The 47,595-nt window shown below is 62.4% G+C and carries 43 protein-coding genes and 1 riboswitch (1 of these 44 cut by a window edge); of the genes, 22 read left to right on the top strand and 21 right to left on the bottom strand.

Going from position 1 to position 47,595, the window contains the following annotated elements:
- The 3 genes from thiQ to thiB all read right to left on the bottom strand — a co-directional run.
- On the bottom strand, nucleotides 1-686 hold a 686-nt coding region (gene thiQ / locus G5134_RS10730; protein WP_421231996.1), incomplete at its 3' end, for a thiamine ABC transporter ATP-binding protein.
- A gap of 72 nt (nucleotides 687-758) precedes the next feature.
- Entirely contained in the window at nucleotides 759-2,381 is a 1,623-nt protein-coding gene (gene thiP / locus G5134_RS10725; protein WP_065018641.1) for a thiamine/thiamine pyrophosphate ABC transporter permease, read from the bottom strand.
- Complete coding sequence (gene thiB / locus G5134_RS10720; RefSeq protein ID WP_065018642.1) at nucleotides 2,378-3,358, bottom strand: thiamine ABC transporter substrate binding subunit; 981 nt, start codon at nucleotides 3,356-3,358, stop codon at nucleotides 2,378-2,380. The genes thiP and thiB overlap by 4 nt, the downstream gene beginning before the upstream one ends.
- 51 nt (nucleotides 3,359-3,409) lie before the next feature.
- Nucleotides 3,410-3,500, bottom strand: a riboswitch (TPP riboswitch).
- Nucleotides 3,501-3,591: 91 nt separating this feature from the next.
- Between thiB and G5134_RS10715 the strand changes: the two genes are divergently transcribed.
- Nucleotides 3,592-3,882, top strand: a complete 291-nt coding sequence (locus tag G5134_RS10715) for a PilZ domain-containing protein (protein ID WP_005304376.1) — start codon at nucleotides 3,592-3,594, stop codon at nucleotides 3,880-3,882.
- Nucleotides 3,883-3,971: 89 nt separating this feature from the next.
- On the opposite strand, the gene G5134_RS10710 is transcribed toward G5134_RS10715, so the two are convergent.
- From G5134_RS10710 to leuA, 5 genes are all read right to left on the bottom strand, one after another.
- Nucleotides 3,972-4,901, bottom strand: coding sequence for a hypothetical protein (locus G5134_RS10710; RefSeq protein WP_065018643.1), 930 nt, complete (start codon nucleotides 4,899-4,901; stop codon nucleotides 3,972-3,974).
- 116 nt (nucleotides 4,902-5,017) lie between these two features.
- Nucleotides 5,018-5,617, bottom strand: coding sequence for a 3-isopropylmalate dehydratase small subunit (gene leuD / locus G5134_RS10705; RefSeq protein WP_017779101.1), 600 nt, complete (start codon nucleotides 5,615-5,617; stop codon nucleotides 5,018-5,020).
- Nucleotides 5,618-5,716: 99 nt separating this feature from the next.
- A complete protein-coding gene (gene leuC, locus G5134_RS10700; RefSeq protein WP_065018644.1) occupies nucleotides 5,717-7,114 on the bottom strand; it encodes a 3-isopropylmalate dehydratase large subunit in 1,398 nt (465 codons plus the stop codon).
- Between the two features lie 32 nt (nucleotides 7,115-7,146).
- Nucleotides 7,147-8,232 carry a 3-isopropylmalate dehydrogenase gene (gene leuB / locus G5134_RS10695; protein ID WP_082970206.1) on the bottom strand — a complete coding sequence of 362 codons (1,086 nt, stop codon included), beginning with the start codon at nucleotides 8,230-8,232 and terminating at the stop codon, nucleotides 7,147-7,149.
- 2 nt (nucleotides 8,233-8,234) lie between these two features.
- On the bottom strand, nucleotides 8,235-9,809 hold the full coding sequence (gene leuA, locus G5134_RS10690) for a 2-isopropylmalate synthase (protein WP_024942261.1): 1,575 nt from the start codon (nucleotides 9,807-9,809) through the stop codon (nucleotides 8,235-8,237).
- Between the two features lie 407 nt (nucleotides 9,810-10,216).
- Here leuA and G5134_RS10685 point away from each other — a divergent pair, with 407 nt between their 5' ends.
- From G5134_RS10685 to ilvN, 6 genes are all read left to right on the top strand, one after another.
- Nucleotides 10,217-10,840, top strand: coding sequence for a TetR/AcrR family transcriptional regulator (locus G5134_RS10685; RefSeq protein ID WP_005304358.1), 624 nt, complete (start codon nucleotides 10,217-10,219; stop codon nucleotides 10,838-10,840).
- A 125-nt stretch (nucleotides 10,841-10,965) separates the two neighbouring features.
- Nucleotides 10,966-11,469 carry a phosphatase PAP2 family protein gene (locus G5134_RS10680; RefSeq protein WP_065018646.1) on the top strand — a complete coding sequence of 168 codons (504 nt, stop codon included), beginning with the start codon at nucleotides 10,966-10,968 and terminating at the stop codon, nucleotides 11,467-11,469.
- Nucleotides 11,466-12,575: an MJ1255/VC2487 family glycosyltransferase gene (locus G5134_RS10675; protein WP_065018647.1), complete on the top strand. Its 1,110-nt coding sequence runs from the start codon at nucleotides 11,466-11,468 to the stop codon at nucleotides 12,573-12,575. Before G5134_RS10680 ends, G5134_RS10675 begins: the two co-directional genes overlap by 4 nt.
- 36 nt (nucleotides 12,576-12,611) lie before the next feature.
- Nucleotides 12,612-12,764: a hypothetical protein gene (locus G5134_RS10670; protein WP_005304348.1), complete on the top strand. Its 153-nt coding sequence runs from the start codon at nucleotides 12,612-12,614 to the stop codon at nucleotides 12,762-12,764.
- 389 nt (nucleotides 12,765-13,153) lie between these two features.
- Nucleotides 13,154-14,872 carry an acetolactate synthase 3 large subunit gene (locus G5134_RS10665; protein ID WP_017763827.1) on the top strand — a complete coding sequence of 573 codons (1,719 nt, stop codon included), beginning with the start codon at nucleotides 13,154-13,156 and terminating at the stop codon, nucleotides 14,870-14,872.
- Nucleotides 14,872-15,366 carry an acetolactate synthase small subunit gene (ilvN, locus tag G5134_RS10660; RefSeq protein ID WP_005304342.1) on the top strand — a complete coding sequence of 165 codons (495 nt, stop codon included), beginning with the start codon at nucleotides 14,872-14,874 and terminating at the stop codon, nucleotides 15,364-15,366. The genes G5134_RS10665 and ilvN overlap by 1 nt, the downstream gene beginning before the upstream one ends.
- 406 nt (nucleotides 15,367-15,772) lie before the next feature.
- Here the strand turns inward: ilvN and pta are convergent, their stop codons facing one another.
- Together pta and G5134_RS10650 are read right to left on the bottom strand one after the other, a co-directional pair.
- Complete coding sequence (pta, locus tag G5134_RS10655; protein WP_017763828.1) at nucleotides 15,773-17,944, bottom strand: phosphate acetyltransferase; 2,172 nt, start codon at nucleotides 17,942-17,944, stop codon at nucleotides 15,773-15,775.
- 51 nt (nucleotides 17,945-17,995) lie between these two features.
- On the bottom strand, nucleotides 17,996-19,198 hold the full coding sequence (locus tag G5134_RS10650) for an acetate kinase (RefSeq protein ID WP_005304335.1): 1,203 nt from the start codon (nucleotides 19,196-19,198) through the stop codon (nucleotides 17,996-17,998).
- 302 nt (nucleotides 19,199-19,500) lie between these two features.
- Between G5134_RS10650 and yfbV the strand changes: the two genes are divergently transcribed.
- Nucleotides 19,501-19,941, top strand: coding sequence for a terminus macrodomain insulation protein YfbV (gene yfbV, locus G5134_RS10645; protein ID WP_017763829.1), 441 nt, complete (start codon nucleotides 19,501-19,503; stop codon nucleotides 19,939-19,941).
- A 62-nt stretch (nucleotides 19,942-20,003) separates the two neighbouring features.
- On the opposite strand, the gene G5134_RS10640 is transcribed toward yfbV, so the two are convergent.
- The 3 genes from G5134_RS10640 to G5134_RS10630 all read right to left on the bottom strand — a co-directional run bounded on the left by G5134_RS10640 (nucleotide 20,004) and on the right by G5134_RS10630 (nucleotide 21,930).
- Nucleotides 20,004-20,504, bottom strand: a complete 501-nt coding sequence (locus tag G5134_RS10640) for a YfbU family protein (RefSeq protein ID WP_024942265.1) — start codon at nucleotides 20,502-20,504, stop codon at nucleotides 20,004-20,006.
- A gap of 406 nt (nucleotides 20,505-20,910) precedes the next feature.
- The gene (gene bcp, locus G5134_RS10635; protein WP_017782128.1) at nucleotides 20,911-21,375 is read right to left on the bottom strand and encodes a thioredoxin-dependent thiol peroxidase; all 465 of its coding nucleotides are present in this window, start codon (nucleotides 21,373-21,375) and stop codon (nucleotides 20,911-20,913) included.
- 21 nt (nucleotides 21,376-21,396) lie between these two features.
- Nucleotides 21,397-21,930 carry a glycine cleavage system protein R gene (locus G5134_RS10630; protein ID WP_016349586.1) on the bottom strand — a complete coding sequence of 178 codons (534 nt, stop codon included), beginning with the start codon at nucleotides 21,928-21,930 and terminating at the stop codon, nucleotides 21,397-21,399.
- A gap of 272 nt (nucleotides 21,931-22,202) precedes the next feature.
- On the opposite strand from G5134_RS10630, the gene dapA reads away from it, so the two are divergent.
- The 3 genes from dapA to G5134_RS10615 all read left to right on the top strand — a co-directional run bounded on the left by dapA (nucleotide 22,203) and on the right by G5134_RS10615 (nucleotide 25,376).
- Nucleotides 22,203-23,090, top strand: a complete 888-nt coding sequence (gene dapA / locus G5134_RS10625) for a 4-hydroxy-tetrahydrodipicolinate synthase (RefSeq protein WP_005304320.1) — start codon at nucleotides 22,203-22,205, stop codon at nucleotides 23,088-23,090.
- On the top strand, nucleotides 23,083-24,207 hold the full coding sequence (gene bamC / locus G5134_RS10620; protein WP_017779109.1) for an outer membrane protein assembly factor BamC: 1,125 nt from the start codon (nucleotides 23,083-23,085) through the stop codon (nucleotides 24,205-24,207). Before dapA ends, bamC begins: the two co-directional genes overlap by 8 nt.
- Before the next feature lie 65 nt (nucleotides 24,208-24,272).
- Nucleotides 24,273-25,376: a phosphoribosylaminoimidazolesuccinocarboxamide synthase gene (locus G5134_RS10615; protein ID WP_010634965.1), complete on the top strand. Its 1,104-nt coding sequence runs from the start codon at nucleotides 24,273-24,275 to the stop codon at nucleotides 25,374-25,376.
- 131 nt (nucleotides 25,377-25,507) lie between these two features.
- Here G5134_RS10615 and G5134_RS10610 read toward each other — a convergent pair whose 3' ends face one another.
- Nucleotides 25,508-26,110 (bottom strand): short chain dehydrogenase, encoded by a 603-nt coding sequence (locus tag G5134_RS10610; protein WP_043171983.1) that lies wholly within the window; start codon nucleotides 26,108-26,110, stop codon nucleotides 25,508-25,510.
- 97 nt (nucleotides 26,111-26,207) lie between these two features.
- Here G5134_RS10610 and G5134_RS10605 point away from each other — a divergent pair, with 97 nt between their 5' ends.
- From G5134_RS10605 to G5134_RS10590, 4 genes are all read left to right on the top strand, one after another.
- The gene (locus G5134_RS10605; RefSeq protein ID WP_043171984.1) at nucleotides 26,208-27,107 is read left to right on the top strand and encodes a LysR family transcriptional regulator; all 900 of its coding nucleotides are present in this window, start codon (nucleotides 26,208-26,210) and stop codon (nucleotides 27,105-27,107) included.
- A 72-nt stretch (nucleotides 27,108-27,179) separates the two neighbouring features.
- Nucleotides 27,180-27,836 (top strand): DUF2057 domain-containing protein, encoded by a 657-nt coding sequence (locus G5134_RS10600; RefSeq protein WP_043171985.1) that lies wholly within the window; start codon nucleotides 27,180-27,182, stop codon nucleotides 27,834-27,836.
- 72 nt (nucleotides 27,837-27,908) lie between these two features.
- Complete coding sequence (locus G5134_RS10595) at nucleotides 27,909-28,346, top strand: HIT domain-containing protein (RefSeq protein ID WP_043171986.1); 438 nt, start codon at nucleotides 27,909-27,911, stop codon at nucleotides 28,344-28,346.
- Nucleotides 28,347-28,444: 98 nt separating this feature from the next.
- On the top strand, nucleotides 28,445-29,143 hold the full coding sequence (locus G5134_RS10590; RefSeq protein ID WP_065018648.1) for a DUF3334 family protein: 699 nt from the start codon (nucleotides 28,445-28,447) through the stop codon (nucleotides 29,141-29,143).
- Nucleotides 29,144-29,211: 68 nt separating this feature from the next.
- Here G5134_RS10590 and G5134_RS10585 read toward each other — a convergent pair whose 3' ends face one another.
- Entirely contained in the window at nucleotides 29,212-30,210 is a 999-nt protein-coding gene (locus G5134_RS10585) for a DUF2860 family protein (protein WP_010634959.1), read from the bottom strand.
- Between the two features lie 207 nt (nucleotides 30,211-30,417).
- Between G5134_RS10585 and arcB the strand changes: the two genes are divergently transcribed.
- The 6 genes from arcB (at nucleotide 30,418) to G5134_RS10555 (ending at nucleotide 42,293) form a co-directional block, all read left to right on the top strand.
- On the top strand, nucleotides 30,418-32,730 hold the full coding sequence (gene arcB, locus G5134_RS10580) for an aerobic respiration two-component sensor histidine kinase ArcB (protein WP_065018649.1): 2,313 nt from the start codon (nucleotides 30,418-30,420) through the stop codon (nucleotides 32,728-32,730).
- A 28-nt stretch (nucleotides 32,731-32,758) separates the two neighbouring features.
- The gene (dgt, locus tag G5134_RS10575) at nucleotides 32,759-34,135 is read left to right on the top strand and encodes a dGTPase (RefSeq protein WP_065018650.1); all 1,377 of its coding nucleotides are present in this window, start codon (nucleotides 32,759-32,761) and stop codon (nucleotides 34,133-34,135) included.
- Nucleotides 34,136-34,456: 321 nt separating this feature from the next.
- Nucleotides 34,457-34,660, top strand: coding sequence for a hypothetical protein (locus tag G5134_RS10570; RefSeq protein WP_005304283.1), 204 nt, complete (start codon nucleotides 34,457-34,459; stop codon nucleotides 34,658-34,660).
- Nucleotides 34,661-34,808: 148 nt separating this feature from the next.
- Nucleotides 34,809-39,086 carry a transporter substrate-binding domain-containing protein gene (locus G5134_RS10565; protein ID WP_065018651.1) on the top strand — a complete coding sequence of 1,426 codons (4,278 nt, stop codon included), beginning with the start codon at nucleotides 34,809-34,811 and terminating at the stop codon, nucleotides 39,084-39,086.
- Nucleotides 39,067-40,278, top strand: coding sequence for an EAL domain-containing response regulator (locus G5134_RS10560; protein ID WP_017763841.1), 1,212 nt, complete (start codon nucleotides 39,067-39,069; stop codon nucleotides 40,276-40,278). The genes G5134_RS10565 and G5134_RS10560 overlap by 20 nt, the downstream gene beginning before the upstream one ends.
- Nucleotides 40,279-40,316: 38 nt before the next feature.
- Entirely contained in the window at nucleotides 40,317-42,293 is a 1,977-nt protein-coding gene (locus G5134_RS10555; protein WP_065018652.1) for a HAMP domain-containing methyl-accepting chemotaxis protein, read from the top strand.
- A gap of 95 nt (nucleotides 42,294-42,388) precedes the next feature.
- Here the strand turns inward: G5134_RS10555 and rfaH are convergent, their stop codons facing one another.
- From rfaH to metN, 4 genes are all read right to left on the bottom strand, one after another.
- Complete coding sequence (gene rfaH, locus G5134_RS10550) at nucleotides 42,389-42,889, bottom strand: transcription/translation regulatory transformer protein RfaH (protein WP_019840631.1); 501 nt, start codon at nucleotides 42,887-42,889, stop codon at nucleotides 42,389-42,391.
- A 96-nt stretch (nucleotides 42,890-42,985) separates the two neighbouring features.
- Nucleotides 42,986-43,786, bottom strand: coding sequence for a methionine ABC transporter substrate-binding lipoprotein MetQ (metQ, locus tag G5134_RS10545; RefSeq protein WP_005304269.1), 801 nt, complete (start codon nucleotides 43,784-43,786; stop codon nucleotides 42,986-42,988).
- 25 nt (nucleotides 43,787-43,811) lie between these two features.
- The gene (locus tag G5134_RS10540; RefSeq protein ID WP_011704854.1) at nucleotides 43,812-44,465 is read right to left on the bottom strand and encodes a methionine ABC transporter permease; all 654 of its coding nucleotides are present in this window, start codon (nucleotides 44,463-44,465) and stop codon (nucleotides 43,812-43,814) included.
- Complete coding sequence (gene metN, locus G5134_RS10535; protein ID WP_005304262.1) at nucleotides 44,446-45,489, bottom strand: methionine ABC transporter ATP-binding protein MetN; 1,044 nt, start codon at nucleotides 45,487-45,489, stop codon at nucleotides 44,446-44,448. The genes G5134_RS10540 and metN overlap by 20 nt, the downstream gene beginning before the upstream one ends.
- A gap of 471 nt (nucleotides 45,490-45,960) precedes the next feature.
- Between metN and G5134_RS10530 the strand changes: the two genes are divergently transcribed.
- Nucleotides 45,961-46,416 carry a hypothetical protein gene (locus G5134_RS10530; RefSeq protein ID WP_026139000.1) on the top strand — a complete coding sequence of 152 codons (456 nt, stop codon included), beginning with the start codon at nucleotides 45,961-45,963 and terminating at the stop codon, nucleotides 46,414-46,416.
- A gap of 110 nt (nucleotides 46,417-46,526) precedes the next feature.
- Here the strand turns inward: G5134_RS10530 and ppgK are convergent, their stop codons facing one another.
- Both ppgK and queG read right to left on the bottom strand, forming a co-directional pair.
- Nucleotides 46,527-47,282 (bottom strand): polyphosphate--glucose phosphotransferase, encoded by a 756-nt coding sequence (gene ppgK, locus G5134_RS10525; protein ID WP_005304254.1) that lies wholly within the window; start codon nucleotides 47,280-47,282, stop codon nucleotides 46,527-46,529.
- An 83-nt stretch (nucleotides 47,283-47,365) separates the two neighbouring features.
- Nucleotides 47,366-47,595: the 3' portion of a tRNA epoxyqueuosine(34) reductase QueG gene (gene queG, locus G5134_RS10520; protein ID WP_065018653.1), read on the bottom strand. 898 nt of this gene lie beyond the right edge of the window; 230 of the gene's 1,128 nt are visible here — the last part of the coding sequence; the start codon falls outside the window, past its right edge; its stop codon occupies nucleotides 47,366-47,368.

The following is a 47,595-nucleotide window of genomic DNA, read 5'->3' as shown; positions in this document are numbered from 1 at the left end:
AGGTAGCGCAGCAGCCCGGGGTGATCGCTGTTTTGCAGTATGTCGGGTTTGCCTTGCAGGGCGATGCGCCCCTCGTCCACGAACAATACCTGATCGGCGATGAGCTGGGCATCTTCCGGGTTGTGAGAGACCATCAGCACGGTAATGCCTTGCTCGCAGGCGAGCCTGGCCACCTCTGCCAGCATCTCCCGGCGCAGGGCCGGATCGAGCGCCGAGAAGGGCTCATCCAGCAGCAGCAGCGGCTTGCCCCGTACCAGGGCGCGGGCCAGCCCGACCCGTTGCTGCTGGCCACCGGAGAGCTGTTCCGGCAGGCGCGTGAGCATCTCGCCGAGGCCGACCCGGTTCGCGGCATCCTTCACCTGAGCCCGCTGAGCGGCGTTCAGGCGCAGGCCGGGGTGCAAGCCGATGGCAATGTTGTCGAATACCGACAGGTGCAGGAACAGGTTGTGATCCTGAAACAGGGTAGTCACGGGCCGTGCGGCTGGGCCCAGCGGCAGCAGATCTTCACCATCGAAGCTGAGGGTGCCTGATTCTATCGGCACGAAACCGGCGATCATGCCGAGCAGGGTCGACTTGCCTGCCCCGCTCGGACCGATCAGCGCGGTGATCTCCCCCTTGGGCAGGGTGGCGCTGAAGCTGACGCGCCAGTCCGGGTAGCTGGTCACCAGCTCATCAATGTTCAGCATGTTTTCCTCTCAAGGGGGGCGTTTGAGCGACCAGCACAGCCGCCGAGACGGTAGCGTCGGGTCTTTTGTCTCTCAATGGTCGGCATGCTTTCCTCCAAGCCCCCGCTCCACCAGCCAGAACAGGGAGAAGCAGAGGGTGAGCAGCAGCAGGGCGGTGGCGGCCGCCTCGGTCAGCCGGTAGCTACCGAGCTGCTGATAGAGCAGCCAGGGCAGGGTGGTGAGCTCCTGGCTGCCGAACATGGCGATGGCGCCGAGATCCCCGAGCGACAAGATCATGGCCAGCGCCGCCGCCTGGCCCAGCGGACGGCGCAGCAGGGGCCACTCAACCAGTCGCAGGCGATGCAGGCCGTGTACCCCCAGGCTGTCGGCCAGCCGGTCGTACTGGCGCACTACCAGCTGCATGGGGGCTGAGAGGGTGCGCAGCACATAGGGCAGCGCCATCAGGGCGTTGACCAGCACCACCAGCCAGGGGCCGAGGGCAAAGACATCGGCAAATGGCATGCACAGGATGAAGAGGCCGGTGGAGAGCACCACCGCCGGGATCATCAGGATCACCGAGCCACTGGTCTCCCACAGGGCGGCGGCCCGCCGCTTGTGCTCCCGAACCCGCAGATGGCGGCTGGTGAGCAGCAGGGCGCTGCCGAGCAGGGTGGCCAGGCTGCCCGCCGCCAGCGCAATCAGCAGCGACTGGCCGCTGGCCAGCCACAACTTGCCTGAGGTCAGGGCATCCGGCAGGCCGGGATTGAGGCCGGCCACCACGATGGCCAGCAAGGGGGGCAGGAATACCGCCAGCCCGATGGCAAGGGCGAGGGCGTCCACCAGGGCGCTGCCCGGCTGATGACGGTCCGGTCGCAGACAGGGGCGATGAGAGGTGATCCGGCTGGCCGGGCTGCTCTGCAGCTTGTGCTGCAGCATCAGCAGGGCGGCGGTCAGGATGAGCTGGACCAGCGCCAGTCCGCCGGCGGTGGCGAGATCGAAGTCAAAGCGCAGCGCCTGATAGACGGCCACCTCCAGGGTGGTGGACTTGGGGCCGCCCCCCAGCGCCAGCACGGTGGCGAAGCTGGTGAAGCAGAGCATGAAGATGAGGCTGGCCAGCCCTGGCAGCTGGGCCCGGATCAGCGGCCATTCCAGCAGCCGAAAGATATGGGAGGAGCGCATGCCGAGCTGGCTGGCGAGGCGCCAGGAGGATTCGGGGATGCTCTCCAGGCTCTGCAGCAAGAGACGCGCGGCCAGCGGCATGTTGAAGAAGACGTGGGCCAGCAGGATGCCGAACAGGCCGTAGAGGTAGTTGCCGGGAGCGAGCCCGAACCCGTGCAGCAGTTGCGGCAACCAGCCCTGCTTGCCATGCACCGCGACGATGCCGAAGACGGCGATGATGACCGGCAGTACCAGCGAGAGGCCGAACAGCTTGATGAGCAGGGTGCGCCCCGGAAAGCGGCGCCGCGCCAGGGCGCGGGCCACCGGAATGGCCAGTCCCAGGCTCAGCAGGGTGGAGAGCAGCGCCTGCCAGAGGCTGAAGCCCAGCACGTGGCGCAGATAGGGATCGGCCAGCAGGGTGCGAGGGGCTAGCCCCCCGGCCTGCCACAACAGGGCCGCCAGCGGCCCCAGCGACAACAGCAGGATCAGGGCGGTGGCGGTACTGCCCGGCAGCCACCAGAGCAGACGCGTCCCAGGTTTCACGAAGAGACGACTCACTGGGTAACGGCTTGCAGCCACTCGCGGATCCAGCCCTTGCGATTGGCGGCCACCTCGTCAGAGCTGAAGGCGAGCGGCTTAGCTACGGTGATCATCTGCTCAAAGCCCTTGGGTAGTTGCGTGTCGATCACCGGATACATCCAGTTGCCGGTCGCCATCTCGTTCTGGAAGGCGGGGCTTATCATGAACTGCAGGAACTGATCCGCCAGCTTGCCCTGCTTGGCATTATTGAGCTTGGCGGCCACTTCCACCTGACGGTAGTGCCCCTCTGCAAACGCCGCGGCCTGATACTGGGGCTTGTGCTCGGCAATCAGGTGATAGGCGGGTGAGCTGGTGTAGGAGAGCACCATGTCCGCCTCGCCATCGAGGAACATGCCGTAGGCCTCTGACCACCCCTTGGTGACGGTAACCGTCTTTTTGGCCAGTTGCTCCCAGGCGGCGGGGGCCTGGTCACCGTAGACCGACTTCATCCACAGCATCAGCCCCTGGCCCGGGGTGGAGGTGCGGGGATCCTGATAGATGATCTTGAGGTCGGGCCGCACCACCAGCTCCTTCAGGCTCTTGGGGGGCTGCTTGAGTTTCTCCTTGTCGTAGACGAAGGCGAAGTAGCCGTAGTCGTAGGGGACGAAGGTGTCATCCTGCCAGCCGCCGGGCACCTTGAGGCCATCCAGCTTGGTGGCGTGAGCGGCGAACAGGCCGCTCTGCTTGGCTTCACTGACAAGGGCATCGTCCAGCCCCAGCACCAGATCGGCCTTGCTGTGTTTGCCCTCCAGTCGCAACCGGTTGAGGATGGCCACGCCATCTTCGAGCGGCACCAGATTGAGGGTGCAGCCGCACTCCTTCTCGAAGGCCTGTTTGATCTTGGGACCCGGGCCCCACTCGGCGGTAAAGGAGCTGTAGGTGTAGACGGTGAGGGTATCCGCCGCGAAGGCCTGAGCGGAGAGCAGGCTGGTGGCGACCAGCAGCAGGTTTTTCATGGGTGGCACTCCCTTTAGCAATGAGGTGCCAGCGGATGAGGGCGCAAAAACGAGCGCCATGCCTCAAATTCCTCCGCCAGCATTATCTGGATCAGGTTCACGGGTATAATCTCAGCGGTAGACCGCACCCCGTTTGAGAAACGCACCGCATTGTATTAACGTTCTTGGGGGGAGGCCAGCACAATTGTTTCTGCGGGCCAGCGAGATGGATCAGCTCAACAGAGGATGTTTGCGTGATCACCAGCACCAAGGAAAGACGCGCCTTCCAGCGCATGATAATCAATGCTCCCGTCACCATCTTCCAGCAGCAGCAGGTGCTGGAGGGGGTCTGCCGGGATCTCAGCGCCAACGGCATGGGCATCTCGGTGCCGGAGCACCAGCTTGATACGACCCAACCCATCCGGGTGAGCCTGGCCACCAACAACAACCTGTTGCCCCCCTTCGAGGCGCAGGCCCGCATCATCAGGGTACTGGAGGAGGAGGACGGGCTCTTGCTGGCCATCGAGTTCCAGTCCCTCGCCTGAGCCATCCACCTCCTTGCCTCCATCGACCAGCCCTACGCTGGTCGCTTTCATTTTGGCCTGTCCCCCCTCGCTTTCATGACGTCCACCACCTATTTGTCGGCGCGAACCGGCTGCACGCTGAGCTGCTTGCTGTCGATGAAGGTCTTGCTGGGCGGGGCCAGCTGACCCATCGCCAGCTGGGCCGGGCCGGTGGGCTCCATCAGCAGGTAGGTTTCCCCTTCCCAGCTCAAGGTAGCCTCGCCCGGCTTGGCCGGCAGCGCTACTCCCAGCAGGGCGTGACCCGGTACGAACACCATGGCCTGTTTCAATTCGGGAAAGAGCTGGGCCAGCATGGCGGCCATCAGGGTCACCTTGCTGTCGCAGTCGCCCTGATTTTGCTCCAGTACCTGTCGCGGGCTGAGAAAGCCCTTGCCCTGGCGGCCCGACTGGCTGTCGAGCAGTTGATAGGGGATGGCCTGAATGAAGTCGAGCATGTGGGCCGTGGTCTTCTGGCGCGCCTCGGTTTCCGTGCTGCCCTGCTGCTTGAGCTGTTCGGCCAGCGGCGCCAGTTCGCTGCTGCTCTCCAGTGCGATGCGCACGTGATCCTGCTTGATGGCGGCGGCACCGTCGGGGGCGGTGAACGGCTGAAAATAGTGCAGCTTGAGCCACTCTGCCTCCTGCTTGTCGCGCTGCTGGGTGAGCCAGCTCATGGCCTTGGCGACCTGTTCGGGCTGACGACCCTTGAGCCTGAGCTCCATCTCGGGGCGGGAGAGGGAGAACTGCACGGCGGGGAACTCGGCCACTCCCTGCTGCAGCAAGCTCTGCAGCACGTCCTCCTGCATGCGGGCCGACCGATAGGCGATGAGCGGCGGCAGCTTGCCTGCCTCCAGCCGATAGGTGAGTTGCTGCACCTTGCCGTCCTTGTCCTGCCAGCCGACGTTGAGCTGACCGCCGCTGCTGTTGAAATAGGTCTGCCCGGCGCAGACCGGCAGCGCCAGCCAGAGGCCGCAGAGCAGGGGGAGGGCGAGTGTCATCTTCATCCAGGTGTCTCGTCGGGTATGCAGAAGTGGCGGGCCATGGCGTGCACCTAGGCCTGACAATAAAACAGGGAGCCAAGGCTCCCTGTTGATTCTACTCGTTTTTTGCAATTGGCTGCTTAAATCCAGCTCGGCTGTTTCGCCTCGAAGGCGCTGATGGCGGCCTCGTGCTGCAGGGTCAGGCCGATGGCATCCAGCCCGTTGAGCAGGCAGTAGCGACGGAACTCATCGATCTCGAAGTCGAACGTGAGGCTACCTGCCCGCACCTGATTGGCTTCCAGGTCCACTTCGATCTCGATGCCCGGCTGGGCGGCGACCAGCTGGAACAGGGCGTCGACCTCCTCCTCCTTCAGGCGCACCGGCACCATGCCGTTGTTGATGGCGTTGCCGTAGAAAATGTCGGCGAAGCTCGGGGCAATGATGGTCTTGAAGCCGTAGTCCGCCAGCGCCCAGGGGGCGTGCTCGCGGCTCGAACCACAGCCGAAGTTCTCGCGGGCCAGCAGGATGCTGGCGCCGGCGAACTGCGGTTGGTTGAGCACGAACTCGGGGTTGGGCTGCTCCCCTGCATCGTCCAGGAAGCGCCAGTCGTGGAACAGATGCTTGCCAAAGCCGATGCGGTTGACCTTCTGCAAGAACTGCTTCGGAATGATGGCGTCGGTGTCGACGTTGGCGCTGTCGAGGGGAACGACGATCCCTTTATGCTGTTTGAAACCTGTCATGTACGTTCCCTCTTACAGTGCACGAATGTCGGCGAAGATGATGTCGGTGACGGCGAAGGGCCGTCCGTGTTCTTTGAATGCTTTCATCCTCAACCCCTCTTACAGCGCGCGAATGTCGGCGAAGTGGCCGGTGACGGCGGCGGCGGCGGCCATGGCCGGGCTCACCAGGTGGGTGCGGCCGGCGCGGCCCTGACGCCCCTCGAAGTTGCGGTTGCTGGTGGAGGCGCAGCGCTCCCCCGGTTGCAGCCGGTCGTTGTTCATGGCGAGACACATGGAGCAGCCGGGCAGACGCCACTCAAAGCCGGCCTCGATGAAGATCTTGTCGAGCCCCTCGGCCTCGGCCTGGGCCTTCACCTGCTCGGAGCCCGGCACCACCAGCGCCTGCACGCCAGCGGCGACCTTGCGACCGCGGGCGATGGCGGCGGCGGCGCGTAAGTCCTCGATGCGGCTGTTGGTGCAGGAACCGATGAACACCTTGTCGATGGCGACGTCGGAGAGCTTCTGACCAGGCTGCAGGTCCATGTAGGCGAGGGCCTTGCGGGCGGATTGCTGCTCCATCAGATCGCTGAAGGATTCCGGCGCCGGAATGGGTTCATTGACGGCGATCACCTGACCCGGGTTGGTGCCCCAGGTCACTTGAGGGGCGATGTCGGCGGCGTCCAGCACCACTTCGGCATCGAATTTGGCATCGGCATCGCTCTTGAGGCTCTGCCAGTAGGCGATGGCCTGCTCCAGCGCCTCGCCCTTGGGAGCGAACTCCTTGCCACGGATATAGTCGATGGTGGTCTGGTCGGGGGCGATCATGCCGGCCTTGGCACCAAGCTCGATGGCCATGTTGCACACCGTCATGCGCCCTTCCATGGTGAGCCCTTCGATGGCCTCGCCAGCGAACTCCACCACATAGCCGGTACCGCCGGCATGGCCGACCTTGCCGATGATGGCCAGTACTACGTCTTTCGCGCTGATACCTTCGGCCAGCTTGCCGTTGACCGAAATGCGCATGGTCTTGGCACGGCCCTGTTTCAGGGTCTGGGTGGCCATCACATGCTCCACCTCGGAGGTGCCGATGCCGAATGCGAGCGAACCGAAGGCGCCGTGGGTGGCTGTGTGGGAATCACCGCAGACGATGGTGGTGCCGGGCAGGGTGATGCCGAGCTCGGGGCCCATCACGTGGACGATCCCCTGGTACTTGTGGTTCAGGTCGTAGAGGCGAACCCCGAACTCCTTGCAGTTATGAGCCAGCGTTTCCATCTGGATGCGGGCCATCTCGCCGGAGGCGGCGATGTCCTTGGTGGTGGTGGAGACATTGTGATCCATGGTGGCCCAGGTCAGATCCGGGCGACGCAGCTGGCGGTTCATGGCGCGCAGGCCGTCGAATGCCTGCGGGCTGGTCACTTCATGCACCAGGTGGCGGTCGATGTAGATGAGTGGGGTTTCCCCTTCCACTTCCCGCACCACGTGGGCGTCGAATACTTTCTGATAGAGGGTCTTGGCCATTGCTCGGTTTCCTTGTTATCTATGCCGTGGGGTCAGATGCGCGCGGCGATCTGGCTGCCCATCTCGGCCGTGCTCTGCACCGGGTGCTTGGCGCTGGCCTGATGCAGGTCGGCGGTGAAGTAGCCTTCGGCCAGGGTCTGGGCCACGGCCAGCTCGATGGCCTGGGCGGCGGCTTCCTGGCCGAGGCTGTAGCGCAGCATCAGGGCGGCGGAGAGGATCTGGGCGATGGGGTTCGCGATCCCCTTGCCGGCGATGTCCGGGGCCGAGCCGCCGGCCGGCTCGAACAGTCCGAAGCCCGATTCGTTCAGGCTGGCGGAGGGGAGCAGCCCCATGGAGCCGGTGATCATGGCGCACTCGTCGGAGAGGATGTCGCCGAACAGGTTGGAGCAGAGCAGCACGTCGAACTGGGACGGATCCTTGATGAGCTGCATGGTGGCGTTGTCGATGTACATGTGATTCAGCGCCACGTCCGGATAGGACTTGGCGACTTGTGTCACCACCTCGCGCCACAGAATGGAGGAGGCGAGCACGTTGGCCTTGTCGATGGAGGTGACCTTGGCCTTGCGCACCCGGGCCGACTCGAACGCTATCTTGGCGATGCGCTCGATCTCGAAGCGGTGGTACACCTCGGTGTCGAATGCCTTCTCGGTGGGGCCTTCCCCTTCACGCCCCTTGGGCTGACCGAAGTAGATGCCACCGGTCAGCTCGCGCACGCAGGCGATGTCAAAACCGCGATCCGAGATGTCGGCCCGCAGCGGCGAGAACTGCTCGAGGCCGGTGTAGATGCGGGCCGGACGCAGGTTGCAGAACAGCTTGAAGTGGGCGCGCAGGGGCAGCAGGGCGCCGCGCTCCGGCTGATCGTTGGGGGGCAGATGCTCCCACTTGGGGCCGCCTACCGAGCCGAACAGCACGGCGTCGGCCGCTTCACAGCCTGCAATGGTGCTCTGGGGCAGCGGGGTGCCGTGGTTGTCGATGGCGATGCCGCCCACGTCATGGCGCTCGTAGTCGAGAGTGAAGCCGAACCTGGCCTGCACCTTTTCCAGCACCTTGACGGCCTCGGCCATCACTTCCGGGCCAATGCCGTCACCCGGCAATACTGCGATCCGATAACTGCTCATACTCACACGCTCTCCGTATTGATCTTGTCTGTTTTTGCGACGTTGCGTTCCATCTGTTCGGCCACCTGATCGGCGCGCCAGATGCTGTTGATCACGTGGATCAACGCCTGGGCGGAGGACTCTATGATGTCGGTGGCCAGGCCCATGCCATGGAATTTGCGGCCCTTGTACTGTGCGACTATGTCGACCTGGCCGAGGGCGTTCTTGCCTTCCCCCTTGCCCTTGAGTTCGTACTTGTCGATGCTGATTTCGTAGCCGGTGATGCGGTTGATGCACTGGTAGACCGCATCCACCGGGCCGTTGCCGGTGGCGGCTTCGCTGACGATCTCCTGGCCCACCTTCAATTTCACCGAGGCGGTGGCCATCACCGAGCTGCCGCTCTGCACACCCAGGTACTCCAGCTTGAAGTGCTCCGGCTCTTCGTGGATCTGGCTGAAGAAGGCGAGCGCCTCCAGATCGTAATCGAACACCTGCCCCTTCTTGTCGGCCAGGGTGAGGAACTTGGCGTAGAGATCGTCGAGGTCGTAACTGCTCTCGGCGTAGCCCATGGACTCCATCCGGTGCTTGATGACGTGGCGGCCGGAGCGGGAGGTCATGTTGAGGTTGTTCTGGGTGAGGCCAATGCTCTCCGGGGTGATGATTTCGTAGGTATTTTTCGCCTTGAGCACGCCGTCCTGATGGATGCCGGAGCTGTGGGAGAAGGCGTTGGCCCCGACGATGGCCTTGTTGGGCTGTACCGGCATGTTGCAGAGCTGGCTGACCAGGGTGCTGGTGCGATGAATTTCGCTGTGGCGGATATTGGTGTGTACCCCGAGCAGGTCGGCGCGGGTTTTGAGGATCATTGCCACCTCTTCCAGCGAGCAGTTGCCGGCCCGCTCGCCGATGCCGTTGATGGTGCACTCGATCTGGCGAGCGCCCATCTGCACGGCGCCGATGGAGTTGGCCACCGAGAGCCCCAGATCGTCGTGGCAGTGCACCGAGATGATGGCCTGATCGATGTTGGGCACCCGGTTGAACAGGGTCTGGATGATGCTGGAGAACTCGGTCGGCACCGTGTAGCCCACGGTATCGGGAATATTGATGGTACGAGCGCCGGCCTTGATGGCGGCCTCCACCATGCGGCACAGGTTGTCTATCGGGGTGCGGCCTGCATCCTCGCAGGAGAACTCCACGTCGTCGGTATAGCGGCGGGCGTGCTTGATGGCGCTGACCCCCATCTCCAGCACGTCCCCGAAGCTCTTCTTCAGCTTGCTCTCGACGTGGATGGAGGAGGTGGAGATAAAGGTGTGGATGCGAAAGGCGTCGGCGACCCGCAGGGCCTCGCCGGCGGCGTCTATGTCCTTGGGCAGGGCGCGGGCGAGGGCACAGACCCGGCTCTGCTTGATGTGACGTGCAATGGTCTGCACCGATTGAAAGTCGCCGGGGGAGGAGACCGGGAACCCCACCTCCATGACGTCGACACCGAGCCGTTCCAGCGCCTGGGCGATCTGCAGCTTCTCCTTGACCGTCAAGCTGGCCGCCAGGGCCTGCTCACCATCGCGCAGGGTGGTGTCGAATATGATGACCCGATCTGACATGTGACTTCCCTCTTCCTAAGTTCGGTGACGTGCATCCTGCGTTGGCATAAAAAAACCCGTGCAGGGTGCACGGGTTTTTGTAAATTCCGGCTATGCCTGAGCCCGGCTACAAGGATCCCGCGCGAGAGGTCGCGATTAGGGAGATTAGTAGTAGCGGAGCGGCAATACGCATGATGAATCAATCCTTGCAGTCGATAACGCTTTTACCAATATCGAGATTTTTATGCTGTGTCAACCGTACACACCCGGTTCATTTCGCTGGTTTATTTAATCGGATTGTAAAGGAGTGCAAATTTACTTGTCCCATATTCGGCCCTTGCCCGATTATCTGGTCATTCCTGCTGTACTCGATCATCTGTACAATCAGATCGACTTGTCAGTTTCTGCTGAATTATCCGAGGTATTAAATGGAAAAACGTAGACCTGGTCGTCCGGTCGGACGTTCTGACATTCGTGACAAGTTGCTCTGTGCCGCTCGCGAGCGTTTTCTGAACACCCCCTACAGCAAGGTGACGACCCGCGAGATCGCCGAGCTGGCTGGCTCCAATCTGGCCATGATCCACTACTACTTCGGCAGCAAAGAGGGCCTCTACAAGGCGGTGCTGGGGGATGTGGCCGAGCCGCTCGACCAGGCCTGGCACGACGAGACCGGCAACCGCAGCCTCAACGATCTGCTCAATACCTACTACCAGGTGATGGCGCCCAACAGCGAGCTGACCTCCGCCATCTCCAGCGCATTATCGACCGAGAAGAGTCCGGGTCGGGATTTTGTGCTGAACCGTCTGCTGGAACGCCAGCTGCCCCAGTTCGATGCCTTGCTGGAGTCCATGAAGAACAACGGTGAACTGGGTGACAACCTGGATCCCGAGATGCTGAAGATCTCCTTCCTCAGCATGATGTGGCAGCCCTTCGTGATGAAGGATCTCTACGAGCAGGTGTTCGGCCTGACCGTGGACGAGCACTTCATGGCTCGCCTGGCGGATCACAACTGCCGCCTGATGGAAAACGGCCTGCGCGGCACCCTGAACTGATCATTTGCCACGCTGGTAGCAAAAAGGGCCATTCGGCCCTTTTTTCATAAATTTGTTATTTGAACGTCAACCAAGTGTCACCCCACCGCCCTAGTCTGCTCTGAGACGCTAGGGAAGGAGGGGTTATGAACAAGATCCAGCAATGGGACCTGCAGGTGTGCCGCATCTGCCTGCTCCACGCCTACAACCGGCCACAGGCCAGGATCAGCAGGCTCATCTCCCGTACCGGTGACGGCCCGCTCTACGCCGTGCTGGCGGCCCTGCTCTGGTGGCAGGGGGAAGCCGAACGCGAACTGGTGAAGCTGGCGCTGCTCGCCTTCGCCCTCGAGCTGCCGCTTTACCTGCTGCTCAAGAATGCCCTCAAACGCCAGCGCCCGGTGGGGCTGCCGGTCTTCATCACCCCCTCCGACCGCTACAGCCTGCCCTCGGGTCACACCGCCGCCGCCTTCCTGATGGCAACCGTACTGGCGGCCAGCTTCCCGCTCTGGGCGCCGCTGCTGTTCGTCTGGGCCGCGCTGGTGGGGGCGTCCCGTCTGCTGCTGGGGGTGCACTATCTGAGTGACCTGGTAGCCGGTGCCCTGCTCGGCGGTGGCTGCGCCCTGCTGGCGCTCATGTGGGGGCTGGGATGAAGATACTGTTCGGTGTGCAGGGGACCGGCAACGGCCACATCAGTCGCAGTCGTACCCTGGCGCGGGCCTTGCGGGCCCGTGGTCTCGAGGTGGACTATCTGTTCAGCGGCCGTCCTGCGGACGGCTACTTCGAGATGGCCGAATTCGGCGACTACCGCACCTTTCCCGGTATCACCTTCGTCAGCCATGAGGGGGCCATCTCGAACTGGCGCACCCTCAAGGGGCTCTCGCCCCTGCGCTTCTGGCGCGACATGCGAGCGCTCGATTGTCGCGACTACGACCTCGTCATCAGCGATTTCGAGCCTATCAGCGCCCATGCCGCTCGCCGCTGGGGCAAGCCGAGCCTCACCATCAGCCATCAGGCGAGCTTCGACTGGCCCATTCCACGCTGGGGGGAGAGCGGCTTCAACCGCCAGCTGATGCGCCACTTCGCGCCGGTGCGCCAGTCGCTCGGGCTGCACTGGTTTCACTTTGGCCAGCCCCTGTTGCCGCCCATCATAGATCCCATCAGCCAGGGGCCCGACAACCAGCAGATCCTGGTCTATCTGCCGTTCGAGCAGACCGAGGCGATCGCGGCCCTGTTGTCGCGCTTCAACCAGCAACGCTTCGTCTGCTTTCATCCGGCCATTCGCAGTGCCAGCCAGTGGCGCAACATCCGCTTCGAGCCACAGGCCCGTGAGGCGTTCAAGCAGGTGCTAGCTGGCTGTCGCGGGGTCATCACCAACGGTGGTTTCGAGCTCGCCTCGGAGGCGCTCTCCCTTGGCAAAAAGCTGCTGGTCAAGCCGCTGGGAGGCCAGTTCGAGCAGCTGACCAACAGCAAGACCCTCGAACTGATGGGGCTGGCGCGGCTGATGGATGCGCTCGATGCCAACGCAGTGCGGGCCTGGCTGGATGCGACGGCCCCGGGCCAGATCTGCTACCCCGATGTGGCGGGGGAGCTGGCCGGCTGGCTCGCCGCCGGTGCCCAGGAGAGCGTGGCGGATCTCTCCCGCCGGCTGTGGGCCCGTACCCTGTTTCCGGAGGAGGTGTGCGATCGGCTGAGCGAGCTGGAGGAGGGGAGTGCACTCAGTAGTTGCTGGTTATCGCAAGTGAGCGCCTTTGACTAGACTGAGAGGGATCCCACCAAGGAGAGGACGGACACCATGCGCTTTACCAATGAAAACGGCGACACCATGAACCTGGCGGACAATCTCACCCTGCACGAGCTGCTGGACATGGGGGTCAGCATCTCGGTCTGCGAAGAGACGGATCCGGATCAGCAGATCTGGCTGGCGGAGCCGGAACAGGATCACTGATCCGCAGCCTGCCACCAAGGCCCACCCTGGCGGTGGGCCATTTTTTTTCCGCTTTTGGCGCCTGTTGCAGCATGATCCGCTGGCTTGCCACCCATCTTCCCCGCATTGTTCCCACCCTTTCCAGCAAGTCACTGAATGTTAATAGTTGTTTGAAATTTATGACTGTTGTGGTCAGACAAAGCCGTGGACAACCGTTCACAAGCGGGTTAAGTTGGTTTTTCACCCGCTTTGCGGGTGAATGATGGAAAAAACCTATTTTTCTACTATCGACAGCGCCGAACTCGCCGGGTCCGTATTCAGACAACAACAACGCACGGGCCGGCGGTGCCGGGAAGCAGCGGACTGCCGATAGCTTTCGCTTAACGGAGCAAAGCCTGGAGGGCTTTATCATGGAGATGTTATCAGGCGCCCAGATGGTGGTTAGAGCGCTGGAAGATCAGGGAGTTGAGCACGTTTTCGGCTACCCTGGTGGCTCAGTGCTCGACATCTATGACGCTCTCTTTGAAAACGGCAAGATGGAGCATGTCCTGGTGCGGCACGAGCAGGCCGCGGTGCACATGGCGGACGGTTACGCCCGCTCCACCGGCAAGGTGGGCACAGTGCTGGTGACCTCGGGTCCCGGTGCCACCAACTGCATCACGGGGATCGCGACCGCCTACATGGACTCCATTCCCCTGGTGATCCTGTCCGGCCAGGTGCCGACCAGCATGATCGGGGAGGATGCGTTCCAGGAGACCGACATGATCGGCATCTCCCGCCCGGTGGTGAAGCACAGCTTCCTGTGCAAGAAAGCCAGCGACATTCCCGAGGCCATCAAGAAGGCCTACTACATTGCCGCCAGCGGCCGCCCGGGGCCGGTGGTGGTGGATCTGCCCAAAGACGTGCAGAACCCGAAAGAGAAATTCCCCTACGAGTACCCGGATACGGTCTCCCTGCGCTCCTACAACCCGACCAAGTCGGGTCACAAGGGCCAGATCAAGCGTGCCGCCAAGCTGTTGGTGGAGGCGAGCCGCCCGGTGATGTATGTCGGTGGCGGTGCCATCAATGCCAATGCGGATCACCTGGTGACCAAGCTGGCGGAGCTGCTGAACCTGCCGGTGACCACCACCCTGATGGGGCTGGGGGCCTTCTCTGGCACTCATCCGCAGTTCATCGGCATGCTCGGCATGCACGGTACCTTCGAAGCGAACAAGAGCATGCACAACGCGGATCTCATCTTCGCCGTGGGTGCCCGTTTCGATGACCGCGTCACCAACAACGTGGCCAAGTTCTGCCCCAACGCCACCATAGTTCACATCGACATCGATCCCACCTCCATCTCCAAGACGGTGCAGGCTCACGTGCCCATCGTCGGCTCGGTGGAAACCGTGCTGGAGCAGATGCTGGAAGTGATCCGCGAGTGCGGCTTCGACAACGACAAGCAGGCGCTGGCGGACTGGTGGAGCCAGATCGGCCAGTGGCGTTCGCGCAACTGCCTGGCCTATGAGACCCACCCCACCCTGATCAAGCCGCAGCAGGTGATCGAGACCCTCTACAAGGTGACCAAGGGGGAGGCGTTCGTGGCCTCCGACGTGGGTCAGCACCAGATGTTTGCCGCCCTCTACTACCCGTTTGCCAAGCCGCGCCAGTGGATCAACTCGGGCGGCCTCGGCACCATGGGGTTCGGCATTCCGGCCGCTATGGGGGCCCAGTTTGCCAACCCGGATGCGGTGGTCTGCTGCGTCACCGGCGACGGCTCGGTGCAGATGAACATTCAGGAGCTCTCTACCTGCATGCAGTACGGGGTGCCCATCAAGATCATCTCCATCAACAACCGTGCACTGGGCATGGTCAAGCAGTGGCAGAAGATGTTCTACGGCGGTCGCCACAGTCACTCCTACATGGAATCCCTGCCTGACTTCGTCAAGCTGGCGGAAGCCTATGGCCATGTCGGCATCGCGGTGAGCGATCCGGCGGAGCTGGAGAGCGCCATGGAGAAGGCCTTCGCCATGAAGGATCGGCTGGTGTTCATGGACATCTCGGTCGACCCGGATGAGCACGTCTATCCAATGCAGATAAAGTTCGGTGCCATGGACGAGATGTGGCTGAGCAAGACGGAGAGAACCTGATGAGACATATAATTTCCGTTCTGCTGGAGAACGAATCCGGCGCCCTGAGCCGTGTGGTGGGCCTCTTCTCCCAGCGCGGCTACAACATCGAGACCCTGACGGTGGCCCCCACTGAGGATCCCACCCTGTCGCGCATGACCATCGTCACCATGGGGGACGAGCGGGTGCTGGAGCAGATCCAGAAACAGCTGCACAAGCTGGTGGACGTGCTCAAGGTGTGTGATCTCAGCGAAGGGGAGCACATCGAGCGGGAGATCGCGCTGGTCAAGGCGCGCGCCGCCGGTGGTGGTCGCGACGAGCTGAAACGGCTGGCGGATATCTTCCGCGGCCAGATCGTCGACGTCACTCCCGAGCTCTACACGGTGCAGCTGGTGGGGACCAGCGAGAAGCTGGATGCCTTCATCAAGACCGCCGCCCAGACCAACGAGATTGTCGAAGTGGTGCGCTCCGGGGTGTGTGGCATCTCTCGCGCCGACAAGGCGCTGCGTCCCTGAGCCATCGCTTGGCAGCAGGCAGGTTAAAGGGGCTCCTCGGAGCCCCTTTCTTGTGGGCGCTTGGTGGAATGGAGGGCTGGCACGAGTCTGTCATTTTCTTTCAAATGATCGGTAAACTATCCACAAAAGCTGTGGAAAACTCTGTAGATTAGCGGTGTGTCTGGCGTTAGTGTACTGATCTTAAAAGGATATTTTGATCTGATCTGCGCTGGGGCGCAATTGTGCAATCGACTCTGGCGGGTGTGAGTGTTTGCTTATCCCGCCGCCCTTGCGGGACTGGCGCCCGTCGCCGAGCAGGGGATCCTGCCAGGATCCCGATTTGATCTTGCGGATCAACATTTCCCCAAATCAGCCATAAAAAAACCCGCCTTGCGGCGGGTTTTTCAGCAGGCAGAACCTCGGACGATTACTCGGCCTGGGCTGCCTGGATACCGGTCAGGGCGATGGTGTAGACGATGTCGTCCACCAGGGCGCCACGGGACAGGTCGTTGACCGGCTTGCGCATGCCTTGCAGCATGGGGCCGATGGAGACCAGGTCAGCGGAGCGCTGTACCGCCTTGTAGGTGGTGTTGCCGGTGTTCAGATCCGGGAACACGAACACGGTGGCCTTGCCGGCAACCGGGGAGTTCGGCGCCTTGGACTTGGCCACGTTCTCCATGATGGCGGCATCGTACTGCAGCGGACCATCGATGATGAGGTCGGGGCGCTTGGCCTTGGCCAGTTCGGTCGCTTCACGCACTTTCTCTACGTCTGCGCCGGCGCCGGAGGTGCCGGTGGAGTAGGAGATCATGGCCACACGCGGCTCGATGCCGAAGGCGGCAGCGGAGTCGGCGGACTGGATGGCGATCTCGGCCAGCTGCTCGGCAGTGGGATCCGGGTTGATCGCGCAGTCACCGTAGACCAGTACCTGATCCGGCAGCAGCATGAAGAAGATGGAGGAGATCAGGGAAGAGCCCGGGGCAGTCTTGATGATCTGCATCGGCGGACGGATGGTGTTGGCAGTGGTGTGCACCGCGCCGGATACCAGACCGTCGACTTCGTTGCGCTCCAGCATCATGGTACCCAGTACCACGTTGTCTTCCAGCTGTTCGCGGGCAACCACTTCGGTCATGCCCTTGTTCTTGCGCAGCTCGACCAGACGGGCCACATAGCGCTCGCGCACGGCAACCGGATCGATGATCTCGACGCGGTCGGTCAGTACCACGCCCTGCTGTTCGGCGACGCGACGGATCTCTTCCGGGTTGCCCAGCAGCACCGGACGGGCGATGCCACGCTCGGCACAGATGGCGGCAGCCTTGATGGTCCGCGGCTCTTCCCCTTCCGGCAGCACGACGCGCTTGTTGGCCTGACGGGCCAGTTCGGTCAGCTGGTAGCGGAAAGCCGGCGGGCTCAGGCGACGGGAGCGGGTGGACTTGGCGGAGAGAGACTCGATCCAGTGCTTGTCGATGTGGCCGGCCACATAGTCCTGCACCAGCTCGATACGCTCGCGGTCATCTTCCGGGATGTCGACGTTGAAGTTCTGCAGGCTGACGGCGGTCTGCCAGGTGTTGGTGCCGGTGATCATGATCGGCAGGCCGGTAGCCATGGCCTGTTGGCACAGCGCCATCACCTGGGGTTCCGGGTGATAGTTGCCGGTCAGCAGCAGGGCGCCCAGCTTGACGCCGTTCATGGCGGAGAGACAGGCGGAGACGATGACGTCGGAACGGTCGCCGGAGGTCACCAGCAGGCTGCCCGGACGGAAGTGCTCGATCATGTTGTGGATGGAGCGGGCGCAGAAGGTCACGGTCTGCAGACGGCGGCTGTCCAGCTCACCCTTGTGCAGGATCTTGGCAGCCAGGTGTTTGGCGAGATCCTTGGCGCGCGGGGCGATCAGCTGGGTGTTCCAGGGGATGCAGCCGAGGATGCGCAGCGGGCTCTTGCCGAATACCTGCAGTACTTCCAGGTTGTGAGCGGTGTCGGCGCCGTGGTGATGGGCTTCGAACATCTCGGTCAGGTCGGGGCGGGTCACGCCGTGCTCGTCAACCGGTGCACCCACCTTGTTGATGACGCAGCCCACGATGCGGGGGTTGCTGACGCCACCGAAGTTGGAGCAAGCCAGTTCGATGCGCTCTTTCAGCTTCTGGCTGGAGTCGTTGCCCGGGTGGGTCACGAACACCATGTCGGCGTCCAGCGCCTTGGCGACGTCGTAGTTCAGCTTGTTGGCAAACGGCTGCTTGTCGGTCGGCACCATGCCTTCGATGACCAGCACTTCGGCACCGCTGGCCTTCACGTGCTCTTCAAAGCGGGCCACGATCTCTTCCAGCAGGATGTCGGTGTTGCTGGAGGTGATCATGTTCTCGGCGTAGGAGAGGGCGAACGGCTCGGGCGGGTTGATGTTGGCTGCAGCGCGGATCACGGCGGTGGAACGCTCGGTACCGGTTTCACCCGGACGCGGCTGAGCGACCGGTTTGAAGAAGCTGACATTGACACCGTGACGCTCCATGGCGCGAACGACGCCAAGGCTCACGGAAGTTACGCCGACACCAGTGCCGACCGGGATAAGCATAATAGTGCGTGCCACTTTATACCCCTTGTTCATTTTTGGGATCAGGAAAAGGCCGCCCTTGGGCGGCCTTGCTCTACAGCGAAATTATGCGCCGACCAGTTCCAGCGCGTCGTGGGCGATGACCCACTCTTCGTTGGTCGGGATAACCAGGGCCTTGGTGGAGCCAGCCTTGGTGATCTCGCCACCCTTGCCGAAGCGAGCCTTCAGGTTGGCGTCGTGATCGACGTCGAAGCCCAGCAGACCCAGTTTGTTCAGGGTGATTTCACGGATCGGGGCGGAGTTTTCACCGATACCACCGGTGAAGACCACGGCGTCCAGACGACCGTCCATGGCGGCGGCGTAGGCGCCGATGTACTTGGCCAGGCGATAGCAGTAAACGTCCATGGCACGCTTGGCTTCTTCTTTGCTGTCGTAGTTGTCTTCAACGAAACGGCAGTCGGAAGTTACTTCGGTCAGACCCTGCAGGCCGGACTCTTTGGTCAGCATGGTGTTGATCTGATCAACGCTCATGCCCAGCTTGTCGTGCAGGAAGAAGATGATGGCCGGATCGATGTCGCCGGAGCGGGTACCCATCACCAGGCCTTCCAGCGGGGTCAGACCCATGGAGGTGTCGACGGACTGGCCGTTCTTGATAGCGCAGACGGAGCCGCCGTTGCCCAGGTGGCAGTTGATGATGTTCAGCTCTTCCACCGGCTTGTTCAGCTGCTTGGCAGCTTCCAGGCTGATGTAGTAGTGGCTGGTGCCGTGGGCGCCGTAGCGACGGATGCCGTTCTCTTTGTAGAGTTTGTACGGCAGGGCGTACAGGAAGGCTTCTTCCGGCATGGTCTGGTGGAAAGCGGTGTCGAATACGGCCACATTCTTCTCGGCCAGCGCCGGGAACACACGACGGGCTTCACGAATACCGATCAGGTGAGCCGGGTTGTGCAGCGGGGCGTACGGTACGGCGGCTTCGATGCCGGCGATCACGTCGTCGCAGATGCGCACGGAGGAGGTGAAGCGCTCGCCGCCGTGTACGACACGGTGGCCGATGGCGATCAGGTTCTTGGACAGCTCCGGGTTGAGCGGCAGGATCTTGTTGACGATGTAGTCCAGCGCTTCCTGGTGAGCGGCACCGGCGCCCAGATCGGCACTGCCTTTCTCGCCGTTCAGTTTCCACTTGATGCGGGCGTCGTCGAGGTTGAAGCACTCGGCCAGGCCGGACAGCAGGTCATCACCGGTGGTTGCGTCAATGACAGCAAACTTCAGGGAAGAGCTGCCACAGTTAAGAACAAGAACCAGCTTACTCATGAATAAATCCTATCGCAGATTGGGTTGTGTAGGAGGATGCGTTGGACGCGCTGTGTCCAAAAACTTTCAACTTATCCTTATGAGGGTTGGCAATCTGTTGCTTGCCCCTTGTATAGTGATACAAGACCCGAAATCCAGACGTCCCTGACGGCTCAACGGCAGGCCGTTGGCGCAAAAATTGGGCGTACAAAGGATAACCCGATTGTTGAAAAATAACAAAGTCATCCTCAACCTTTGTTATTGCGCATCAAATATTGTCGTGGTTTTGCCGTTAATACGTTCAAAAAGAGCTCGGAGGTAGCATGAGCATGAACATTTTTGGAACTAAGTTACAGCAAGGCCGTCATTATATGACCCTTTGGCCCCGCCGTCCCGAGCTTAATTCCATGTTCCCGGAGAATCGGGTGATCAAGGCCACCGAGTTCGCCCTCAAGGTGATTCCTGCGCTGGCAGTGCTCAGCGTCATGCTGCAGTTCCAGTTTGGCGAGCAGCACTACTGGCCTTCCGTCATGACCTCGGTGCTGTTTCTGCTCAGCCTGCCGCTGCAGGGCTACTACTGGCTCGGTCAGCGTGCCGATACCCGGCTGCCGCCTTCCCTTGCCAGCTGGTATCGCGAGATCAACGGCAAGATGAACGAACAGGGCGGTCGTCGCCAACTGGTGGCCCAGCCGAGATACGAAGAGCTGGCCGATACCCTCAACGCCGCCTTCAAGCAGCTGGACAAATCCTTCCTCTACGAGTGAGGCCCCACGGGCCTGCCAACCGGACAAAGGCGCCTCGCGGCGCCTTTTTCATGGCTGCCGGATCAGGCCGCCAATACCTTGCGGATCTCCTGGATGGAGAGCTTGTACTGGCGCGGGCACTGGCGCCAGACCGCCAGCATGCGCTGGTACTTGTCACGCATGGCGATGTCGCTGGAGAGCTCGTCGCAGGGGCATTTGAGTTCGGGGAAGCGCTTGTCCACCTCCAGCAGGAAGCAGACGTAATCGGCCAGCTCTCGCTCCTGGCTGCGGCTGTAGCCGTTGAACTCCAGCCGGCTGGCATTGATCTCGCCCTGATCGGCTGCGTCCAGGTTGCCCCAGGAGATGGCCAGCGCATGGTGCAACTCCAGGGTGTCGATCACCTCCTGGCAGGTGGCCAGTTCCAGATGACCGAAGCTCTTCTCCAGTTCGAGGATCTGCAGGCAGTAGCCGCGCTCGATGATGGTGCTGGCCCGTTGGTAAAACGCCGCCTTCTCCGGATTGAGTTTGGCCAGGATCTCGTACTGGTTGCTCAGGATCAGACGTTCGGTGTGGCTCATGTTCATGGGCTTTTCTCACTGGAAAATGAAACTGGGGTCACGTTAACCCATATATAGGATGAATTTTTTGATCTGGCAGGGGAGGTTGGCGAGATTGCGGGGCGCTAAATCAACGCAGACGCGGGTTGGTTAATTAAATGTAACGGCCGGCACCTTGCTTTCTGGCCCGTTGGCGCAACAATAAGGGCGTCATTTGGCTTGTGCCGAAAGACCCGTCACCAAGGCATCCCGTTATGGATGCACACAGCCCCGCCATGGAAAACAACAAGGCTGCCGCCCCTCATCCGGGCAGGTGACCGAATGGGGGAGATCGCGTGCCCCCCCGTCTGCAATGCGGAAGGGCTGCGAGATGCGAATAAAAAAGGGCCTGCGCTTGCAGGCCCTTTTTCATATCGACACTCCCGCCTGGGGTTCAGCCCTTGAGCAGGTCGAGCACCACCTGATGGTGATCGCTGGTCTTGAACTTGTCGAAACGATGGCTGATCTTGCCCTCTTCGTCGATGAGGAAGCTGAGCCGATGGATACCGTCATACTCCTTGCCCATGAACTTCTTCGGGCCCCAGACGCCAAACGCATCGGCCACCGCATGATCTTCATCGGCCAGCAGGCGGAAGTTCAGGCTGTCGCGCTCCTCAAATTTTTTCAGCCGCTTGGCGCTATCCGGGCTGATGCCGAGTACCACCACATTGAGGGCGGCCAGCTCGGCGTTGACGTCGCGCAGGCCGCAGGCCTGGGTGGTGCAGCCCGGGGTCATCGCCTTGGGGTAGAAATAGACGAGCACTTTCTTGCCGCGCAGGTCGGCCAGGCGTACCTGGTTGCCGTCCTGATCGGACAGGGAAAAATCGGGGGCCAGGCTGCCAGCGGATAAAGGTTGCATGGGATCTCCTTGGATGAGCCGTCAGGCGTGTTTGTGATTGACGATGAATTCGAACGATTCTGCGCCCAGTTCACGACAGAATCCGGCGAAGGCCGTCTGCGAGCCAGCCGCTTCTCCCTGCTTGGCCAGATTGAGCTGAAAGCTGGCCTTGAGCAGGTTGAACGGCTGTTGCTCCAGGGTGATGGTCTGCATGGCCTGGATGTCCCAGCCGTGATCGCTGAAGAACTGGGTGCACTGGCTTACGATGCCCGGCTGGTCCCGGATCAGGATCTCGGCGTTGGCGCTGATGTCGTATTGCAGCGACTGGTGGCGCTCGGTGCGTTTCATCATGGTGATGAGGTCCCACTCCTGACTGCGCAGGGGCAGGCTTATCTCGAGCTGCATCAGGCTGTTCCAGTCACCGGACAGCAGCATGATGAAGGTGAATTCATTGCCGAAGATGCCAAGACGGCTGTCGACAATGTTGCAGCCACAACCACTGACGTGGCGGGTGACCTCATTGACGATGCCAGGCCTGTCCGTGCCGATGGCCGTTACGACCAGGTAATGAGTCATAAATCTTCTCTCGTCCATTAGCGGGTGGCGAATGCGGGCGGCGGGCACGTCGACCGAAGGGATCTGGCCCGCGCGGCCGCGTGGCGACCCTGCTGAGAATCTCGTTGTGGCAAGCGTCCTGCCGGGTGGTGGCGGCCCGGTTCCGGCGCCAGTTTCCGGCGCTTGCGCACGGCTGTTTGTGCCGGATGGTAACACGGCTTGGCCGTGGCCTCCCTTGTTTTTCCAAGGGGGCAGCTTTACCATAACGCCCCTGAAAATCGGGAGAAATATCCATGTTGCGCGGTAGTATTGTTGCCCTCGTTACCCCCATGCTGGCTTCAGGTGAAGTCGATTGGGCCAGTCTTGCCAATCTGGTCGAGTATCATGTCAGCGCCGGAACCAGCGCCATCGTCGCGGTGGGGACCACGGGGGAGTCGGTGACCCTGAGCGAGCAGGAGCACATTGCCGTCGTGGAGAAAACCGTGGCACTGGCCGCCGGACGCATCCCGGTCATCGCCGGCTGCGGCTCCAACAATACCGCCCATGCCGTCGCCCTGGCCAAGCGCTTCGCCGAAACCGGCGTGGTGGCGGGTCTCTCGGTCACACCTTATTACAACAAACCCACCCAGGAAGGTCTCTATCGTCACTATTGTGCGATCGCCGAGGCTAGTGGTCTGCCCCAAATTCTTTATAATGTGCCCGGTCGTACCGGTTGCGATCTCAAACCGGAAACGGTAGCCAGACTGGCCAGGGTGCCCGGCATCATAGGCCTGAAAGAGGCCACCGGGGATCTGAGCCGTACACCGCTGCTGCGTGAGCTGTGTGGTGCGCAATTCGCACTTTATAGTGGCGATGATGCCAGTGGATGTGATTTTATGCTGCAAGGCGGTGACGGTGTCATTTCGGTCACCACCAATATTGCAGCGGCCCAGATGGCCGACATGTGTCGTGCTGCGCTGGCCGGCGATGCCGGGCGGGCGCATGACATCAACAATCGATTGATGCCGTTGCATCAGACTCTGTTCTGCGAACCGAGCCCCATCCCGGTGAAATGGGCCTGCGCCCAGCTGGGATTGATTGCGACGGCCACCTTGCGTCTGCCGCTCACCGACCTCACTGCCGAGGGCGAACGGGCGATGGCGCGAGCACTGACGACTGCGGAGTTGATGGCGAGTGTTTAAAGCAAATGGAAAGGGAAATGCAGTGCGCCTGGTGCTGAGCGTGGCGACCGTTGCCGTGCTGGCAGCCTGTAGCTCACCCCAGGAACGCAAGATGGCCAACCGTGGTTTCGAGTACGAGGATGCCCGCCTTGAAGGCCGTGCTTTCCTGGTGCCGGCCGGGTTGAGTACCCCCGCCTTTAACAGCAGTTTCGACATTCCGCCCCTGCCAGAGAGCAGCCGTGACGGCGCTCTGGGGGCCAAGGTGGATGTGCGTCCGCCCGCCCAGCTGCTGACCGTGGTACCGGGCAGCCAGGTGGTAACCAATGCCGGTGAACCTACCATGGCCTTCTACGCTCTCAGCACCTCCCAGAGCGTGGAGCGCGATACCTGGGCCTTCCTGATGAACTTCCTCGCCCAGTACAAGGTCACCACCGAGAAGCTGGACCAGCAGGCCGGCGTGTTGCAGACCGGCTGGTTTGACAATACCAAGGCGCTCGACGGCTGGAGCGAAGAGGACGACGACTTCGTCATTCGCCAGCGCTACCAGTTCACCCTGCGCAACGATCCCCAGCGCCACGCCGTCAACATGTCGGTCCGGGTGCTGGATCACGAGGAGACCATCGATGGCGAGACCAGCAAGGAGCTGACCCCGGCGGATGCCCAGCGCTACGCGACCCGGGCCCTCAACCAGTTCTCGCTCTACTACGACAAGCAGCTCAAGTCCCGCGAGCAGCACAAGGCCAACGATGGCATGGGGCTAGAGCTGGGTCTGGACAACAACGAGCTGAGCGCCTGGATCGTCGATGGCTCGTTTGACCAGGTGTGGCGTCGTCTCAATCAGGTGCTGCCGGCCTACGGCTTCACCATCAAGGATACCCAGCAGTCGCTGGGCTGGATCGACGTGGAGTACGACGAGCCGGGCAGCGAGTTCTGGAAGGCCAAGGGCAGCGAGCCGTTCAAGCTGGACGAAGACAAGTATCGCTTCCAGCTTGGCGAGATGGCGGGGGGCAAGACCTCCATCACCCTGTTCGACAAGGACAAGAAGCCCGTGTCGTCCGGTGTCATCTCCCAGATGTACATCAGCCTGTCCGAGGCGTTCGCCAAGGGCCTGGCTGACCAAGCTGCAAAAACAGAATAGAAACAGGGGCCTTGTGCCCCTGTTTTGTTATGTTAACCCCCCACAAACAGGAAGTGTTATTAGCCATGAGTCTTGCAGACCAAGTATTGGCGGTGAACGATGATTTGCCGATCCGTACCGATAAACCCGTCCATTCCGGTAAAGTGCGCAGCGTCTACTGGCTGACCGCCGCAGACAGTGCCCGCCTCATCCGCGAGAAGGGTTACGACGTGCCGGCGGATGCGCCGCTCGCCATCATGGTGATCAGCGACCGGATCTCGGCCTTCGACTGCATCTGGCAGGGTGTGGACGGGCTCAACGGTGTGCCGGGCAAAGGGGCTGCGCTCAACGCCATCTCCAGCCACTGGTTCAAGCTGTTCAAGGAGAAGGGGCTGGCCGACAGCCATATCCTGGACATCCCCCATCCCTTCGTCTGGATCGTGCAAAAAGCCCGTCCCGTGATGATCGAGGCGATCGCCCGCCAGTACATCACCGGCTCCATGTGGCGTGCCTACAAGGATGGCGAGCGCGAGTTCTGCGGCATCACCCTGCCGGAAGGACTGAAAAAGGATCAGAAGCTGCCGGAGATCCTCATCACCCCCTCCACCAAGGGCGTGCTGAAAGGGCTGGACGGCGTGCCGGAAGCCGATGACGTCAACGTCTCCCGTGCCGACATCGAGCGCCATTACCAGGGCTTCAACTTCAGCAAGCCGGCTGACATCGATCGCTACGAAGTGCTGCTCAAAGAGGGCTTCAACGTCATCAGTGACGCGCTGGCCGAGCTGGATCAGGTCTTCGTCGACACCAAGTTCGAGTTTGGCTACGTCCAGGATGCCGCCGGCAACGAAAAGCTGATCTACATGGATGAAGTGGGCACCCCGGACAGCTCCCGCATCTGGGACGGCGCCGCCCTGCGCGACGGCCAGATCGTCGAGAAGTCCAAAGAGGGCTTCCGCCAGTGGCTGCTCAATCACTTCCCGGATCCGGACATCCTGCTGAACAAGCACCGCATGCCCGAGCGCTTCGCCCTGGCCCGCGACAACAAGTTGCCGACCGAGGTGATGATGGACATCTCCAACACCTACGTGGGGATCGCAGAGAAGATCATCGGTCAGCCGCTGGTTCGCAGCGCCAATCCGAAGCAGGAGATCATCGAGGTGCTGCGCGAGCAGTACGGGCTGATCGACTGAGGCGTACCGCCTTTTTTACTGTCGTAAAAACAAACGTTTGCCACCTGCCGGTACGGCAGCGGTCACGGAACGGGCCCCATCAAGGGGCCCGTTTTTGTTGCCGTGCCGACTGGGCGGCAGAAGGGCGGTGATCAGCCGTTGACCCTGAACACCTGGCCGGTCTGTACGCCCAGTACCGATTTCTGGTAGGCCTGCGCCACCCTGGCGGCGGGCACGGGGACGAAGCCCGGGAAGAAGCTGGCGTATTTATCCATCGACTCCTCCAGCACGGTCGGGCTCACCACGTTGATGCGCAGGCCCCGCGGCAGTTCGCAGGCGGCCGCCTTGACGAAGTGCTCGACGGCGCCGTTGATGGTGGTGACGCTGGCGCCCCAGTTGATGGGCTCCTCGCTCAGGATACCGCTGATCAGGGTGATGGAGCCCTTGTCGTTGAGGTGGGGGATGGCGGCGCGGGTCAGGTTGATCTGGCCCATCAGCTTGCTCTGGATACCCAGCTGCCACTCTTCATCGGTCATCTCGGTCAGGGCGTTGAACGCGGCGCTGCCGCTGGCCACTACCAGCGCATCGAACTGCCCCAGCTTGGCAAACAGCCCCTTGATGGAGGCGGGATCGCGCATGTCGACCCTGGCATCCCCCTGGCTGTGGCCGACCCGGATCACCTGGTGATCCTTGGCAAGCAAGTCGCTGACGGCGGAGCCGACGGTGCCGGAGGCACCCACAATCACAATCTTCATCTGTTTCACTCCTGGTTGGGATGTGTTGATTCTAGCGCGATGAAAAGGGAGAAAAAGCGCGTAAAATAAACCCATTGTTTCCAAATTGGAGCTAATGATGGATATCGCCCATCTGGCCAGTTTCTACGAAGTGGTACAAAGGGGCAGTTTCTCCGCCGCCGCCGATGCGCTGGGGGTGAGCAAGGGGATGCTGAGCCGTCATGTCAGTGCGCTGGAGTCCTCTCTCAATGCCCAGTTGCTGCAACGCACCACCCGCCGGCTCAGCCTGACCGAGGCGGGCTCGACCCTCTACCAGCAGGCGGGGGAGATCTTCGCGCTGGCCCGTCAGGCGGAGCAGGATATCCAGGCCCTGACCGAAGAGGATGGCGGCCGGCTGCGCTTCACCTGCCCGATCAGCGCCGGCGATCGCATGGTGAGTGAGCTGCTGGCTCGCTTCGCCGAGCTTTGCCCCGGGGTTGCGGTCGAGCTCAACTTCACCAATCAGATGGTCGACATGAGTCAGGGTGAGCATGATATCGCCTTGCGCGCCATGAGCGAGGTGCCCGACAACCTGGTGGCCATGCCGCTGGGCCGGCTCAGGGATGTGGTGGTGGCGAGCCCTACACTGGTGGCACGGGAGGGCAAGCCGGCCACCCCTTATGAGCTCAGCGGGCGTGCCTGCCTGCTCATGGGGAGCAACCCGGCCTGGGAGCAGTGGCACTTCAGCCGGGAGGGGGAGGAGGCGCATATCCTGGTGCAAGGCAAGGTGCGGGCCAATCACTACAGCACGGCGCTGCAGCTGGCCCGGGCGGGGTTGGGCTATGCCAAGTGTCCGCTGGTTGCGGTGGATGCCCTACTGGCGGCGGGGGAGCTGGTGACCGTGCTCGATGGGTGGCACAGCGGCCTGCACCCGCTTCATATCCTGCATGCCCAGCAGCGGCGAGTGCCGCGCAAGATCCGGCTGTTCAAACAGGTGCTGGCCCAGTGGTTTGCCGAGCGGCCCCACTACCTGCTCTGAACTGCCGTTATTTTTCTGTCATCTTCGGCTGCTAGCCTGCGCCCATCAACGCGATCAGGAAGATGAACGAAGATGAAGGGTTGTCGATATCGAAATGGTGTGTCGCTGCTGTGCGCCGCACTGGGCATGAACATGATGCTGGGCACAGGCTCGGCGCATGCTGCGGTTGAGGTGACGGTGCCGGCGGATTTCCAGATCCTGGCGGTGAGCGCTGGCACCCTGCACGACGAGCAGCACGCCACCCTGCCGGATGGCGAGCAGCAGCTGCTGGTGCGTTATGAAGGGGTGATCCCGAGTCGCAGCAGCAGCGAGAATGACCGCCAGCTGCGCTCCGCGCCTCAGGTGCTGCGCTATCAGGCCAGCCAGCAACAATTACAGCTGGTCGCCAACTTGCCGAGTGATGAGCGGGGCATGGCGCAGTATGCCAAGTCTCCCGTCATGGGGCTGCAGGCCGACGGCAAGGTGATGGCGAGCGAGCAGGATGCGCTGGTGACCAGCGGCATGCTGATCGGCATGGACTGGCGCGCCAAGCTGGCCGAATACAACCAGCGCGGTGGCAAGGCGGCGCTGACGGCGGCTTCTGTTTCTGCACTTCCTGCGGCCGTGGTCGCCAGCGAGATTGCGCCGGTAGCGGCCAGCGAGCTGGAGGGGCAGTTGCAGCAACTCTTCCTCAAGGCGGATCCGGCCCTGCGCAAGCGCTTTGTCAGCTGGGCCGTGCCGCGGCTTTAAGTTTGCCGTCCGTTGCAGTAACGTGGGGGCTCTCATCGTGTCTAGCGCCCATCTTATTGCAACGAGGTCTTCATGTTTGAATTGCACAGTCGCCTGCAGGCGGATACCCGCCTGCTCGGCGATCTGCCTCTCTGCCGCGTCCTGCTGGCCAAGGACAGCCAGTATCCCTGGCTCATCTTGGTGCCGAGAGTGGCCAATCTACGGGAAATCCACCACCTGGCGCCGGCCCAGCAACAGCAGCTGATGCAGGAGTCCTGCGCGGTGGCGAACCTGATGGAGCAGGCGCTGCGCCCGGACAAGATCAACGTGGCGGCGCTCGGCAACCTGGTGCCCCAGCTGCATCTGCACCACGTGGCCCGTTTCAGTACCGACAAGGCCTGGCCTGGCCCCATCTGGGGGGCTCATCCCTCCTTGCCCTATGATGAATCGACCCTGCAGCGGGAAGCCGCCGGCTGGCGACTCAAGCTGGCCAATCTGGCCGGATTCACTCCCCTTGAAACTGACAGTTGAATCAAGTGAGAGGCGGCTCGCTATTTCGACGCCCGGGCCGCGCTATCTGTTAGAGTTATGGTATAGATAAGCCCATTTTCGATGTTCAGGAAGGTCCCATGATAGTGACAAGAGCCGACGATGATACCGTATTGACCACAGAGGACGTGCTGTTGAGCCTGTGCCATTCGGTGACGGATGTATTGAGTGCGGCAACCCAGAGTCAGGTGCGTTTCTCCGGCATGGTGCAGCGGATCAGCAAGACCTGCCTCAAGCCGGATATCGGCTGCTTCGTGCTGTTTGACGGCGGCTTCTCCGGCCTGGTGGTGATCAACTTCTCCGCCTCCGCCGCCATGGAGCTGTACGAGAGCTACATGCTCAGCATGGGGCTCTCCAAGGAAGATCTCGCCATCTCCCACACCTCGGACGAGGTGAGCAACGTCATGGGCGAGCTGATGAACCAGATCGTCGGCAGCTTCACCGTCAAGGTGGGCCGGGATCTGCAGACCCACATCACCCAGAACCAGCCCAAGATGCTGGCCCTCAACAAGCAGGTGATGCTGAGCGTCGATACCAACCTCGACAGCCCGGAGTCGCGCCGGGTCACTTTCTTCACCGCCCGCAACAACATCTTCTATCTGGAGCTGGCGATGGACAAAACCGAGTTCATCCGCATCCACAACGATGGCATGGATCAGGAGGAGCTGGATCCGGATGCCCTGATCGCCCAGACCAAGCGCGAGGCTGCCCAGCCGGCACTGGCCGCCGCCCCGGTGGCCAACGACCACGACGATCTGCTGGACTCCCTCGGGATCTGATTTTCCCGCTCTCTGCCAATGCACGAGGCCACCCATGGGGTGGCCTCGTTTGTTGGTGCTGCTCGCCGTTAGAAGTTGTAAAGAAGACCCGTGCTGAAACGGGTGGACTGGCTGTCGTAGAAGTCGATGTCCGAGTCGGCATTGGAGTAGGCCGCGGTGAAGGTGGCGGCCAGGGCCTTGACGCCGAACAGGTTGTGCCAGAAGAAGGTACCGTTGACGGCGAATTCGTCCGCGTCGGCATGTTGGCCGAAGATGGGGTTCGCCTCGTCGTACTTGCGCTTGCCGGTGTAGAGGTTGCTGACGAAGGACCACTGGGGGCCGCGCTTGGCGTAGGTCAGCTTCAGGCCGGTGTTCTTGAAGCTCTCGGCGCTGCCGTCCAGGCGAGCCTCCTTGTAGAGGATGGCCGGCTCCAGCAGCTGGTTGCCGCCGAAATGGAACTGGTAGGAGAGCTCCATGTCGTGCACCTTGCCGTTGCGATCCAGCATGCCGGCGTAGTGGGTGCCGTGGCTCTGATCATACTGCTGGCCACTGCGCTCCTCGTCCATGTCCACCTCCCGGGTGGTCAGGTTGCCGTAGAAGTTGCTGCCCCAGATCTTGTCCCAGGCGAAGCGAGCCCCCTTGGACTTCAGGTCGGTCGAGCTTCGGTCCACGCCGGTGGCGAAGGGATCGCTCCACAGCTCCACCGGCATGACGTTGAACACCAGCGAGGTGGCGACGATACCCTTGTCGCCCATCTCCTGGCGCAGGCCGAGCTGCTGGGTGAAGTCGAAACGCACCGCATCCTGGATCAGGTTGCCGAGGAAGATCTGGGTGCGGGTATCGGCGAAGGTATAGCGGATGTCGGCGTTGAGCAGCGGCGTCAGGCCGCTCTCGCTGTCGGGCGAGCCGAGATCATTGATACGGCTGTGGTTGTCATCGCCCGCGTAGAAGTTGGACTGGTAGCTGACGGCGTTGACCCCGCCCAGCAGAAAGCCGGACCAGCCTGACTGCTTGGGGATCTCGCCCAGGTCGGCGTGGGCGGCATTGGCTGCCAGCAGGCCAAGACTCAGCAGGGTGAGATTGCGCATCGATGAGACTCCTGAATTATCAGTTGGTTGAATTGAACGGCCTGGCATTATAGCCAGCCAGGCTTAATCCGGGCTGACCGAATTGACTCCGGCATGCTACCCCAGCGGGCGGAGGAGGTTAATCGATAATTTATCGTGCGACGGCAGAAGAGTTCGGCGCGTCGTGCTGGTATTCTGTTCGGCGAATATCGGGGAGAAAACAATAAGATGAAACAAATAAAATCCTGGGCGCAATATTACGTCGACCTGATGACCAAGCTGGGGCTGGTGCGATTCAGCATGTTCCTGGCCACCGGCATCATAGTGCTGGCCGTCTCCATCCAGATGGGGGTCACCCTGTTTCTGCGCGGCACCGTGGATATCGTCGACCTGGTGCGCTCGGTCTTCTTCGGCCTGCTGGTCACCCCCTGGGCCGTCTATTTTCTCTCCATCGTGGTGGATCAGCTGGAGGATTCCCGCCAGCGGCTGACCCGCATGGTGCGCAAGCTGCAGGACATGCGCGAGCGGGATCTCGAGCTCAATAGCCAGCTGCAGGAGAACATCAGCCGCCTCAACGCCCAGATCGCCGAGACCAACCGGGCCGAGACCCTGCGTCAGCAGGCCATCGAGGATCTGGAGAACGAGGTATTCCAGCGCGAGAAGGCCCAGCTGCACCTGGGCGAGCGCACCGCCCTGCTGCGCTCCTTCATCGACTGCTCCCCCGATCTGGTCTACTACCGCAACGAAGACGAGCAGTTCTCCGGCTGCAACCGCGCCATGGAGGAGCTGACCGGCAAGGTAGAGGCGGAGCTCATCGGGCTGACTCCGTTCGACGTCTACAAGCACGACATTGCCAGCAAGGTGGTGGAGACCGACAAGCAGGTCTTCGCCAGCAATGAGCCGCTCACCTATGAGCAGTGGCTGGAGTACCCAGATGGCCGCAAGGCCTACTTCGAGCTGCGCAAGGTGCCCTTCTTCGACCGCTTCGGCAAGCGGCTCGGCCTGCTTGGCTTTGGCCGCGACATCACCGAGCGCAAGCAGTACCAGGACAAGCTGGAGAAGGCGAGCCGCGACAAGACCACCTTCATCTCCACCATCAGCCACGAGTTGCGCACTCCGCTCAACGGCATCGTCGGCCTGAGCCGGATGCTGATGGATACGCCGCTCGATCCCAAACGGCATCAGCAGCTCAAGACCATTCACCTGAGCGCGGTGACGCTTGGCAACATCTTCAACGACATCATCGATCTGGACAAACTGGATCGGCGTCGGTTGGAGATTGCGCCGACCCGCATCGATCTGCCCGCCTTCCTCGACGAGCTGGAGACGCTGTCGCGCATCCAGGCGGAGCAGAAGGGGCTCTATCTGCACTTCGATCGGGATGGCGAGGTGCCGCAGTTCGTGATGGCGGACGGCACCCGGCTGCGCCAGGTGCTGTGGAACCTGGTGGGCAATGCGGTGAAGTTCACCGACGAAGGCGGGGTGACGGTTCGCTGCCTCGCCCATGCCGCCGACGCGCCGGGCAAGCTGGCGCTGCACTTCGAGGTGGAGGATACCGGCATCGGTATTCCGCGAGCCCAGCAGGAGAAGATCTTCGCCATGTACTATCAGGTACAGGGCAAGAAGCACGCCACCGGTACCGGCATCGGCCTCGCGGTTTCCCGCCAGCTGGTGCAGGCGATGGGTGGCCAGCTCTACGTGGACAGCGATCCGGGCGAGGGGTCCTGCTTCACCGCCGAGCTGGAGGTGGAGTGTATCGAAGGAGAGGTTGCCGCCCCTGAGCCCGAGATGCCGTCCCTCGACATCCTGCTGGTGGAGGACGTCGAGCTCAACGTGACCGTGGCCTGCGCCCTGCTGAGCAAGCTTGGCCACCAGGTCAAGGTAGCGCGCGATGGCGCCCAGGCGCTGGCCATGGCCAACCCGGATGATTTTGACTTGATCCTGCTCGACATCCAGCTGCCGGACATGACGGGGTTTGATGTGGCGGAACAGCTGCTCGCCCGCTACGGCGAAAGTTTGCCGCCCATGGTGGCACTCACCGCCAACGCCACCGGCGATCGCCAGTACTACCGGGATCATGGCATGCAGGATGTGATCAACAAGCCGCTCGGCTCGAAGGCGGTGCGGGAGGTGATTGGTCACCTGTTTGCCGATCTGGCCGGGGACGAGGCGGATGAGCAGGCCGACACCGTTAGCCAGGATGCGCTGCTGGACCTGCCCTTCCTCACCGATTATGCCGATACCGTGGGCAAGCCGGTGCTGCTCTCCAGCGTCGATCTGTTCGAGAAGATGATGCCCGACTACATGGCGGTGCTCGACTCCAACATGATTGCCCGGGATCAGGCCGGTGTGGTGGAGGAGGCGCACAAGATCAAGGGGGCGGCGGGCTCCATCGGCCTGCGCCGGCTGCAGCAGACGGCCCAGCTGATCCAGAGCCCGGATCATCCGGCCTGGTGGGAGAACGTGGAAGACTGGATTGAGACGCTGCGCCGGGAGTACCCGGGCGATATCGCCCGCCTGCGGCGCTGGTTGCTCTCATAAACGCGCTGCGCTGGCAAGGAGCTGGAACATGTATAGCCGTTTGATTACCCCCGAGCGGATCCACCCCTGGGGTGACGAAGAATTGCTGGAGGCGACCGAGCAGGATCGCGCCCGTATCGTGCAGGCGGCGCCGGTGCGCCGGCTGCAGCAGAAGACCCAGGTCTTCCCGCTCGACGTGAAGGCCTCGGTGCGCAGCCGACTGACCCACTCCCTGGAAGTACAGGAGACCGGTCGCCAGATCAGCCGCCGCGTTCTGGCGGCCCTGCCGGCAGGCGCTGTGTGTGAGGGGGCCTTCGTCAATCTGGTGGAGATGTCCTGCCTGCTGCACGACGTGGGCAACCCGCCGTTCGGCCACTTTGGCGAGCAGGTGATGAGCCAGTGGCTGGCGCAGGAGCTGGACGGCCTGTTTGCCGCTGCGCTGGGCAAGGCGCCCAGCCCGCAGTGGGCCGAGCTTCGCCAGGATCTGCTGGTGTTTGACGGCAATGCCCAGAGCCTGCGGTTGGTACACAGCCTGCACGAGTTGAATCTGACCCTGGGGCAGCTGGCGGCACTGTGCAAATATCCGCAGCAACCGCCGGCGGGCCGGCAGGCAACCCCCTACTATGGCCAGCATCATGGCTGGAGCAGCAAGCGCGGCATCTTCTTCAGCGAACAACCCCTCTACAGCGCCCTCGGCCAGAGCCTGGGGCTGGCCGCCGGCTGTCGTCACCCGCTGGTCTACATCATGGAGGCGGCGGACGACATCTCTTACTGCATCGCGGATCTGGAAGATGCGGTGGATCGGCGCATCCTCGGCCTCGGCGAGCTGCTGCAGGCACTGCGGGAGGCGGATGGCGGTGACTACATGGCGGCGTTGCTGAGTGCGGCCGTCGACTCGGATCGCGGCTTCTTTCCCCATTTCCGCCAACAGCTGACCCGGGATCTGGTGGCGCTGGCCGCCAGCACCTATGTGAGCGAGCATGCCCAGATCCTGAGCGGCGCCTATCCTCAGGCCCTGCTGCACGGCCAGGCGCCAGCGGCGCGGGTGCTCGATATCCTCAAGCGGGTAGCGCGCGAGCTGGTGTTCATGCGCCCCGAGGTGGAGGCGCTGGAGCTGGAGGGTTATGCCGCCTTGCGCGGCGTGCTCTCCACCTACGCCTGCCTGCTGGCCCTGCCGGTCGCCCAGTTCGAACGCCTGCTGGCGGGGCTGGGGGGCAGCGAGCTGTTCTTTGCCCGCCGGCTTTACCATCGCCTGTCGGCCCGCCATCTCAAGGCCTATCGACTGGCGGTGGCCAGCCGGGATCCCCGTTTTGCCGAAGAGGCGGAGCAGGAGTGGTATTACCGGGTGCGGCTGCTGCTGGACTACGTGAGCGGCATGACGGACACCTATGCGTTGGAGGAGTTCCGGCTGCTGTCCGGGATCTGAGCGGGACGGCGTCAGGCTCTCTGTTCCGGATGAGTATTGATAGATGACTCACCTCCCCATATGGGGGGTGAGGTTCTTGTATAAAATTCGGTCTTTTTTTAGACTGTGGCAACTTGTTCAACTTTCACACGGTAAGGAGACGGATATGCAACATTCAATGCTAAACGTTGCGTTCGATCGCTGCATCAGCAGCGCGAAGACTCGTGCTCTTTTTCTGCCGCGTGGAGGAAACAGGTAACACCTGCTTTTTTATCACCCGCGGTTGTCCCGCAGGGTGATCTCTTCTCTCCGGGGGAACCGCACGTTCAACTGGAGAATATTATGTCTATCGAACTGACCCTGCTGCGCACCGTCGAAACCCTGGTCCAGAAACGGATCACCCGGCTGGAACGCCGCACCCGTTATCTGCACCTGTCGCCCGCCCTGCTCAAAGACATAGGTCTGGAAGGGCAAAATGTGCAGATCGCCCACATCCGTGAGCAGGAGTATCAAACCGGCTTCCGGCTTGGGAACCGAATAACCTGATAAGGTGGGGCCTGGCCCCCTTCTTGCATAAAAATGGCAGGCATTAGCCTGCCATTTTTCGTATCCGCACGAGTTCTGTTACGAATTTTTATTCGCACATTTTGCCAAAATCCCTATGATCGCTCTCCGATCTGTTCAGGAGTTATCCATGCTGCGCCTCTGTTATCGCGCCATTCTGTTGTGCTGGTTTGCTTGCTGGAGCCATGTGGCTGCGGCAGAAACCTCTCTGGACAAGGATCAGCTGGGACTGACTGAACGGCTGTGGCTCGCCTCGCGCAATGACCTGGTGGTGGGCATGCCCTCGATGGCCTGGCCCCCCTACATCTATACCAATGGCCGGGGCGGCTTCAACGGCCCGCTCGACGACTTTGCCAACCAGATTGCCGGCCGGCTGGGGCTGACCGTGCGCTACAAGACCTATCCCTACTATGCCGATGCCCAGCAGGCGCTGCTCGATGGGGAGGTGGACATGCTGATCGGCGTGACGCCCAGCCAGTCGCGTCAGGAGAAGATGCGCTTTACCTCGGATCTGATGACCCTGCCGCGCGCCGTCCTGCTGACGCGGGAAGAGGGGGAGCCGACCCTGGCCGCGGCACGCCAGTTGCGCTGGGTGTGCGAGCACGGCTTCAGCTCCTGCGAGGAGCTGACCCAGCTCGGGATGACCCAGCTGACCGAGGCGGACAGCAGCGACGAAGCCGTCTTCATGGTCAAGAAGGGGCTGGCGGATGCCTATCTCTCCGATCTGCCCTCGCTGATGCGGCTGCAGCGCCTGCAGCCGCAGACCGGGCTCAAGGTGATCACCCCGGAGTGGGTAACGGATACCTCGCTGGCCATGGCGGTGAGGCTGGACAATCAGGGGCTGCGCGATCTGCTGGAGCTGGCCCTCAACGACATGTCGCTGGATGAGCGTCGCCGCATTCTGGAGACAGGCGGTATCGTCGACTACGAGCTGGCCAACGGCCCTCGCCAGATAGTGTTCAACCAGAGCGAACTGGACTGGCTGGCCCGCCACCCGACCCTGCGCTTCGGGGTGGCTCCGGACTGGCCGGCGGTGAGCGAGATCGATGGCAATGGCCAGCTCAAGGGCTTCATCGCCGACCTGCTCAAGCTGGTGAGCCTGCGATCCGGCCTGCACTTCAGCCTAGTACCCACCAGCAGCTGGGCCGAGACCCAGAGCCTGCTGCAGGCGCGCAAGCTGGATTTCATTCCGGCCATCACCCCGACTGCCGAGCGGCGCCAGTACGCCCTGTTTACCCCCGACTACGCCTTCATCCACCGGGTGATTGCCGCCAGGCAGGGGAGTGAAGAGCTGGCCAGTCTCAACGAGCTCAAGGGACGCAGGGTGGGGATCGTCGGCGGCTCGGTGGAGGAGCTGGTGCTCAAGGAGGTGGGCGCCAACCCTGTGGCGACGAGCAGCGATACCAAGCTGCTGCCCCTGCTGGACGAGCACCAGGTCGACTATGTGCTGATGAGCATGACCACCCTGGAGCAGGCACTGCAGAAAGGGTTCAACAACCGCTACCAGGTGGTGTTTTCCGGCAACGAGCTGAGGGTGCCGGTCGCCATGGCGGTGCATCAACAGGATCCCATGTTGCAGCAGATCCTGACCAAGGTGCTGCTCTCCATCCGGCCGGAAGAGATGACCAAGCTGGAGCACAAGTGGCTGACTCTGACCATCCAGACCGGCATCAATCCGACCACGGTGGCGCTCTGGTCCGCCTTGGGGCTGGGGGCCTTCCTGCTCTGCGTGCTGCTGTTCATGGGCTGGAACCGGACCCTGCGTCGCCAGATAGTGCAGCGCCAGCTGGCCGAGCACAAATTGAACGAGCAGCTGACGTTTGTGCAGACCCTGCTCAACTCCCTGCCCAACATGGTGGTGCTGCGGGATCGCGAGCAGCGCATCACCCTGTGCAACCAGGCCTATCGGGATGCCTTCATCGGCGACCCGATGAAGGAGGGGGGCGACGATCTGGACCGCATGCCGGCCAGAGAGCGGGCGCGGGTACTGAAAGAAGAGCAGGAGGTGTGGCAGAGCGGCGCACAACTGGAGGGGGCGGGCAACAGCCGCCGCCAGGATGGCGCCATGTTCCACGTCATCTATACCAAGCGCCCCTACACCTCCCCGGATGGAGACATGCTCGGTGTCTTGACCGTGCTGACTGACGTGACCCGCATCAAGGAGGCCGAGGCGCGGGCCCGCAAGGCGGAGACCCGCCTCACCCAGATCACCGACAGCATGCCAGGCATCGTCTATCAGTACCTCTGGATCGGACCCGGAAAGGGGCGCTTCCTCTATGCCTCGCAGGGGGCGAGCGAGATCCTGGGGGCCAGCCGGCAGGAGATGCTGTCGGCCGAGTCGGGAGGGGAGGTGTTCGGCTTTACCGAGGAGGCGTTGCAGGACTTCGTCAGCAAGGTGGCCAACCATGCTCAGACCCTGGCCCCTCTCGATCTCGAGGTCAAGGTGGAGCGGCCTGAGGGGGCGCGCTACCTGCAGGTGCGCGGCAGCTTTGTGCCGCAGGAGGAGGGGCACCTGATCCTCAACGGGGTGATCCAGGACATCACGGCCCTCAAGCGCCAGGAGCACGAGCTGAGGGAGGCGCGGGCCTATGCCGAGCAGGCGATGCAGGTGCGCAGCCGCTTCCTCGCCACCATGAGCCACGAGCTCAGAACCCCCATCTCCGGCATGCATGGCATGCTGGAGCTGCTGCAGATGAGCGAGCTGAACGAGGATCAGCGTTACCTGCTGCGCAACGTGGTCACCTCCACCAACAACCTGCTCTATCTGGTCAACGATGTGCTCGACTTCTCCAAGATAGAGGCGGGCCAGCTGCAGCTCCATTATCAGGAGTGCCGGCTTGCCTCCGTCATCTGTGACGTGATCCGCGGCCATGCCACCCTGGCCCATGGCAAGGGGCTCAAAGTGACGCTGGACTGGGGCACCGAGGTGCCGGATCAGGCCCGCATCGATGCGGTGCGGGTGGGGCAGGTGCTCTCCAACCTGCTCAACAATGCGGTCAAGTTCACCGAGCGGGGCGAGATCCGCATCCAGGTGGGCCTGCAGGCCGAGCGACTGGCCATCACGGTCAGCGACACCGGCATCGGCATTGCCGAAGAGAAGCAGGATCGCCTGTTCACCCCGTTCCAACAGGTGGAGTCCGACATAACCCGACGCTTCGGCGGCACCGGGCTGGGGCTGGCCATCTGCCATCAGCTGGCCCAGAAGATGGGGGGCACGCTGACGCTCGAGAGCAAATCGGGGCACGGCACCCGGCTCACCTTCGAGTTCCCGCTGAGCGAATGTCAGTGGGATGCCCCGCCGCTGGCCGGCCAGGAGTGGTGGCTGTTTGGCGAAGATGTTGCCTTGCAGAGCGCCATGCAGCGGCTGGGGGCCAGGCTGCATCGTCTGGATCCACAACAGTGGCAGCAGCCCCTCAACGGCCTGTTGCTGGCGGAGGAGAGCTGGCTCGAGCAGACGCTCGGCAGCGACTGGCTGGGCCATTTGCAGCAGTCGACCCTCAAGGGCATAGTGCTCTCCCCGCAGGAGGCCCTGCGCGGTCGTATGGGATCGAGTGCCTGGTGGCGGCTGGGGCAATCACCGCTCTATCCCGACCTGCTGCTGGAGACCTGTCATCAGTTGCTGGGGGAGGCGGCGATCAGCCCGGTGGAAGCCAATGCGCCCAAGCTGCAGGGGCGGGTGCTGGTGGCCGACGATCACCCCATCAACCGCGCCCTGCTGGCCCGCCAGCTGGCGATCCTCGGCGTGGATGCAGAGGTGGTGGATGACGGCGACAAGGCCTTGCGCACCTGGCAGGGGCAGGGATTCGCCCTGCTGCTGACCGACTGCCACATGCCGGCGATGGATGGCTACAGCCTGACCCGGGCGCTGCGAGAGCAGGGGATATCGGCCCCTGTCATCGGGGTGACGGCCGACACCTCCGAAGAGGCCGGCCTGCAGATGCAGGAGGCGGGCATGAACGACATGTTGTTCAAACCCTATACCCTGGATACGCTGCGGCAGGTGCTGATGCGCTGGCTGCCGGTGAGCAGCCAGGCGCAGGAACCCAGCCAGGCCCCTGCCCCTGCCAGCGAGCAGGGGGAGCGCTGGATCTCGTTGTTTGGCGATGAGGCGGTGGCGCGCAGCATGGCGCGGGAATACCTGGATTCCAATCGCCAGGACGGAGATGACATGATGCAGGCACTGGCCAGGCAGGATACCTATGCCCTGGTGGAGACGGCGCATCGGATCAAGGGGGCTGCCCGCATGGTGGGGCAGCAGGCATTGGCGGAGGAGGCGGCCAGGCTCGAAGCGGCGGCCCGCCTCAAGCAGCTGGACGAGCTCAGCGAACTGAGCCAGACGGTGCTGGCGCTGATGAAGGCTATTACAGGTGAAATTGGATTATGGCTCGATGAACAAGACACAGCATGAGTTGGTGATCATGGTGGTGGAAGATCACGCCTTCCAGCGCAAGGCGTTGATGCACCAGATCCGCGGGCTCGGTTACGCTTCCCTGCTGGAGGCGCAAGACGGGGTGGAGGCGTTGGCCATGTGCCAGCGGCATCAGGTCGACATCCTGTTTTGCGATCTGCGCATGCCGGGCATGGATGGCATGGCGCTGTTGCGCCGCCTCTCCCTCGGCGGCTTTCGCGGCGGCATCATTCTCTCCAGCGCGCTGGAGGATGACGTGGTCGAGGCCGTGCTGCGCATGAGCGCCGCCTATGGCTTGCAGGTGCTGGGACGCATCGAGAAGCCCTCCAGCCAGCAGCAGATCAGCCAGCTGATCGGGGCCTGGCGCCCGCAGCAGGAGCGAGCCCAGGAGGAAGATGGCCACCGTCTGACCCTGGATGAGCTGAGCCTGGCGCTGGAGCAGGATCAGCTGCTGCCCTGGTATCAGCCCAAGGTGAGCTTCGGCTCCGGCCAGTGGGTCGGCATGGAGGCGCTGGCCCGCTGGCAGCATCCGGAGTACGGCCTCATCTCGCCGGCTCGCTTCATTCCGCTGGCGGAGCACAACGGCCTCATCGATCGGCTGACCGAGGTGATCATCAGCAAGTCGCTGCGGGACGGCCACCTGTGGGAGCAGACCGGGCTATCCCTCAACCTCTCGATGAACCTCTCCACCACCTCGCTGATCGAGGGGGATCTGTGCAACACCCTGATCAACCAGTGCCAGCGCTGGAGCATCAACCCCGAGCTCATCACCCTGGAGGTGACCGAGAGCGCATTCGTGCAGGATCTGGGCAAGTCGCTGGAGGTGCTGACGCGCCTGCGCATGCACGGTTTTGGCCTCTCCATCGACGACTTCGGTACCGGCTACTCCTCCATGCAGCAGCTGGCCCTGCTGCCCTTCACCGAACTCAAGCTGGATCGCTCTTTCGTCGATCACTGCTTTGAGGACCCCTCTCGCTTGGCCATAATAGAGTCAAGCATCGAGCTGGCCCGCAAACTGGGGCTCAAGTCCGTCGCCGAAGGGGTGGAGGATGAACTCACCTGGCGGCTGCTGGCGCGGCTGGGGTGCGACGTGTGCCAGGGCTTCTTCTCTGCCCGGCCCATGCCGCGCGAGGAGTTGATGGGATGGCACGACTCCTGGCGTGAACGGCTACCGGCGCTGCTCGGGGAGTGAATGTCGGGCAGGATGCCCGCAAAGAAACAAGGACGTTCATGAAAATTTCAAGCAAGTTGCTGCTCAGCTTCTGTTTTATCAATCTGCTGGTGATCCTCTCTTCCAGCCTGGTCTACCACCAGCTCGGCCGCATCGGACAGGCCGGCAGCGCTCTGATGGAGCAGGCCCTGCCCGCCCTGCAACGGGATGAGGCCAGCCAGAAGGCGCTGGTGGCGACTATCTCCTCCCTGCGGGCCTATCTCATCCTGGGCAAGGATCCGGCGCAGGCCGACCGCCTCAAGCAGGAGTGGGAGGGGGCCTGGCAGGTGATCGAACACCAGCAGTTCACCGCCGAGCTTGCCCGCTCGCTCAAGGCCTTCAGGACCAGCCAGCAGAAGGTGTGGGACATCGCCCAGACCGACGAGAATCTGCCCGCCCATACCCTGATGTTGCAGGAGGCGGGGCCGTTGGCAGAATCGGCCCTCGATCAGCTGCAGTCCTTTGCCAACGAAGAGGTGGCCACCCCGCAGGATCAGCTGCCCGGCGATCGCCGCCTGCTGCTCAAGCAGGTGGGGGATGCCTACAACGGCCTTTCCAATGCCCTCTCCGCCCTGCGTGACTTCCTCATCTCGGGGGATCCGGACTATCGCACCAAATACCAGGACTATTACCAGTTCCACCAGCAGCGGGTGGCCGAGCTGAAGCAGCAAGAGGCCAACTTTACCGAGGCGCAGAAAGGGATCTGGTCGCTGTTCGAGGAGATGTCGGCCCCCTTTGCCGAGCTGGTGGGCCAGGTGATCGAGAAGCGTCAGGCCCCGGACTGGGATCAGGCCAATTACCTGATGGCGACCGAGATTGAACCCGCCCTCGGCCAGCTGGCGACCCAGCTGGCCGGCCAGGTGACCGAGACCCGTGCCGAGGTACAGAGCATGGGCCAGAAGATGACCAGTGCCGGTCAGGCCATCAATCGTACCCTGCTGCTGGCCACCCTGACCGTGATCGTGCTGGGTACCCTGGTGGCGCTGCTGTTCAGTCGCCGCCTGACCCGGGACATCGCCAGCCTGGTGCTGCGAGCCGATCAGGTGGCCAATGGTCGGTTGCCGGCCCGTCCCCTGCCGGTGCAGAGCCAGGATGAGCTGGGCGGGCTGACGGGCTCCATCAACCAGATGTCCGGCCAGCTGCGCCAGCTGGTGGGGGAGATCCAGGGGGCGGTGGGGCAGGTAGACGGGGCCTGCGGTGAGGTGAGCAGCACCACCCGCGCCATCGTCACCGATCTGGCGAGCCAGAATCAGCGGGTCGATACGGTGGCGGCGGCCATCGAGCAGATGTCGGTCAGCACCCGGGATGTGGCGGGCAATATCGCCGAAGCGGCGCGGGCCGCCCAGCAGGCCGAGCAGCAGACCCGCCAGGGCGGCCACGAGCTGACCCGCATGACGGCCACCATGCAGCAGATTGCCGCCATGATTGCCCAGGCGAACGAGGCGATGGGCCAGCTCAGCAGCCAGAGCGAGCAGGTGGGACGCGTCACCGAGGTAATCGCCACCATCGCCGAGCAGACCAATCTGCTGGCGCTCAACGCCGCCATCGAGGCGGCGCGGGCCGGCGAGCAGGGGCGCGGTTTTGCGGTGGTGGCCGACGAGGTGCGCCTGCTGGCGAGCCGCACCAGCCAGTCCACCGAGGAGATCAGCCAGACCATTGCCAGCATCCAGCAACAGACCCGCCAGACCGTCAACACGGTCGGCAGCGGTACCCGGCTGGTGGAGGAGGGGCGCGGCGCCGTCGACTCGGTGACCGCGACCCTGGACGCCATGCTGCAGCTGGTGCAGGACTTGTCGGGTCAGCTAGGGGCGATCGCCACCGCGACCGAGCAGCAGTCGCGGGTGGCGCAGGAGGTGGCGGGCACGGTGGAGGAGATCGCCGGGCTCAGCCGGCAGTCGAGCCAGCGCAGCCAGCAGGGGGAGGAGATAGTGGCCAGGCTGGCGCAGGATACCGGCCGCTTGACGGCGGTGATCAGCCGCTTCGAACTGGATGCCTGAGGCGGACAAGGCCCATAAGAACGGGGCAGGCCGCTTGGCCTGCCCCGTTTCTTTTCAGCCTTGCTGGCAAGAGATGGTTGCTCTGGCCTGGCGGGTCAGTCTAGTCGACGGAAGGACTGGTTGTCGAAGCTGCTGCTGGTCTCCTGATTGAGCAGGCTCACCAGCAGGATCGCGCGTTTGTCGCCATCCGGCTCCAGATAGATGGCCTCGAAGCCGGCCAGCGGACCGGATTCTATCAATACCTTGTCGCCCTGGGTCGGCAGGTTGGCGTAGCTGGCGCGCGCCTCGTCGCTGTCGTCCCGGCTCATCAGCTGATAGACCAGCTGGCTGTTGATGGCGGTCCACTCCCGCCCGAAGTGGATGATCCGGCTGATGCCGCGGGTGGACTTCAGGGTGACCGGGGTGACCTCTTCCAGATCCACGTAGATGAACAGGTAGTTGGGGAACATGGGCTCCCGCACCGGGACTCGCTTGCCCCGCCGCAGTTTTTCAATTTCCACCATGGGATAGTAGGACTCGATCCCCTGGGCTTCGAGATGGGCGCGGGCGCGGGCCTCTTCTTTTGGCTTGCAGTAGGCCAGATACCATTTTTTCATGTGATGAATATGTTCGTGTTGCCGTGCTCGCCGATATGATAGCGGCAGCAATAAAAAAGGCCACGCATTGCGTGGCCTTTTTTGCCGGGTGAGTGATTACCAACCTTTCACCAGGCCGCCTTTGAACAGCTCCAGCCCTTTCTTGTAGACGTCGTCGGTCTGGAAGGCCTGTACGAACTGTTTGACCTTCTCGTCGTCCTTGTTGTTGTCGCGGGCGACGATCAGGTTGACGTAGGGGGACTCCTTGTCCTCGACAAACAGGCCGTTCTCGGTGGGAGTCAGGCCAATCTGACCGGCGAAGGTGTTGTTGATGATGGCCAAGTCCACGTCTTCCAGCGAGCGCGGCAGCTGGGCTGCTTCCAGCTCGACAATCTTGAAGTTGCGCGGGTTGCTGGCGATGTCCAGCACGGTTGCTTCCAGACCGGCACCCTCTTTGAGCTTCAGCAGACCCTGCTTCTCCAGCAGGATCAGGGAGCGGCCCAGGTTGGTCGGATCGTTCGGCACCGCGATCTGGGCACCATCTTTCAGCTCGGAGAGGGCCTTGATCTTCTTGGAGTAACCGGCGATCGGGTAGACGAAGGTGTTGCCGACCGGCACCAGCTTGAAGCCGCGATCACGGATCTGGGCATCCAGATAGGGCTTGTGCTGGAAGGCGTTGACGTCAACGCTGCCATCGTTCAGGGCCACGTTCGGGGTGACGTAGTCGGAGAAGTTGACCACCTCGACGGTCAGACCGTATTTCTCCTTGGCCACTTTGGCGGCCACTTCAACCAGTTCGGTCTCGGGGCCGGCGATGGCGCCCACCTTCAGGGTCTTGTTCTCTTCTTTTTGACCGCAACCGGCCAGTACCAGGGTAGCCAGCAGGGCAGCCGCAACGGATTTGATGCCAAATTTCATAAAACCTCCTGTCAGAAATCGACGATTAACGATGATCACATTTGTTGACCAGGCGCTCACCCGCGCTCTGGATGAGTTGAACCAGCACTACCAGGATCACGACGGTGACCAGCATGACGGTTGGGTCAAAGCGTTGATAGCCGTAGCGAATACCCACATCGCCCAGTCCACCGCCCCCGATGGCACCAGCCATGGCGGAGTAGTTCACCAGCGTGACGAGGGTGATGGTGACGCTGTTGAGGATGCCGGGCAGGGCCTCGGGCAGCAGCACCTTGGTGATGATTTGCAATGGCTTGGCGCCCATGGCCTTGGCCGCTTCCAGCAGGCCGTCCGGCACCTCCATCAGGGCCCCTTCCACCAGGCGGGCGATGAAGGGGATGCAACCGACGGTCAGCGGCACGATGGCGGCGATGGTGCCGATGCTGGTGCCGACGATCAGCCGGGTCAGCGGGATGATCGCGACCAGCAGGATGATGAAGGGCACCGAGCGACCCACGTTGACCACCATGCCCAGGGTACGGTTGAGCAGCGGGTTGGCCAGGATCTGGCCGGCCTTGGTCACGTGCAGCGCCACGCCGAGCGGCAGACCGAGCAGGCAGCCGAACAGGGCGGAGGCAAACACCATGATGAGGGTGTCGCCCAGGGCTGTGAACAGCAGATTAATCATTGCTTCGGACATAACCCATTACCTCCAGCTGAATATGGTTGTCGATGAAGAACTGTTGGGTGGCCTCGCACTGGGCCTCATCCCCGAACAGTTCCGCCAGCAGGAAGCCGAACTTGACGCCGCCGGCGTACTCGATGTCGGCGCTCAGAATGCTGATGTCGATGTTGAAGCGGCGGCTCGCTTCCGAGATGAGCGGCGTGTCGACCGTGCTGCCGGTAAAGCCGAGTTTCACCAGCGGATAGCTGGCAGGTACCCGGTCGCTACTCATCCGATCCTGATACTCCTGGGGCACTTCCAGATGGATGGTGGAGTGGATGAAATCCCGCGCCAGCTGGGTCTTGGCATTGCTGAAGAACCAGGCCACTTCGCCCTGCTCGATCAGCCGGCCGTCGCTGATGATGGCCACTTCGTCACAGATCCCCTTCACCACGTCCATCTCGTGGGTGATGAGCAGGATGGTGAGCCCCAGCTTGACGTTGATCTCCTTGAGCAGAGTCAGGATCGAGCGGGTGGTCTGTGGGTCGAGGGCCGAGGTGGCCTCGTCGCACAGCAGCACCTTGGGGGCCGGGGCCAGCGCCCGGGCGATGGCGACCCGCTGCTTCTGACCGCCGGATAGCTCGGACGGATAGGCGTGGGCGCGGGCTTCCAGCCCGACCAGCGCCAGCAGTTCGGTGACCCGATTCTGGATCTTGTCCTTGCTCCAACCCGCCAGCTCCAGCGGAAAGGCGATGTTGGCGGAGACGGTACGGGAGGCCAACAGGTTGAAGTGCTGGAAGATCATCCCGATCTGGCGGCGAGCCTGGGTCAGATCCCGCTCGCTCAGGGCGACCAGATCCTGGCCGTCGACGATGACCTGGCCATCCGTCGGGCGCTCCAGCAGGTTGACACAACGGATGAGGGTGCTCTTGCCGGCACCGGAGGCACCGATCACCCCGAAAATTTTGCCTTGCGGCACATGCAGGCTGACATCACGCAGGGCGTGCACGGCATCACTGCCTTTACCGTAGACTTTGTTGAGACCGATCAACTTAATCATGGATTCTTCCGTGCTAACAGCCTTAAAGCACAGGGCGCTACAGGCGGGTGAATTGGGCAGAGGTTTCACTGGGTTGCTCTGTCATCATGGAGGATGATGCTAAGATGTCTGGATGGCCATGTCAACGCGTGTTTATACATCTAGACGTCTAAAAAAGTGCTAAGGATTGCCACTTGTTGACTAAGGCCGACGGTGATCCGGTTCACATCAATATTGTATTTGGCAGTGTAGTAGGATTGCCGAATATCAAATGGCAAATACACCATTATCACTTCCTTTATTAGTCGTGAGACGGATTCAGCTGCTCATCTTTTACTCCCCCCGGGTTGGCACAAATCATTCCATTTTGTATCGTTCGCTGCTTTCTTGGCCGGCCTCTTGATGCAGCACAACAAGGGCCGTGCTTTGGCTTGGCTTGCAATTGCCTGTTTTTTTATACTGAATGGGCACGACATACAGGAGGGCAACCTGATGCGATTTCAACAAATCAAAGACTTGCTGCTCTATCTGGAGCAGGTGCATCACCAGCTTGGACTCTGTTACGGGCGCCTCATGACCCAGGTGGATGGCGAGCGCAGCCGGCTGCTGCTGGCCTATCTGCAGCAGCGGGAGGAGGCGGCTGGTACCCAGCTGGATGACTATTTGAGCGAACTTGGCGAAGGGGTGAAGGAGACCTGGCTGGAGCGGGGCTTCAGCGAGGATCTGCTGCCCGGGATCCGGCGCCTGAGCCTGCCTGCCACGGCCCAGACCCAGGACATAGTGCAGCTGGTGTGCCGGCAGGAGGAGAAACTCATCGGCGAGCTCAGCCATCTGGCCCGGGAGTGTCCGACCGAGGAGACGGTGCGGCTGCTCGGTGGCCTGGCCACGCAGGAGCAGACCCGCCTGACCCGGCTGGTGCACGGCGCCCATCGACTCGACGACCTTTAGGAAATAGCCGGCCGGGCGACATGTCCCCGGGCGACATATAGGGTGAAAAATGGGCGGTGAAAACAAGAGGCCCGGCAATGCCGGGCCTCTGCTGTTTGTTCAGGACGGCGTCATGCCGACTGGCGGGCGGCGGTCAGCTCGGCGGCGTGCAGGGCGGCGCCTATGATGCCGGCCTGATTGAGGTTGGCGGCCGCCACCAGTGGGGCCCGGGTCTCAATCTTGTCGATGAACTTGTCGAGCTTGGCGGCGCTGCCGCCCCCCAGGATGAAGAGGTCGGGGGAGAACAGAAACTCGAGGCGGGCCAGGTACTTGTTGAAGCGCTTGCCCCAGCGACCCCAGGAGAGATCCTCGCGCTTGCGCACCGCGTCCGAGCAGTAGTGCTCGGCCACCATGCCTTCCAGCATCAGGTGACCCAGCTCGGTGTTGGGCAGCAGCTGGCCGTTGACGAACACGGCGGTGCCGATGCCGGTGCCGACCGTGATGAGGATGATCACCCCCTGGCGATCCCGGCCGTTGCCGTAGCGCATCTCTGCCAGACCGGCCGCATCGGCGTCGTTCAGCACGTGGCAGGGCTGGCCAGTCACGTCGCCGAACAGATGGGCGACGTCGGTCTCAATCCAGCTCTTGTCGATGTTGGCCGCACTCTTGGCGATGCCGTTGTGGATGGTGGCGGGAAAGCCGCAGCCCACCGGGCCCTTCCAGTCGAAGTGTTCCACCAGCGCCTTGAGGGTATGCGCCACGGCGGCCGGGGTGGCCGGCTGCGGCGTCACCAGCCGGTGGCGTTCGCCAATCAGCTCGCCCGTTGCGGTGTCGACCAGGCATCCCTTGATCCCCGAACCACCGATATCCACTCCCAACATCTGCATCAGCTTGTTCCTTTTGTTGTGCCGACCATCGACCGTCGGCAGAGCATGAAAAAATGACCTGGATCCGGCAAGGGGCAGATCGTCTATGCGTGATCCGGCAGACCTTTTTCGATGCAGCGGATCAGCAAGCGGGTCTTTTTGTTGTCATCCTGCTGGCGCCGGGCCAGGGTCGCCAGCGCCCACTCGATATGTTCGGCCACCATGGGCTCGGCTTCAGCCAGCACCTGCTGCAGGGCCATCATTACCTCCTGGCTGGCCGGGCCGTTGCCAAGGGCCACCGCCAGGTTGCGGCGCCAGCGCTGATAACCGATGC

The sequence above is a fragment of the Aeromonas sp. 600276 genome (assembly GCF_049175815.1).
GTDB lineage: Bacteria > Pseudomonadota > Gammaproteobacteria > Enterobacterales > Aeromonadaceae > Aeromonas > Aeromonas dhakensis.
The sequence above is the reverse complement of the archived record's forward strand: the minus strand, read 5'-3'. Positions and strand labels throughout refer to the sequence as shown.

Bases quoted from the DNA above. Each gene is read 5' to 3' on its own strand.
- G5134_RS10670 (WP_005304348.1), top strand. From the start codon at position 12,612: ATGCGCTTTACCAATGAAAACGGCGACACCATGAACCTGGCGGACAAT.
- G5134_RS10630 (WP_016349586.1), bottom strand. From the start codon at position 21,930: ATGACTCATTACCTGGTCGTAACGGCCATCGGCACGGACAGGCCTGGC.
- dgt (WP_065018650.1), top strand. From the start codon at position 32,759: ATGTATAGCCGTTTGATTACCCCCGAGCGGATCCACCCCTGGGGTGAC.
- G5134_RS10570 (WP_005304283.1), top strand. From the start codon at position 34,457: ATGTCTATCGAACTGACCCTGCTGCGCACCGTCGAAACCCTGGTCCAG.
- rfaH (WP_019840631.1), bottom strand. From the start codon at position 42,889: ATGAAAAAATGGTATCTGGCCTACTGCAAGCCAAAAGAAGAGGCCCGC.
- arcB (WP_065018649.1), top strand. From the start codon at position 30,418: ATGAAACAAATAAAATCCTGGGCGCAATATTACGTCGACCTGATGACC.
- G5134_RS10680 (WP_065018646.1), top strand. From the start codon at position 10,966: ATGAACAAGATCCAGCAATGGGACCTGCAGGTGTGCCGCATCTGCCTG.
- G5134_RS10585 (WP_010634959.1), bottom strand. From the start codon at position 30,210: ATGCGCAATCTCACCCTGCTGAGTCTTGGCCTGCTGGCAGCCAATGCC.
- G5134_RS10590 (WP_065018648.1), top strand. From the start codon at position 28,445: ATGATAGTGACAAGAGCCGACGATGATACCGTATTGACCACAGAGGAC.
- bcp (WP_017782128.1), bottom strand. From the start codon at position 21,375: ATGCAACCTTTATCCGCTGGCAGCCTGGCCCCCGATTTTTCCCTGTCC.
- G5134_RS10530 (WP_026139000.1), top strand. From the start codon at position 45,961: ATGCGATTTCAACAAATCAAAGACTTGCTGCTCTATCTGGAGCAGGTG.
- G5134_RS10610 (WP_043171983.1), bottom strand. From the start codon at position 26,110: ATGAAGATTGTGATTGTGGGTGCCTCCGGCACCGTCGGCTCCGCCGTC.
- G5134_RS10595 (WP_043171986.1), top strand. From the start codon at position 27,909: ATGTTTGAATTGCACAGTCGCCTGCAGGCGGATACCCGCCTGCTCGGC.
- leuB (WP_082970206.1), bottom strand. From the start codon at position 8,232: ATGAGCAGTTATCGGATCGCAGTATTGCCGGGTGACGGCATTGGCCCG.
- thiB (WP_065018642.1), bottom strand. From the start codon at position 3,358: ATGAAAAACCTGCTGCTGGTCGCCACCAGCCTGCTCTCCGCTCAGGCC.
- G5134_RS10560 (WP_017763841.1), top strand. From the start codon at position 39,067: ATGAACAAGACACAGCATGAGTTGGTGATCATGGTGGTGGAAGATCAC.
- G5134_RS10710 (WP_065018643.1), bottom strand. From the start codon at position 4,901: ATGAAGATGACACTCGCCCTCCCCCTGCTCTGCGGCCTCTGGCTGGCG.
- yfbV (WP_017763829.1), top strand. From the start codon at position 19,501: ATGAGCATGAACATTTTTGGAACTAAGTTACAGCAAGGCCGTCATTAT.
- G5134_RS10565 (WP_065018651.1), top strand. From the start codon at position 34,809: ATGCTGCGCCTCTGTTATCGCGCCATTCTGTTGTGCTGGTTTGCTTGC.
- dapA (WP_005304320.1), top strand. From the start codon at position 22,203: ATGTTGCGCGGTAGTATTGTTGCCCTCGTTACCCCCATGCTGGCTTCA.
- G5134_RS10540 (WP_011704854.1), bottom strand. From the start codon at position 44,465: ATGTCCGAAGCAATGATTAATCTGCTGTTCACAGCCCTGGGCGACACC.
- G5134_RS10650 (WP_005304335.1), bottom strand. From the start codon at position 19,198: ATGAGTAAGCTGGTTCTTGTTCTTAACTGTGGCAGCTCTTCCCTGAAG.
- G5134_RS10665 (WP_017763827.1), top strand. From the start codon at position 13,154: ATGGAGATGTTATCAGGCGCCCAGATGGTGGTTAGAGCGCTGGAAGAT.
- G5134_RS10600 (WP_043171985.1), top strand. From the start codon at position 27,180: ATGAAGGGTTGTCGATATCGAAATGGTGTGTCGCTGCTGTGCGCCGCA.
- G5134_RS10685 (WP_005304358.1), top strand. From the start codon at position 10,217: ATGGAAAAACGTAGACCTGGTCGTCCGGTCGGACGTTCTGACATTCGT.
- G5134_RS10640 (WP_024942265.1), bottom strand. From the start codon at position 20,504: ATGAACATGAGCCACACCGAACGTCTGATCCTGAGCAACCAGTACGAG.
- metQ (WP_005304269.1), bottom strand. From the start codon at position 43,786: ATGAAATTTGGCATCAAATCCGTTGCGGCTGCCCTGCTGGCTACCCTG.
- G5134_RS10675 (WP_065018647.1), top strand. From the start codon at position 11,466: ATGAAGATACTGTTCGGTGTGCAGGGGACCGGCAACGGCCACATCAGT.
- pta (WP_017763828.1), bottom strand. From the start codon at position 17,944: ATGAACAAGGGGTATAAAGTGGCACGCACTATTATGCTTATCCCGGTC.
- G5134_RS10555 (WP_065018652.1), top strand. From the start codon at position 40,317: ATGAAAATTTCAAGCAAGTTGCTGCTCAGCTTCTGTTTTATCAATCTG.
- leuD (WP_017779101.1), bottom strand. From the start codon at position 5,617: ATGACAGGTTTCAAACAGCATAAAGGGATCGTCGTTCCCCTCGACAGC.
- leuC (WP_065018644.1), bottom strand. From the start codon at position 7,114: ATGGCCAAGACCCTCTATCAGAAAGTATTCGACGCCCACGTGGTGCGG.
- G5134_RS10615 (WP_010634965.1), top strand. From the start codon at position 24,273: ATGAGTCTTGCAGACCAAGTATTGGCGGTGAACGATGATTTGCCGATC.
- metN (WP_005304262.1), bottom strand. From the start codon at position 45,489: ATGATTAAGTTGATCGGTCTCAACAAAGTCTACGGTAAAGGCAGTGAT.
- ppgK (WP_005304254.1), bottom strand. From the start codon at position 47,282: ATGCAGATGTTGGGAGTGGATATCGGTGGTTCGGGGATCAAGGGATGC.
- ilvN (WP_005304342.1), top strand. From the start codon at position 14,872: ATGAGACATATAATTTCCGTTCTGCTGGAGAACGAATCCGGCGCCCTG.
- G5134_RS10605 (WP_043171984.1), top strand. From the start codon at position 26,208: ATGGATATCGCCCATCTGGCCAGTTTCTACGAAGTGGTACAAAGGGGC.
- leuA (WP_024942261.1), bottom strand. From the start codon at position 9,809: ATGTCAGATCGGGTCATCATATTCGACACCACCCTGCGCGATGGTGAG.